53 protein-coding genes, 1 tRNA gene and 1 pseudogene (2 of these 55 running past the window's edge) are annotated in these 56,877 nt (G+C 56.6%); 27 read left to right on the top strand and 28 right to left on the bottom strand.

All coding sequences use genetic code 11. The features are described from left to right. Together IEX96_RS08130 and maiA are read left to right on the top strand one after the other, a co-directional pair. Positions 1–89, top strand: partial view of an acetate--CoA ligase family protein gene (locus IEX96_RS08130; RefSeq protein WP_188873753.1) — the 3' end only. Its footprint begins 1,309 nt before the window's first position; only the last 89 of its 1,398 coding nucleotides appear in the window; the start codon falls outside the window, past its left edge; its stop codon occupies positions 87–89. Positions 90–92: 3 nt separating this feature from the next. After that, on the top strand, positions 93–731 hold the full coding sequence (maiA, locus tag IEX96_RS08135; protein WP_150005743.1) for a maleylacetoacetate isomerase: 639 nt from the start codon (positions 93–95) through the stop codon (positions 729–731). Positions 732–810: 79 nt separating this feature from the next. Here the strand turns inward: maiA and IEX96_RS08140 are convergent, their stop codons facing one another. After that, positions 811–1,338: a MarR family winged helix-turn-helix transcriptional regulator gene (locus IEX96_RS08140; protein WP_150005742.1), complete on the bottom strand. Its 528-nt coding sequence runs from the start codon at positions 1,336–1,338 to the stop codon at positions 811–813. Between the two features lie 327 nt (positions 1,339–1,665). On the opposite strand from IEX96_RS08140, the gene IEX96_RS08145 reads away from it, so the two are divergent. From IEX96_RS08145 to IEX96_RS08170, 6 genes are all read left to right on the top strand, one after another. Further along, entirely contained in the window at positions 1,666–4,110 is a 2,445-nt protein-coding gene (locus IEX96_RS08145; RefSeq protein ID WP_188873754.1) for a TonB-dependent receptor, read from the top strand. 72 nt (positions 4,111–4,182) lie between these two features. Continuing rightward, positions 4,183–5,415, top strand: a complete 1,233-nt coding sequence (locus IEX96_RS08150) for a DUF3179 domain-containing (seleno)protein (RefSeq protein ID WP_150005738.1) — start codon at positions 4,183–4,185, stop codon at positions 5,413–5,415. A 19-nt stretch (positions 5,416–5,434) separates the two neighbouring features. Continuing rightward, complete coding sequence (gene dctP, locus IEX96_RS08155) at positions 5,435–6,481, top strand: TRAP transporter substrate-binding protein DctP (protein WP_188873755.1); 1,047 nt, start codon at positions 5,435–5,437, stop codon at positions 6,479–6,481. Then, a complete protein-coding gene (locus IEX96_RS08160) occupies positions 6,481–6,981 on the top strand; it encodes a TRAP transporter small permease (protein ID WP_150005736.1) in 501 nt (166 codons plus the stop codon). Before dctP ends, IEX96_RS08160 begins: the two co-directional genes overlap by 1 nt. After that, complete coding sequence (locus IEX96_RS08165; protein ID WP_150005735.1) at positions 6,978–8,285, top strand: TRAP transporter large permease; 1,308 nt, start codon at positions 6,978–6,980, stop codon at positions 8,283–8,285. Before IEX96_RS08160 ends, IEX96_RS08165 begins: the two co-directional genes overlap by 4 nt. Before the next feature lie 19 nt (positions 8,286–8,304). Then, positions 8,305–9,768 carry a 2-hydroxymuconic semialdehyde dehydrogenase gene (locus tag IEX96_RS08170; protein ID WP_188873756.1) on the top strand — a complete coding sequence of 488 codons (1,464 nt, stop codon included), beginning with the start codon at positions 8,305–8,307 and terminating at the stop codon, positions 9,766–9,768. Between the two features lie 17 nt (positions 9,769–9,785). Here the strand turns inward: IEX96_RS08170 and IEX96_RS08175 are convergent, their stop codons facing one another. Together IEX96_RS08175 and IEX96_RS08180 are read right to left on the bottom strand one after the other, a co-directional pair. Beyond that, positions 9,786–10,193, bottom strand: a complete 408-nt coding sequence (locus IEX96_RS08175; RefSeq protein ID WP_150005734.1) for an arsenate reductase ArsC — start codon at positions 10,191–10,193, stop codon at positions 9,786–9,788. Continuing rightward, the gene (locus tag IEX96_RS08180) at positions 10,190–12,925 is read right to left on the bottom strand and encodes a cation-translocating P-type ATPase (protein WP_229773617.1); all 2,736 of its coding nucleotides are present in this window, start codon (positions 12,923–12,925) and stop codon (positions 10,190–10,192) included. The genes IEX96_RS08175 and IEX96_RS08180 overlap by 4 nt, the downstream gene beginning before the upstream one ends. 166 nt (positions 12,926–13,091) lie before the next feature. On the opposite strand from IEX96_RS08180, the gene IEX96_RS08185 reads away from it, so the two are divergent. After that, positions 13,092–13,631, top strand: a complete 540-nt coding sequence (locus IEX96_RS08185) for a hypothetical protein (RefSeq protein WP_150005733.1) — start codon at positions 13,092–13,094, stop codon at positions 13,629–13,631. 105 nt (positions 13,632–13,736) lie between these two features. On the opposite strand, the gene IEX96_RS08190 is transcribed toward IEX96_RS08185, so the two are convergent. From IEX96_RS08190 to IEX96_RS08210, 5 genes are all read right to left on the bottom strand, one after another. Then, positions 13,737–13,958, bottom strand: a complete 222-nt coding sequence (locus tag IEX96_RS08190) for a DUF3012 domain-containing protein (protein WP_150005732.1) — start codon at positions 13,956–13,958, stop codon at positions 13,737–13,739. Between the two features lie 72 nt (positions 13,959–14,030). After that, entirely contained in the window at positions 14,031–14,453 is a 423-nt protein-coding gene (locus IEX96_RS08195) for a tellurite resistance TerB family protein (RefSeq protein WP_150005731.1), read from the bottom strand. Between the two features lie 137 nt (positions 14,454–14,590). After that, the gene (locus IEX96_RS08200) at positions 14,591–17,377 is read right to left on the bottom strand and encodes an ATP-dependent DNA helicase (protein ID WP_188873757.1); all 2,787 of its coding nucleotides are present in this window, start codon (positions 17,375–17,377) and stop codon (positions 14,591–14,593) included. 91 nt (positions 17,378–17,468) lie between these two features. Further along, a complete protein-coding gene (bfr, locus tag IEX96_RS08205; RefSeq protein WP_150005730.1) occupies positions 17,469–17,948 on the bottom strand; it encodes a bacterioferritin in 480 nt (159 codons plus the stop codon). A 135-nt stretch (positions 17,949–18,083) separates the two neighbouring features. After that, positions 18,084–18,290: a (2Fe-2S)-binding protein gene (locus tag IEX96_RS08210; protein ID WP_188873758.1), complete on the bottom strand. Its 207-nt coding sequence runs from the start codon at positions 18,288–18,290 to the stop codon at positions 18,084–18,086. 168 nt (positions 18,291–18,458) lie between these two features. Between IEX96_RS08210 and IEX96_RS08215 the strand changes: the two genes are divergently transcribed. Continuing rightward, complete coding sequence (locus tag IEX96_RS08215; protein WP_188873759.1) at positions 18,459–18,617, top strand: YqaE/Pmp3 family membrane protein; 159 nt, start codon at positions 18,459–18,461, stop codon at positions 18,615–18,617. Between the two features lie 68 nt (positions 18,618–18,685). Here IEX96_RS08215 and IEX96_RS08220 read toward each other — a convergent pair whose 3' ends face one another. From IEX96_RS08220 to IEX96_RS08250, 7 genes are all read right to left on the bottom strand, one after another. Beyond that, positions 18,686–19,708, bottom strand: coding sequence for an aspartate-semialdehyde dehydrogenase (locus IEX96_RS08220; RefSeq protein WP_150005728.1), 1,023 nt, complete (start codon positions 19,706–19,708; stop codon positions 18,686–18,688). A 204-nt stretch (positions 19,709–19,912) separates the two neighbouring features. Continuing rightward, positions 19,913–20,350 carry a 50S ribosomal protein L19 gene (rplS, locus tag IEX96_RS08225; RefSeq protein WP_150005727.1) on the bottom strand — a complete coding sequence of 146 codons (438 nt, stop codon included), beginning with the start codon at positions 20,348–20,350 and terminating at the stop codon, positions 19,913–19,915. Between the two features lie 13 nt (positions 20,351–20,363). Then, entirely contained in the window at positions 20,364–21,071 is a 708-nt protein-coding gene (trmD, locus tag IEX96_RS08230; RefSeq protein WP_150005726.1) for a tRNA (guanosine(37)-N1)-methyltransferase TrmD, read from the bottom strand. After that, a complete protein-coding gene (rimM, locus tag IEX96_RS08235; protein ID WP_150005725.1) occupies positions 21,068–21,685 on the bottom strand; it encodes a ribosome maturation factor RimM in 618 nt (205 codons plus the stop codon). The genes trmD and rimM overlap by 4 nt, the downstream gene beginning before the upstream one ends. Positions 21,686–21,723: 38 nt before the next feature. Continuing rightward, positions 21,724–22,113, bottom strand: a complete 390-nt coding sequence (gene rpsP, locus IEX96_RS14295; RefSeq protein WP_150001123.1) for a 30S ribosomal protein S16 — start codon at positions 22,111–22,113, stop codon at positions 21,724–21,726. A 28-nt stretch (positions 22,114–22,141) separates the two neighbouring features. Then, a complete protein-coding gene (ffh, locus tag IEX96_RS08245) occupies positions 22,142–23,629 on the bottom strand; it encodes a signal recognition particle protein (protein ID WP_188873760.1) in 1,488 nt (495 codons plus the stop codon). A gap of 255 nt (positions 23,630–23,884) precedes the next feature. Next, on the bottom strand, positions 23,885–24,664 hold the full coding sequence (locus tag IEX96_RS08250) for a thioesterase family protein (RefSeq protein WP_188873761.1): 780 nt from the start codon (positions 24,662–24,664) through the stop codon (positions 23,885–23,887). Between the two features lie 223 nt (positions 24,665–24,887). Between IEX96_RS08250 and IEX96_RS08255 the strand changes: the two genes are divergently transcribed. From IEX96_RS08255 to lpdA, 11 genes are all read left to right on the top strand, one after another. Then, positions 24,888–26,375, top strand: a complete 1,488-nt coding sequence (locus IEX96_RS08255; RefSeq protein WP_229773618.1) for an SLC13 family permease — start codon at positions 24,888–24,890, stop codon at positions 26,373–26,375. Between the two features lie 52 nt (positions 26,376–26,427). After that, on the top strand, positions 26,428–27,291 hold the full coding sequence (gene dapF / locus IEX96_RS08260; RefSeq protein WP_150005723.1) for a diaminopimelate epimerase: 864 nt from the start codon (positions 26,428–26,430) through the stop codon (positions 27,289–27,291). Continuing rightward, positions 27,288–28,622, top strand: coding sequence for a tRNA (N(6)-L-threonylcarbamoyladenosine(37)-C(2))-methylthiotransferase MtaB (gene mtaB, locus IEX96_RS08265; protein ID WP_150005722.1), 1,335 nt, complete (start codon positions 27,288–27,290; stop codon positions 28,620–28,622). Before dapF ends, mtaB begins: the two co-directional genes overlap by 4 nt. Beyond that, a complete protein-coding gene (gene ftsY, locus IEX96_RS08270; RefSeq protein ID WP_188873762.1) occupies positions 28,619–29,563 on the top strand; it encodes a signal recognition particle-docking protein FtsY in 945 nt (314 codons plus the stop codon). The genes mtaB and ftsY overlap by 4 nt, the downstream gene beginning before the upstream one ends. Next, a complete protein-coding gene (zapE, locus tag IEX96_RS08275; protein ID WP_229773619.1) occupies positions 29,560–30,747 on the top strand; it encodes a cell division protein ZapE in 1,188 nt (395 codons plus the stop codon). Before ftsY ends, zapE begins: the two co-directional genes overlap by 4 nt. A 243-nt stretch (positions 30,748–30,990) precedes the next feature. Continuing rightward, on the top strand, positions 30,991–31,956 hold the full coding sequence (gene mdh, locus IEX96_RS08280) for a malate dehydrogenase (RefSeq protein WP_150005720.1): 966 nt from the start codon (positions 30,991–30,993) through the stop codon (positions 31,954–31,956). 50 nt (positions 31,957–32,006) lie between these two features. Then, positions 32,007–33,176 carry an ADP-forming succinate--CoA ligase subunit beta gene (sucC, locus tag IEX96_RS08285; protein ID WP_188873763.1) on the top strand — a complete coding sequence of 390 codons (1,170 nt, stop codon included), beginning with the start codon at positions 32,007–32,009 and terminating at the stop codon, positions 33,174–33,176. Between the two features lie 4 nt (positions 33,177–33,180). Next, positions 33,181–34,056, top strand: a complete 876-nt coding sequence (sucD, locus tag IEX96_RS08290) for a succinate--CoA ligase subunit alpha (RefSeq protein WP_150005719.1) — start codon at positions 33,181–33,183, stop codon at positions 34,054–34,056. Between the two features lie 26 nt (positions 34,057–34,082). Next, positions 34,083–36,992, top strand: a complete 2,910-nt coding sequence (locus IEX96_RS08295) for a 2-oxoglutarate dehydrogenase E1 component (RefSeq protein ID WP_188873764.1) — start codon at positions 34,083–34,085, stop codon at positions 36,990–36,992. A gap of 72 nt (positions 36,993–37,064) precedes the next feature. Next, on the top strand, positions 37,065–38,624 hold the full coding sequence (gene odhB / locus IEX96_RS08300; protein ID WP_150005718.1) for a 2-oxoglutarate dehydrogenase complex dihydrolipoyllysine-residue succinyltransferase: 1,560 nt from the start codon (positions 37,065–37,067) through the stop codon (positions 38,622–38,624). 49 nt (positions 38,625–38,673) lie between these two features. After that, positions 38,674–40,083, top strand: a complete 1,410-nt coding sequence (gene lpdA / locus IEX96_RS08305; protein ID WP_150005717.1) for a dihydrolipoyl dehydrogenase — start codon at positions 38,674–38,676, stop codon at positions 40,081–40,083. A 36-nt stretch (positions 40,084–40,119) separates the two neighbouring features. Here lpdA and IEX96_RS08310 read toward each other — a convergent pair whose 3' ends face one another. Beyond that, positions 40,120–41,580 (bottom strand): HAMP domain-containing sensor histidine kinase, encoded by a 1,461-nt coding sequence (locus tag IEX96_RS08310; RefSeq protein ID WP_188873765.1) that lies wholly within the window; start codon positions 41,578–41,580, stop codon positions 40,120–40,122. Positions 41,581–41,787: 207 nt separating this feature from the next. On the opposite strand from IEX96_RS08310, the gene IEX96_RS08315 reads away from it, so the two are divergent. The 3 genes from IEX96_RS08315 to IEX96_RS08325 all read left to right on the top strand — a co-directional run bounded on the left by IEX96_RS08315 (position 41,788) and on the right by IEX96_RS08325 (position 44,315). Continuing rightward, complete coding sequence (locus tag IEX96_RS08315) at positions 41,788–42,546, top strand: sulfite exporter TauE/SafE family protein (protein WP_150005714.1); 759 nt, start codon at positions 41,788–41,790, stop codon at positions 42,544–42,546. A gap of 96 nt (positions 42,547–42,642) precedes the next feature. After that, positions 42,643–43,560, top strand: a complete 918-nt coding sequence (locus IEX96_RS08320; RefSeq protein ID WP_150005713.1) for a sulfite exporter TauE/SafE family protein — start codon at positions 42,643–42,645, stop codon at positions 43,558–43,560. After that, the gene (locus IEX96_RS08325) at positions 43,557–44,315 is read left to right on the top strand and encodes a TIGR02186 family protein (RefSeq protein ID WP_150005712.1); all 759 of its coding nucleotides are present in this window, start codon (positions 43,557–43,559) and stop codon (positions 44,313–44,315) included. Before IEX96_RS08320 ends, IEX96_RS08325 begins: the two co-directional genes overlap by 4 nt. A gap of 33 nt (positions 44,316–44,348) precedes the next feature. Here the strand turns inward: IEX96_RS08325 and IEX96_RS08330 are convergent, their stop codons facing one another. From IEX96_RS08330 to IEX96_RS08365, 8 genes are all read right to left on the bottom strand, one after another. Next, entirely contained in the window at positions 44,349–45,065 is a 717-nt protein-coding gene (locus IEX96_RS08330; protein WP_150005711.1) for an SEL1-like repeat protein, read from the bottom strand. Between the two features lie 114 nt (positions 45,066–45,179). Further along, positions 45,180–45,479 (bottom strand): sulfurtransferase TusA family protein, encoded by a 300-nt coding sequence (locus IEX96_RS08335; protein ID WP_229773621.1) that lies wholly within the window; start codon positions 45,477–45,479, stop codon positions 45,180–45,182. 125 nt (positions 45,480–45,604) lie between these two features. Then, the gene (locus IEX96_RS08340) at positions 45,605–46,984 is read right to left on the bottom strand and encodes a bifunctional folylpolyglutamate synthase/dihydrofolate synthase (protein WP_188873766.1); all 1,380 of its coding nucleotides are present in this window, start codon (positions 46,982–46,984) and stop codon (positions 45,605–45,607) included. A gap of 15 nt (positions 46,985–46,999) precedes the next feature. Continuing rightward, positions 47,000–47,878, bottom strand: coding sequence for an acetyl-CoA carboxylase, carboxyltransferase subunit beta (gene accD / locus IEX96_RS08345; RefSeq protein WP_188873767.1), 879 nt, complete (start codon positions 47,876–47,878; stop codon positions 47,000–47,002). Between the two features lie 60 nt (positions 47,879–47,938). Next, on the bottom strand, positions 47,939–48,757 hold the full coding sequence (gene trpA / locus IEX96_RS08350) for a tryptophan synthase subunit alpha (RefSeq protein WP_188873768.1): 819 nt from the start codon (positions 48,755–48,757) through the stop codon (positions 47,939–47,941). Next, positions 48,754–49,992, bottom strand: a complete 1,239-nt coding sequence (trpB, locus tag IEX96_RS08355; RefSeq protein WP_229773622.1) for a tryptophan synthase subunit beta — start codon at positions 49,990–49,992, stop codon at positions 48,754–48,756. Before trpB ends, trpA begins: the two co-directional genes overlap by 4 nt. After that, positions 49,989–50,651: a phosphoribosylanthranilate isomerase gene (locus tag IEX96_RS08360; protein ID WP_150005710.1), complete on the bottom strand. Its 663-nt coding sequence runs from the start codon at positions 50,649–50,651 to the stop codon at positions 49,989–49,991. The genes trpB and IEX96_RS08360 overlap by 4 nt, the downstream gene beginning before the upstream one ends. 59 nt (positions 50,652–50,710) lie before the next feature. Then, entirely contained in the window at positions 50,711–51,718 is a 1,008-nt protein-coding gene (locus IEX96_RS08365) for a tetratricopeptide repeat protein (protein WP_188873769.1), read from the bottom strand. A gap of 26 nt (positions 51,719–51,744) precedes the next feature. Between IEX96_RS08365 and IEX96_RS08370 the strand changes: the two genes are divergently transcribed. After that, positions 51,745–52,620 (top strand): SDR family oxidoreductase, encoded by an 876-nt coding sequence (locus tag IEX96_RS08370; RefSeq protein ID WP_150005708.1) that lies wholly within the window; start codon positions 51,745–51,747, stop codon positions 52,618–52,620. A 27-nt stretch (positions 52,621–52,647) separates the two neighbouring features. On the opposite strand, the gene IEX96_RS08375 is transcribed toward IEX96_RS08370, so the two are convergent. Together IEX96_RS08375 and IEX96_RS08380 are read right to left on the bottom strand one after the other, a co-directional pair. Then, a complete protein-coding gene (locus IEX96_RS08375) occupies positions 52,648–53,520 on the bottom strand; it encodes a D-amino-acid transaminase (protein ID WP_150005707.1) in 873 nt (290 codons plus the stop codon). 42 nt (positions 53,521–53,562) lie between these two features. Continuing rightward, positions 53,563–53,898, bottom strand: a complete 336-nt coding sequence (locus IEX96_RS08380) for a PilZ domain-containing protein (RefSeq protein ID WP_150005706.1) — start codon at positions 53,896–53,898, stop codon at positions 53,563–53,565. Positions 53,899–54,000: 102 nt separating this feature from the next. Here IEX96_RS08380 and IEX96_RS08385 point away from each other — a divergent pair, with 102 nt between their 5' ends. Then, positions 54,001–55,431: a sigma-54-dependent transcriptional regulator gene (locus IEX96_RS08385; protein ID WP_150005705.1), complete on the top strand. Its 1,431-nt coding sequence runs from the start codon at positions 54,001–54,003 to the stop codon at positions 55,429–55,431. Positions 55,432–55,449: 18 nt separating this feature from the next. Here IEX96_RS08385 and IEX96_RS08390 read toward each other — a convergent pair whose 3' ends face one another. Further along, entirely contained in the window at positions 55,450–55,605 is a 156-nt protein-coding gene (locus tag IEX96_RS08390; RefSeq protein ID WP_188873770.1) for a hypothetical protein, read from the bottom strand. A 101-nt stretch (positions 55,606–55,706) separates the two neighbouring features. Between IEX96_RS08390 and IEX96_RS08395 the strand changes: the two genes are divergently transcribed. Further along, positions 55,707–55,781 (top strand) — tRNA-Thr (locus tag IEX96_RS08395). 547 nt (positions 55,782–56,328) lie between these two features. Here the strand turns inward: IEX96_RS08395 and IEX96_RS14300 are convergent. Further along, a pseudogene (locus IEX96_RS14300) lies at positions 56,329–56,877 on the bottom strand (recombinase family protein) (its annotated part continues 450 nt past the right edge of the window); the annotation flags it as partial.

Raw genomic sequence — 56,877 nt, forward strand, 5'->3', positions numbered from 1 at the left:
CACAGGTGCCGATGTTTTCCAATATCGAGGATATGGCGCGCACCGCCAGCTTGTTGGCCCGTTGCCACCAGATTGCACAGAAGGACTAAGCCATGAAGCTTTATACCTATTTCCGCAGTTCATCGTCTTATCGGGTGCGCATTGCCCTTAATCTCAAGGGGGTGGACTGGGAACCGGCCTTTGTGCATTTGCCAAAGGGAGAGCAACGGGACGCCGCTTATCTGGCAGCCAATCCGCAAGGGTTGGTTCCGGCGCTTGAGGAAGATGATGGCTTGGTGCTGACCCAGTCCTTGGCAATCATCGAGTATTTGGATGAAACTCGGTCCGGTCCATCCTTCCTGCCCAAAGATGCCGCCGGAAGGGCTTTGGTGCGGGCCATGGCGCAGGTGATTGCCTGCGAAATCCACCCGATCAACAATCTGCGGATCTTGAAATATCTTAAAAACCCGCTGGGCCACGATCAGGAAACCGTGGATGATTGGTATCGTCATTGGGTGCAGGAAGGGTTCGATGCGCTGGAGCCGCTGGTGGCCAGTCATTCCAATGGCCGCTATTGCTTTGGCGATCAGCCCACATTGGCGGATATTTGCCTTGTGCCGCAGATGTGGAACGCCCGGCGTTTCAATACCGATCTGTCCGCTTATCCCACCTTGCTCGCAGTGGATGCCCATTTACAAACATTGGACGCTTTTGCACGCGCCGCCCCCGAACAACAGCCGGATGCATTTTAAAGCATCTGGCAAGGCGATGTTGTTGCATGTGCAATTTTCACCCATGTATTTGGCGTGATGATGATGCAATGGCGGGTGTTTAGCGGTCGGTATTGTTCATGTCGCCCCCTTCTTCCTGATTGAGCCATTCAAGCTGGCCGCGCAGTTTTTCCAGAATGATTTGCAGGCTTTCGCGCTCTTTTTCCGTCAGCGCGGATTCGACAATGCGCTTGCGCATGATGGAGAGGGGGGCAATCCGGTCATGCAGCTCGACGCCTTTTTCCGTAAGATAAATCAATTGCCTACGTGCATCGGTGGGGTGCGGGCAGCGACCGACCATGCCTTCGGTTTCCAGACGTTTTATGGCGCGGGAAACAGTGGCTTTATCGAAAGCGGCGCGGCCCACAAGATCGGCAGCGCTTGAGGGGCCATAATGGCCAAGAATAGCAAGAACCCGCCATTCCCGGATACCAAGATTGAATTTTGTTTGAAACAGGCGGCTGACCCCCAAAGACAGCAGGGCCGAGACATGCACAAGCTGATAGGGAAGATGGTGCGGGAGGTCCGTTTTTTCGCGAGGTTTCGGAACGTCTTGCAAAGGATCGAGGCGTGATTTTTTTATCTTCATCGAGATCTCAATTCTGCTGCGGTTGCCATGAGCCGTCTTCAGATCTGCTTTTCTCCATCCTTACTTATCCAATTTATGTGTTTCATCTGCAACTGAAAAAAAATAAACATCCTTTGTGTTCCAAGGAAAATAAAAGAATATTACAAAATGAATTTACTTCAATTATTTGATTTTAAAGATATTTTTTTGAGATATTTGTCTATAAGGACAAATCACAAGAAAGATTGACAAATTTGTCGCAGGCATTATCGTTGAACTTGCAACGAAAATATCATGCCGAAAAGGCACATGCTGGCAGCAAAAAGTCGGCAAAGGGGAGAAAAGAGAATGCGTATTCCGTCCGCTTCCAGATTATTGTCCGCCGTGGCGCCCATTGCAATTATGATCAGCGCGTCCGGATCATCTGCTTTGGCGCAGGAAAGCAATGAGGCGCAGAGCGCCACGGTTTTCCAACTGGAAGAAATTCTGGTTACTGCCACACGGCGCGAGCAATCTTTGCAAGATATCAGTACGTCCGTATCGACCATGGGGATGGATGAACTGCAAAAGCAGCAGATCAACACCATTGAAGACATCCAGTTCATGATGCCCAGCATTACCATGGGTCAGGATATGCGGGCGGCGAAATTGTTCATTCGCGGTGTGGGGGTGAATACATCCACATCCGGTGTGCAAGGCTCGGTTGCGGTGCATGTGGACGGGGTGGTGGTTGGTCGCCCTGAAGCGCAGACCTTCTCGATGTTCGATTTGCAACGGGTGGAAGTGGTGCGCGGCCCGCAAGGTTCGCTTTATGGACGGAATGCGGTTGGCGGTTCGATCAATTTCATCACCGCAAAGCCCACGGAAGAAGTGGATGGCTATGTGCGGGCCACCATCGGTAAATTTGGTCAATTGACCACCGAAGGCGCGCTTGGCGGGGCCATTACCGACAATATCCTGGGGCGTGTTGCCTATAAGACCGAAAACCGTAATGGCTTTGGCGAAAATCCGGTGACCGGCAATGATGTGGATGACCTCAACCGCAAAATGGCGCGGATGCATCTGGATTTCCTGATTTCTGAAAATGTGGATGCCCGCCTGACCGCCGATTGGTTTCGCCAGGATGATGCTTCGGGATCTTTGAAATTCATCCGGGAAACCTTCCCCGATATTCCTGCCCTGCGTTCGCCTGTGCGTGGTGGTTTTGCCACAAAGCCCCGCGATCTTGCCGGGCGCTTCGATCCGGCCACGGAAATGGAAGGCTGGTCGGTTTCCACAGAGCTGAACTGGTTCGTTAATGACATGATCAGCCTCAAGAGCCTGACCAGTTTCCGAAATTTTGAAGGATCGTTCACGCAGGATCTGGGGATTTCCGCCATTGTTGCCGATCTGAGCACCACCGGAACCGGGAACACCTTCCAACGGCGCGATCTTTCCTCCGATCAATGGACGACGGAATTGCAGGCCACTGTCTCCACCTCCTGGCTGGATGGGGTTGTCGGCTTTTTCTATTTCAACGAACAGCAAAGCCCCACCAATACCGTTGGGTTGGAGCCGAATTTTGGCAGTCCGGGCAATCTGGATGCCTTCGCCAACCGGTTGACATTTTTAGGCCCCCCGCCTCCTCCGGGTGGTGGCGTGCTCCCCAATCTGACACCGCTGGAGGCCCATGCCACCTGTAATACCTTGAAGCTCGTCAATGACCTGCAAGAGATTCCTGAACCCAAGCGCGTCTGTATCGATTCCCAATTGAATTCCGATGCCTGGGCTATCTTCGGTCAGGCAACGGTGCAATTGGGCGAATTTGTTGATGCGCTGGAGACGGTTCGGCTGAAGCTGGGCGGGCGCTATACCAGAGAAACAGTGGATTCCACCAATGCCGCAAATATCATTTTGGGGCTTGGCGCCGGTCCGGTCATGCGCTTCACCGCCGAGCAGACCTTCATCAAGCGGACCTTCGAGGAATTTACACCGGAAGTGGGTTTGGAATGGCAAGCCATGCCCAATATGATGCTTTATTATACCTATTCCGAAGGCTTTAAGGCAGGATCTCCGGAAAACAATGCGGGCAGCCGCACGATTTTGGAGCCGGAAACCATCAAGAACCATGAATTCGGCCTGAAATCCAGTTGGCTGGATGGCCGTATTCAGGCCAATATGTCGGGCTTCTTTTATGACCTGACCAATCTGCAAGTGAACCGCACCTTCCCCGATCCGTCTGTGGGTTTCCTTATCGTGTTTGAAAATGCCGCGGAAATGTCGGCGCATGGGGTAGAGCTGGATTTGTCGGCCCATATCACGCCGCGCTTCCGGGTCAATGGTGCTGTGGCCTATCTGGATTCCACCTTTAACGATTTCGTTTCGGCCAATCCCATCGATCCACGCAACAATCCCAATTACGAGAATTTCAATCCTACGGAGCTGGATCTGGCTGGAAACCGCACCCGTAATTCACCGAAATGGGCGGGGAATTTCAGTGCGCAATATGATCTGTTCGTCGGCACCTTGCCTTATGACGGCACGATGACGCTGGTGGGGTCCGTTTCCTATCGCGGTGAAACCTTCTTCACGGAATTCAACGATGATATTCAAAGTGAAGACAAGTTCGCCACGCTGGATGCCTCCATTCGTTATGAATCCGGGGATGGCAAAATCAGCGCTGAATTCTGGGGCAAGAACCTGACCGATCAACTGCGCAAATCGGCCACCTTCGATCTGGCTACAGCGGAAGTGATCGGTGCCAATTACCATCCACCCAGAACCTTTGGGTTCAGCATTGGCTATCATTTTTGATTGAGCCGAAAGGGGCGGTGACCAAGAGCGGGCACCGCCTCCGTTTCGTTCCACAGGTTATAAGGTGATGTGATGAGTATTTCTCTTATACTGGCAGCTCTTGCCGTTCTTTTTTGTGCGGTAGCGATCTTGCCCGGCACCTTGGGAATCTTGATGCTGACCAACAAGATTGCCGTTTCGGAATCCGGCGCCCGCTATATCTATGGCAAATCCTTCTGGGTCTTTCTGGCCTCTCTTGCTTTGGCCATCGGGGCCGGGGTCACCGCCCTACAGGATGGGACAGTCACGAGCTATGGCTTCATGGCCGCGATGGCTCTTTATGTCGGGATCTTGGTGTTTGGCTTTTTTATGCACACCAAGCTGATGTTTCGTCCGGTGCGCAAACCTATCTTTATTTCCGCACAAGAGGCGCTCAAGCGCTTTGGTGGCGATGAAGAAGTGGTGGGCGTGATCGATGGCGCCGGTAAACCCTGGGCCTTCGTTGCCCGCTTGGCGCGGCGGCCACATATTGTGTATCAGCCCGAAGGCACCCATCCCTTCATTATGACCCACTGTATTCTGGCGCATAGCTCTATGGCTTATGCCCTGCGTGACAGGTTCAAGCAGCCGGACATCACCATCACAGCGGCACTGGCCAACAATATGGTGTTCTATGATAAATCCAACCAATGTTCGGTGATCCAGATCCAGAACCGGTCGCTGGATGGCAGCCTGCCGCTGGATACCCTTCCCACCCTTGCCATGCGGCTGGAAACATGGGCACAGCTTTATCCCGATAGCCGCGTGTGGATGCGCAATATTGAATGGCGGGATATTTTTTACCTGAAACTGCTGGCCCGTGCGGATGTGATCGATCCCAAAAGTCCGGTGATGGTCTATCCCTTACAAAATGAAAAGGACGACCGTTTGTCCTTGAAAGAAATGGTTCTGGGTATTCAGGTAGGCAAAAGCAGCAAAGCCTATCCGTTGGATATTTGCAAAGCCGAACGCCTGATCCATGATGAATTGGGCGGTGTATCCCTGTTGGTCTTATCGGATGCTGTGGCTGATTATATTCAGGCCTATGACCGGACCGTTGATGGCCAGACTCTGGATTTTCGTCTGGAGGGGGACGGCGGGCATTTGCAAGACAGCCAGACAAAATCCCGGTGGACGCGCACCGGCATGTGTGTCGATGGGGATCTGAAAGGCAAACGCTTGACGCCTATTCCGCATTATAACAAGATTTTCTGGTATGTTTGGTCTGATTTTCACCCCGGCACGGCGATTCATAAAAAACCTGCCCCCCAGAAACACGTGGCCTGAATATAGGGTGGACATGCGCGTGACAGCTCATATGGTAGCGCTTGGTTTTCGCGCATGTCTGGTTTGCTGGTTCTTGCTGGCCAGTCCAGCAAGGGGCGCCCAGGCGCAAGAGCCCCATCTTTTGCGCTTGGGCATTTTTGTTCCCGACCGGGTTGTGCATGTGCGCGATGTGGTCAAGCCCTGGGTGGCGCGGGTCAATGAACGCTTGGCCGAATATGGCTATGAAATCAAACTCATGGCCGGCGGGTCTTTGGGGCGCGACGGGGAAATGCAATTACGGTTGCTGACCGCCGGGGTGAGCGACATCACATGGTTCCCGACGGGCTATGTGGCGGGGCGATTGCCCGCTGTTCCTTTGCTGGAAATTCCTTATTTATCCGATGACCCAGAGGATCTGACGCAGGCCTTTTGGCGGCTTTATACGCGCGGATTGCTGGATGGTCTTTCGGATGTGCATCCTTTGGCCTTGTCGGTTTCGCCCGCCAATTTTCTGCATCTGGCCTTTGATCTTGAGACGCTGGATGGGCTTTCCAACCGTAAGATTCGGGTGGCCAATGCTGCACAGGCCCGTATTGTCGGGGCGGTGGGCGGCACCGCTGTGGGCGGGATTACCGCGACCCAAGTGGCGGAAAGCCTGAGCCGCAATATGATCGACGGCACCTTGTTCAGCTGGCACGGCACCCGCGCCACTGGTATCGAGCGCACCACCCGCACTCATGTGCGCCAGCCCTTGGCATTCAGCCCTTCGGCTTTGGTGATGAACAAGCAGCGCTATGAAAGCCTGCCAAAAGAGGTACAGGACATCATTGATGCGGAAAGTGGCGAGGCGCTGTCTTTGGCCTTTACCCGCGCCATGATGAAAGAAGCCGATCAAGCGGTTGCTCGGATGGAGGCAAGCCCCGACCATCATTTTTATGAGCCAAGCGCGCAAGAGGCGCAGCTCTTTTACGATGCCTTTGCCCGTATGGCGGTGGATTGGGGCGGGGAGGATGCCAAACGTCTGGCCTTGATCGAGGATTTGCGGGCCATCTTGGCGGATATCGCCCGTAAAAAGGAGGCCTCATAATGTTGATGAGGTTGGAAAAACGGGTTCATCACATGGCCAAGGGCCTGGCGGTGGTGGGGCTTGTCCTGCTGCTGGTCCAAGGGGGCTCCATCACCATTGATGCTTTGGCGCGTTGGGTGTTGAGCACACCGGTGCATGGGCTTGAAGATGCTAACGGCTTGTTGATCGCTGTGACATTAAGCTGCTTCTTGCCGCTTTTGATGGCCCGGCGGGGCAATATCACCATCGGCTTTATAGGCCGCGCCATGGGCCAGAAGGCGCATTTATGGCTTGATGCTTTCGGACAAACCCTGACCACGGCCTTTTTCGCGGTGCTGGTGTGGCACTATGGGCTTTATGCACTGGATCTGGGAACGCAACATACGGTGATCGTTGAACTGCCCAAACGGCCCGCGGCTCTGATGGCGACAGGGCTTCTCGGTGTTACCCTTCTGGTTCAGGGCATGAGCAATTTATGCGCCCTTATGCAGGCGGTCTATAGCAAAAGGGAAGGCATGTGACCCCAATCCTGATCGCCCTGTTTGGCGTTGTGTTATTGTTTGTCCTGATCTTGTTGCATGTGCCTATCGGCCCGGCCATGGGAATTGCGGGGGTGGTGGGCTTTGCGCTTCTGGCGGGGCTTGATCCGGCCTTGGCAATTCCGGGGATCGAGGCGGCTTCGGCTTTGAAAAGCCTTGATCTGGCAATTATCCCGTTGTTTTTGCTGATGGGCAGTTTGGCCGCCATGTCGGGATTATCGGCGGATCTTTATAATCTGGTGAACGCCTTTATTGGCCATCGACGCGGCGGACTGGCGGTGGCCACTGTCACCGGATGCGGGGCCTTTGGCGCGGTATGCGGCTCATCCATTGCAACGGTTGCCACCATGACCCGCGTGGCCTTGCCGCAAATGATCGAACGTGGCTATCGGCCTTCTTTTGCCGCAGGCTCCATTGCTGCGGGGGGCACTTTGGGCATTGTGATCCCGCCGTCCCTGATTATCGTGATTTATGCGGTTCTGGCCGATGAATTTGTGCTGGCGATGTTTGCCGCCGCTATTGTTCCCGGCATTTTGGCGGTGGCGTTCCAGCTTATTGCTGTTTGGGTTTATGCCCGGCTTTATCCGCAAGCGGTGCCCGCCCAGGAACGCAGCTCGGGGCGCCAGCGGTGGCAAGCCTTGCGTCAGGCCTGGGCCGTTTTGCTGCTGGGGCTTATGGTCACTTTGGGAATTTATGGCGGCATCGTTACGGTGACGGAAGCCGCGGCTCTGGGAGCTGTGGCGGCCTTTGTCCTGACATGGGTGCGCGGGCGGTTGAGCTTTGCGGTGTTCAAGCAGGTGGCCTATGAAACCGCCGTCAATTCCGGCATGATTTATCTGATCATCATCGGGGCTTTCAGCTTCAGCTATTTTTTGGCCTTGTCGGGCCTTCCACAAGAAATCGTTGGCTGGATTGGCGGATTGGATGTGCCGCCCATCGTCGTGATTCTGGCGCTGTATCTTATGTATATCGTGCTAGGGGCAGTGTTTGAATCGGTGGCGGCCATGGTGGTGACGCTCCCCTTCGTTTTGCCGATCATTTTGCTTTTGGGCTATGACCCCATCTGGTGGGGTGTGATGCTGGTTATGGTATCCGGCCTTGGCATGATCACGCCGCCCATTGGCATGAATGTGTTCGTGCTGCATGGCTTGGCGCCCCATATCCCCATTGGCACCATCTTCAAAGGCATCGTGCCGTTCTTCCTTGCCGATTTGACCCGTATTCTCATTTTAACGCTGATTCCGGTGTTGGTGACATGGTTGCCAACCGCCATGGGATTGATGTGATCATTGTAGGAGATATTCCATGACAGCCCCCCGCAGAATCCTGAACTTCATCAATGGTGCCTATCGTGATAGCGCACGGCATTTCGACGACATCAATCCCGCAACCGGCGAACGTGTGGCTATTGTCAGCGAAGCGGGGGAAGGCGATGTGGCCGATGCCGTTCGGGCGGCCAGGACAGCGATGGACGGCTCCTGGGGCAATAGCACCGTGGAAGATCGCGCAGATGCGCTGCATCGGGTGGCGGACGGGATCATGGCGCGGCTCGATGCGTTTGTCGCTGCCGAGATGGCCGATACCGGAAAGCCCTTGATGCCCACCAAGATGGGGGAAATTCCCCGCGCTGCCGATCAGTTCCGCACCTTTGCCGAAGTGGGACGGATGACTCCCACCGAAAGTTTTGAAACCCGCCTTCCTGAAGGGCAACGGGCCATCAATGTGGTCCAGCGTGCACCCAAAGGCGTGGTGGCGGCCATTTGCCCGTGGAATTTGCCGATGATCCTGATGACATGGAAGGTGGCACCGGCGCTGATCTGCGGCAATGCGGTGGTGGTAAAACCGTCAGAGGAAACACCGGCCACGGCATCTTTGCTGGGTGAAGTGATGAACGACGCCGGTATTCCCAAAGGCGTTTATAATGTGGTGCAAGGCTTTGGGCCGGGGTCTGCCGGGGAATATCTTACCGCCCATCCGGATGTGGATGCCATCACCTTCACCGGTGAAACCCGCACCGGTGAAGCGATCATGGCGGCAGCGGCCAAAGGCACGCGGGATATTTCGTTGGAACTGGGCGGCAAGAATGCCGGAATCCTGTTTGCCGATTGCGATATTGAAGCGGCGATCCGCACCGAGGCCATGTCGGCTTTTCATAATTGCGGCCAGATCTGCTTGGGCAATGAACGGCTTTATGTGGAACGCGCGATCTTCGATCAGGTGGTCGAGGGTATGACCAGAGCGGCCAAAGCCTATAGCATTGGTGATCCGATGGATAAAAACACGCGCATGGGGTCGCTCAGCAGCCATGGGCACCGCGAAAAAGTGTTGGGTTATTTCAAAGCGGCGACCGATGCGGGGGCTATGGTTCATGCCGGTGGCAAGATCCCCGATCTTGCGGCCCCCTTTGCCGATGGGGCATGGGTCGAGCCCACCGTCTGGACCGGACTGGCGCAAGACAGCATCCCGGTACAAGAAGAGGTGTTCGGTCCGGTTACCCATATCATGCCCTTTGACGAGGAAGATGAAGCCATCGCTTTGGCCAATGATTCCCCCTATGGCCTTGCGGGTACTTTATGGACCCGCGATCTTAGCCGCGCCCATCGGGTGGCGGCCCGCCGTCGGGTGGGGGCTTTGTGGGTCAATAGCTGGATGATTCGTGATCTGCGGACGCCGTTTGGCGGCATGAAATCATCGGGCATCGGGCGCGAAGGTGGCGCGGCTTCGCTTGATTTTTATTCCGAATTGCGGACGGTCTGCACCCGTATCTGAACCCTTGCCGCGCGTGGTCAAAGGCTTTGGGACAGCGCCTGGATGCGGGCGTGAAGATTGTCCCGTGCGGCTTTGAAGCGATCTTCCAATTGTGCCGGGCCAAGGTCGGGATCATCGGACGCGGGATCGGGGATCGGCCAGTGCAGATGGCGCACATTGGGGGGCAGGGCAGGGCACACCTCGTCGGCACAAAGGGTAATCACCAGATCGTTCGCGGCGGCCATTTCCGCCGTGACGATTTTGGACCGGTGGCCTGTGATATCGATGCCTATATCCTGCATGGCTTTGATGGCAAAGGGATTGACAGAGGTGGGGTTGGACCCGGCGCTTTCGACCGTGGCGCGGTCGCCAAGAATATGGCGGGCCAGCCCTTCGGCCATCTGGCTGCGGGCGGAATTGGCAACGCACAAAAAGAGAATCTTCATATTTTTCCAGTTTTTCGAGCAAAAAAAGTCCGGCGGATTTTCTTTTCCATCTCTACAATGACGATCAGCGCGATGCCGATCAAGAGAATGATCGCCCCATCCACAAGACTGATGGGCCGGGTGTCGAAAACCGCCTGCATGGCGGGAAGATAGGTAAAGGCCAATTGGCCCACCGCCACCAATGCCACACCGATCAGCACGGCTTTTGTGCCGATCACACCGCGCAATGTGATGGACGATCCGTGGATATAGCGCACGGAAAACAGATAGAAGATTTCCATCACCACCAAGGTGTTCACAACAATGGTCCGCGCCGCTTCAATGGGCAGGCCATTCGCCTGCGCTTTATAGAACACGCCAAAGGCCCCCGCCAGAAACAGGACCGAAAGAAACAGCACCTGCCATATCAAAGCGCCATCAAGGATGGGGCGTCCGCTTTTGCGGGGCGGGCGGCTCATGGTGCCCGGTTCCGTTGGCTCGAATGCGAGCGTGGTGCCAAGGGCGACAGCGGTGATCATATTGATCCACAGGATTTGCACCGGCGTTACAGGCAGGGCCAGCCCAAAAAACAGCGCAATGAGAATGGTCATGGCCTCGCCAATGCTTGTGGGCAATGTCCAGCCGATCACCTTCATCAGATTGTCATATACCGTGCGTCCTTCACGCACAGCGGCAACGATAGAGGAGAAATTGTCATCCGCCAGCACCATATCAGCGGCTTGCTTGGCCGCTTCGGTCCCCTTTTTCCCCATGGCCACGCCCACATCGGCGCGCTTTAACGCAGGCGCGTCATTCACCCCGTCGCCTGTCATGGCAAGAACGCGTTTCTGTTTTTGAAAGGCCTCTACCAACCGTAATTTATGCTCCGGGGTGGTGCGGGCAAATACATCGGTTTTGGTGATGGCGGCCGCCAAAGCCGGGTCGTCCATCCGGTCCAATTCCGCGCCCGTGATGGTTTCGGGGGTATTGGACAAGCCGATTTGGCGGGCAATTTCTGTGGCTGTGGCGGCGTGATCGCCTGTGATCATCACCACATGGATAGAGGCGGTGTGGCAATCCTTGATGGCGGAGGCCACTTCTTTTCGCGGCGGGTCTATGAAGCCCATGCAGCCCAGAAACACCGCGTCCGTTTCAAAATCCTGTACAGAAATCTCTTGTTTGTCGGCAGGGAATGATTTGACCGCAAAGGCCAGAACCCGTTGCCCTTGCGCGGCCAACTGCCCGATTTTTTTATGCCAACCGGCCAGGTCTATGGGGCGATCCTCGCCTTGTGCATTCCGTTCTTTTGTACATATGGCAAGGAGCTTCTCCGGCGCTCCCTTGATGGCGGCAAAGCATTGGCCCTGTGCATCGGGATGCAGCGTGGCCATGAAGCGATGGCGGGCATCGAAGGGGAGGGCGGTGCGACGCGGGAACTGGTGGCGGATCTGCGCCAGATCCTGCCCGGCTTTCATCGCCAATGTAATCAGGGCCGCTTCCATGGGGTCGCCTTCTGCCACATGGGTCGATCCGGATTTGCGGATACGGGCATCATTGCATAGCGCCGCCACCTCTAGCAGGGCAGGCAGGCCGGGATGCCCTGCCGGATCGATGGTTTGTCCGTCCTGCAATATTGCGCCTTCTGGCTCATAACCGGCACCGGTCACATCATAGGCTGCATCGCTCAGGGCAAGGGCGCTAACGGTCATTTCATTGCGCGTCAGCGTGCCGGTTTTGTCGGTGCAGATAACCGATACCGCCCCCAATGTTTCCACGGCCGGAAGCCTGCGAATGATGGCGTGGCGTTTGGCCATGCGCTGCACGCCAAGAGCAAGGGTGATGCTTAGAACCGCTGGCAAGCCTTCGGGGATGGCCGAAACCGCAAGGCCGATAACCGCCATGAAGGCATCGGCGACGGGCGTTGTGCCAATCAGCGTTGTATAAAGAAAGGCGATGGCCGCAACCGACAGGGTCAACAGGGCAAGCGTACGGGCAAACTGATCCATCTGTATGATCAGCGGGGTTTTGGGGACCTCCACTTTTTGCAGCATGGTGCCGATCTGCCCAAGCTGCGTATTTTGTGCGGTAGCAACCACCACCCCCATGCCCTGTCCCGATGCAACATAGCTTCCCGTATAGGCCATATTGCTCCGATCAGCGAGCGCGGTGCTTTGGGCCAGGGAGCCGGTGTGTTTTTCAACGGGGAGGGATTCGCCAGTCAGTGCGGCTTCATCCATATGAAGGGCGTGGGAGGACAAAAGGCGCAGATCCGCAGGCACACGGTCGCCCGCATCCAGAAAGACGATATCGCCGGGGACCACATGATCGGCGGCAATGCTGTGGCGGCAATTATCGCGCAAAACGGAACAGTGCGGGTCGATCATGGTGCGGATTGCATCCAGTGCCTTTTCAGCCTGACCTTCCTGAATGAACCCGATCAGGGCATTCAAAAGCACCACCGCCGCGATGACTAGAGCATCGATGCCATGCCCAAGGACCAGCGACAAAAGCGCCGCCCCGATCAGCACATAAATCAGCAGATTATGAAATTGCAGGAAAAGCCGGATCGCTGGCCCCCGCCGCTTATATGTGGGCAAGCGATTGGGGCCGTTTTTCTGATAGCGTTCGGCGGCCTCCTGATCGGTCAATCCGTGAGGATTGCTTTTAAACCGTTCAAGCACCGTGGACGGTGCCATGCTATGCCAAGGCTGCGGGGCAGCGGCGGTGGTGGTGTTTTTTTTGGCACGGCTCATTCATCACTCCTCACCATGAAATGGTGGTCGCAGGGCTTTGTGTTGCGCAAAGAGAACGGTATCATGCTTTTCAAAGAGAATGTTTGGCCCAGACCGGTTTGTTTGCACATGATAAATCTATGAAGAGGAACGCAGACTTCCACTATTGTTTATGGGAGTGACCTGAATGGCTCAGAGATTCGCCTTCGCTTATTATCCCGCTTTTGGCGCATTGCCGGATTTGGGGGCGCTTAATACATATGCGAAATGGTGGGCCGATCTGGTGGCGCGACAGGGAAAACCCACCCGTAAGAGTGTCTCTTTTACTGATCTGCGGGGCATGCACAGCCGTTTTACCCTGTGCCGGGTGCTGGAAGACAATGAGGATATGGTCGCCCATATCGTGGGGGAGGAGGTGAAGGCGCTTTTCAAAAGCTACCATGCTGGAAAGAGCTTATCCTTCCGCAAGGGGACGAGAATACGCGAATTGATAGATGTCAGCGCCATCGATCAAAAGCGCCATCTTCAGAAGGTAACATCGGGGCCGTCTATCGCTTTGAACCGGGGTCGTCTGACCCTGATCAATGGCCGGAGCATTGATGTGTTTGCTTTGGATTTCCCGCTTCATCCCTTGCCCGGCGAACAACCTTTTGTGCTGACCCTTTATGATTTCAATATTCCGCCGGAAGATCGCGGTGTTCCCCATGGCGGCCTTAGCGCCTATTAAAACCGCGCAGAGGCCGCATGGGCACGACGCACAAGCCCATGCGCGCCGAAAACAGAAGAAAACGGCGGTCATGGGCGCGCGTGTAGGACATACCGTTCAAAACGTTTAGTCGTTTCGAATATCGTCCATTGTGTCGTCAATTTTTTCTTTTGCCGGTTCCGCAACACATTCTTCAGCGAAGGTCTTGGCATCTTCGGCGGACCAGGACGTTTTGTCCGACTTGGCCATTTTTTCACACCAGGCATCACTGCCCGGCACGGCATCGCAGGCCCCTAAAAGGCCGAAAGTCAGCGCGATGGCCGTGATCTTGAGCGGTGTTTTTATCATCGTCGTTCATCCTTTTGTTAGCGGCACAAAAGGATGAACGGCAAGAAAGACAAATCGTTCTCGGAAACGTGATTAAACTTCGCTGGGGAAGGATTTTCGCCGTGCCGCAACACCGCGTTCAATGGCAGCGGCGGTCAGGCGGTCGAGCGAAAAGCGATGGCGGATGATCTCCAAAAGGCGCAATTCTTCTTGGCTTAATTGATCATCAGCGGCGGCAATATCGCAGGCAACCGCATAGGCAAGGTCATTATGGTCTTTGTGGATGGCTTCTGTAATCAGGCCCAGAACCGCATTCAGCCCGTCATCATTATCCAGAATCTCGGCGCAGGTGCGGGCATCGTCGATCAGCCGGTTTTCTTCATAATCTGCAAAAGCGGGCAGATGCCGCACGATTGTCCCCATGCGCCGCAATTCGCTGTCGCTCATGGTCCGGTCGGAAGCCGAGACGAGAACCATGATATAAACAAGGGCAGTTTGCGGGCTGATCGTTGACATGACAGCAAATTCCTAGACAAGGGTGAGTGTTGATATGCAGGACTGTGTAGACCTGCAACTTAGGTGCGCAAGGTCGATGGTACAAGAGCCGAAGCCGGGCAAAACGCGACAGCATAAAATGACATGCTTTGGAGCGGTTAGCGTTCGGGGTTTTCCGGCGAAGGGGCCGTGTTGAAAAAATCGCGGGTCATGTCGATGGCTTTGGCCAGACCAACCCGTTCAGGGATGGGGCCGTCGGGAAAGGCAGACAGCAAGCGGCTGGGGGTTTGCGCATCCAGCAGCACGAAAATACCGCGATCACTGGCGCGCCTTACCAGGCGCCCAAAGGCTTGGGATAGTTTTAACCGGGTCAGCATGTCGTCATAAAGGGCGCCGCCAAAAGCCGCCCGCCGCGCTTTATGGAGTAAGGTCGGGCGTGGCCAGGGAACCCGGTCGAACACGATCAGACGCAAGGATGAGCCGGGCACATCCACCCCGTCGCGCACCGCATCGGTGCCCAAGAGACAGGCCTGTTCTTCAGCGCGGAACATATCCACCAAAGTTCCGGTTTCGATGGGATCGATATGTTGTGCATAAAGGGGAAGGCCAGCCTGTTCCAATGGCCCCATGATTTTGTCATGGACAGCGCGCAAGCGGGCAATGGCGGTGAACAGCCCCAAGGCCCCTCCATTGGCAGCCAGAAACAATGCACGATAGGCAGCGGCCAATTGCGCCACATCGCCTTTGCGTAAATCATTCACCACCAAAATCCGGGTATTGGCAGCATAATCGAAAGGCGAAGACAGCGAAAAGCGCTTGGCGGGCAGCACCAGATGGCTCGCCCCGACCCGTGTTTCGGCGCGGGACCAATCTTCATCTTCCATGGCGGTGCGCTGGTCCAACAAGGTGGCCGAGGTAACGAGCACCCCGTGGGCCGGCTCCAGCACCGTATCGGCGAAGGGCTTTGTGGGGTCCAGCCAATGGCGGTAAAGGCCGGCATCCACCTCGCGGCCATCCATCCGGTCAAGCGCGAACCAATCCACAAAAGCGGGATCGCGCGTGTGCTTGAGATCGGCCAGCATGGTCCCCCATGCGCGAACCATATCCGAGCGCAAGGAAAGCGCCCGTGCCGTGGCATCCAGACGGCCCCGGCTGGCACTGTCGAGGCTGTCGGCCTCCTCATCCAAAAGGGCAATCAGCCGCTTTGCCAAGGCGGTAAGAGGCTGGGAGAGGGCTGTCATGGCCCGCGCCAGAAGATCCGCCGCTTTCAACAAATCCGGCGAAGGCGATTCCGTACCACATTCAAGGCCGTGCGGGCCACGGGCATCGGAAACACGGCTGAAAATCTGGGCGCGGATATGACCGAGGAACTGCTCATAAGGGCCGCGCGGGCTGTCTGTGGTCAGGCGGCCCAGCCAGCCCGGTCCGGGCAAAAGGCGGGCGGCCTCCAAGGCATCCCGCAGATGGTCCATGGCCACATCATCATCGGTGAGAAGATCTTCCACCCGGCTTAAAAGACCGCGCGCCCGGCCCTTGGTGGCTGTTTCCCGTCCCCTTAGCCAGCGGCGCAATTCCGCCCCTTCGGCCCCCGATAAATGGGCGGAAAAGGCGCTGTCGGCGGCATCGAACACATGATGGCCTTCATCGAACACCAAGCGGCGGGGCAGATCCGGATCTCCTTTGCGGGACGCGGCTTGTGTCATCACAAGGGCATGATTGGCCACCACCAGTTCGGCACGGCGGGTTTTGCGCACCACCCGTTCGATAAAGCAGCGGCGATAATGGGCGCAGGCGGAATAAAGACATTCCCCGCGATGATCGGTGAGTGCACCCAGACGCGCCCGTCCGAAATAGCCGCCCAACCAACTGGGAAAATCACCGCCCACCATATCGCCATCGCGGGTGTGGGAAAGCCAGCGCAGCACCAAGCCCATCAGCACCGCATCGCGGGTGCCCGCCGCCCCTGCAAAGGAAATACGCGCGGCTTCTTCCACATTCAGCAAGCAGGCATAATTCTCGCGGCCCTTGCGGATAACGGTTTTGGCGGCGCGTTCTTTTGGATCGGGATAAAGCCTTGCCAGTTCCTGATCGATCTGGCGTTGCAAGGCCTTGGTATATGTTGAAAGCCACACCGGCCCGCCATTCTTTTGCGCCCATAGGCTGGCCGGGGCGATATAGCCCAATGTTTTGCCGGTACCGGTGCCCGCTTCTGCCAAAGCCAGATTGGGTGCATTCTGCGCCGCGCGGGGATGAAAGGCATGGGTGGCAGAGCGGCTATATTGGGCTTGCGCGGGCCGTGCTTCGGACCCGTCTCCCAAAAGACTGGCCAAACGTTGCGAGGCTTCGTCCTCGCTGACCGAATGATCCGAAGGTGGGGGGGGCGGGGCTCCGTCTTCCCATTCCGGCAGGCCTTGCCACGCCGCCAAGCCGCCGGACCGTTCTGCCCGCGGGCCAAGCGCACCAAGCACCACGGGCCCCCACGGCCATCCGGAACGGGCCATGGCCATGGCGGTGGCGGCGACGCCTTTGTGCCAGCGATAGGTATCGGCAGATAAATCCGCCAGCAAACACCGGGCCAGCGTTCCTAATATCGCCACGTCATCAATGGGGTTGGATGTGGGGGGATGGGCAAGGGACAGGCTTTGCGCCAGCCCGAAAATGGTCGGCAGGGTGAATCGTGCCGGGCGCACAAAGGCAAACAACTCCAGAAGATCGAAAGAGGCTGCGGTCTGGCCCACATTCAGCCTCAGCTTGCGCGTTATCAGTGGCAGATTGCACACCAGATGCGCTTCATCGGCCAAAGCGCGCGCGGCTTCGTTGAATTTAAGGCTGGTGATTTCCCCGTCCACCGACAGACGTGCGGCACCGCGGTGCCCCACCACCAAAGCAGGCAGGCGGGACAGGACAGTTTCCGGATCGGGAAAGGTGGCGATGGCATCGGTCATGCCATGACCTTAACGGCAAGCGCCGCCCATGAACATATGAAGAACGCATTGCCAAGCGTTTTTTCCGAAGAAAATGGATTATGGCCCGGAATCAGTCGGCAGAATCGGCCATTTGGCTTTGCAAATAATTTGGCAGCCCCAGTTGATCGATCAAGCCAATCTGGGTTTCCAGCCAATCGATATGTTCTTCTTCGGAGGAGAGAATTTCGCGGAAAAGCTGGCGCGACACATAATCTTCCACTTTTTCGCAATGGGCGATGGCCTCTTTCAGGTCTTTATGGCCATCCATCTCCAGATCCAGATCCGCTTTCAGCATTTCCGGAACGGTTTCACCGATTCTCAGGCGGTTAAGATGCTGCAGATTGGGCAGACCTTCCAGAAACAAAATACGCTCGATCAACTGATCGGCGTGTTTCATTTCATCGATCGATTCGTGATATTCGTAGTCGCCCAACTTATCGAGACCACGATCCTTGAGGATTCGTGCGTGCAGGAAATATTGATTGATGGCGGTCAATTCATTTTTCAGCACCATATTCAGATGCTCGATGACTTTCTTGTCGCCCTTCATCTTTTCTCTCCTGCCTTGGATATGCCTATCGCACCAGAGAGACTCTGGCATTTAGAGATATGTACGCATTGGGCAGGAAATATCAAGATTTCTCTATAAAAATCAGTCGCTTGATAATGAAACTGAGAGACAGGATCAAATGGCCGCCGGGGAGGCGCCAATCAGGTCGGGCGTGCTATCATCATCAGAGATAACGCTTTTTGCAAAAGAAAGGCACAGGCCGCATTGCGGCTTGCAGCCCAGATGCCGGTAGAGACTGCGTGCACAGCGCCGCTCCCCCGTTTCACGGGCGGCCGCGCGGACACGGTTTTCTGTCAGGCCATTGCAGATACAGACATACATTCACATACCTCATCTCTTGCCCTTTGTATTTATGCGATTGCGAATGATTGTCAACAGTAAAAAGCCGCCAGCCGCCATATTCGATCAATGGAAGGCCCCGCGCCGGCTTGGTAATGCCACATTTCCCATATAAATAATGTTGATTACAAAGCAGGAGCGCAAAGACTTATGGATATTCTTCGTTTGATTCTGGCTATTTTGCTGCCGCCTTTGGGCGTGTTTTTGCAGGTGGGCTTAGGCCTGCATTTCTGGATCAATATTGTGCTGACATTGTTGGGCTATATCCCCGGCATCATCCATGCCGTGTGGATCATCGCTAAAAAATAAAAGGCCGCCCAAAAGGGAAACCCCTGTGAGAACGGCCTTTTGGTGAAGGATTTTTCGGGAAAGGACGGTCAGGCGTCCTTTTTCAGATGGCGGGCGATCAGGCTTTCCGCGATCTGGACCGCATTGAGCGCAGCACCTTTTCGCAGATTGTCGGAGACCACCCACAGGCTCAGGCCGTTTTTCACCGTGGGATCGCGGCGGATGCGGGAAATATAGGTGGCAAATTCGCCCGCACATTCTGCCGGTGTGACATAGCCGCCGTCTTCGCGCTTGTCGATGACCAGACAGCCGGGGGCTTCGCGCAGGATTTTCCGTGCCGATCCGGGGGTGATGTCATTTTCAAATTCTACAAACACCGCTTCGGAATGGCCGACAAAGACTGGCACCCTTACGCAGGTGGCAACCAGTTCAATATCCGGATCGAGGATCTTTTTGGTTTCCACCGTCATCTTCCATTCTTCCTTGGTGGAACCATCCTCAAGGAAAATGTCGATATGGGGGATCACATTGAAGGCGATCTGTTTGGTGAACTTGTCGGTTTCGATGGGATCATTGACGAAAATCGCGCGGGTTTGCCGGAACAACTCGTCGGACGCTTCATTGCCAGCGCCTGATACCGCCTGATAGGTGGAAACCACCACGCGGCGAATCTTTGCCACATCATGCAAAGGCTTCAGGGCCACCACCAATTGCGCTGTCGAGCAATTGGGATTGGCGATGATGTTCTTCTTTGAATATCCCGCCAGTGCATCCGCATTCACTTCCGGCACCACCAGCGGCACATCGGGGTCCATCCGGTAATAAGAGCTGTTGTCGATCACCACGGCCCCGGCTTTGGCCGCAAGGGGGGCGTATGTCTTGGCCACATCGCCACCGGCTGCAAACAGCGCAATATCGATATCTTTGAAATCGAAATCGTCCAGCGCTTTAACCTTCAGGGTTTTCTCGCCGAAACTGACCTCTTGGCCCAAGGATTTTCGAGAGGCCAAAGCCACGATCTCTGCTGCCGGGAAATCACGTTCCGCCAAAATGTTCAGCATTTCCTGGCCCACAAGTCCGGTGGCACCAACAATGGCAAGGCGATAGCCCATCGCACAACGCTCCTGATTTGAAAGATTTGTATAACCGCGCATCAAAAAAAGATGCAAGCGGCGTTCCTATCCCATGATCTTGAAAGATTCACAAGGTTTGTCTTGGTATCGTCGCTGCTGCCATCAAGATAGAGGGCAGCCTAATAAAAAACGGGCGATGCCCATGGCACCGCCCGTCTTATCACCATAGCTGTTGGCTGTGGATCAATCGGCCTGTGCCGGAGCCTTGGCGGCAGCTGCTTTCGCAGCGGCGGCTTTCGCCTTGCCTTTGGGCTTGTTGCGCCAGTCCTGACGCTCGGCAATACGGGCGGATTTACCGGTGCGGCCACGCAGATAATACAGCTTGGCGCGCCGCACTTTACCGCGACGTACCAGCGTAATGGAATCGAGAATGGGCGAATAAAGCGGGAAAACGCGCTCGACGCCTTCGCCGAACGAGATTTTACGCAGGGTGAAGGAGGCATTGATGCTGCCGCCATTGCGGGCAATGCACAGACCTTCAAATGTCTGCAGGCGTTCCCGTTCACCTTCAACCACCTTCACCATCACTTTGATGGTGTCGCCAGCCTGGAAGTCGGGAATCGTTTTACCGGCCATCAGTTTTTCAACTTCGGCCTTTTCAAGTTTCTCAATGACGTTCATTGGACATGACCTTTCATGTTTTATGACGTCGCTCATAGGTCGACCAGAGGTCTGGCCGACATAAGCGGGTCACTTCTTCCGCTTTTTTGTGTCGCCACTCGGCAATCTTCCCGTGATGCCCGGAATTGAGCACCGCCGGTATCTCTCGTCCCTCCCAGATTTGTGGGCGGGTATAGTGCGGGTACTCTAATAGTCCCCGCTCGAAACTTTCTTCTTCGGCGCTTTGGTGCTTGCCCATCACGCCCGGCAAAAGCCGTATCACCGCATCCAGCATGGCGATCGCCGCCACTTCTCCTCCAGAGAGGATGAAGTCGCCAAGGCTGACTTCCTGAACGGCGCGAGCCTCAAGAACCCGCTGGTCGATTCCTTCGAACCGGCCACATAGCATCGTCACGCCGCCACAAGAAACCCATTCCCGCGCCATTGCCTGATCGAATCGGCGCCCGCGCGGGCTGAGATAAACAAGTGGCCAAGTCTCTTCCGCCTTGGCGCGTGCTGCATCAATTGCAGCCCCCACCACATCAGGCCGAAGCACCATACCGGGACCGCCGCCCGCAGGCGTATCGTCAACGGTGCGGTGTTTATCACGCGCAAAATTGCGAATGTCCAGTATTTCTGTTGCCCAGATGCCGTCTTCGAGCGCTTTTCCTGCCAAACTGCCCCCCAAAGGCCCGGGAAACATGTCAGGATAAAGGGTCAGGATCTGTGCGGTCCAACTCATGGCGCAGACGAATCTGCATCAGATGCTTCGGATATGTCCGATTTTGAATCGTTTTGTAAATCCAGCCACAGGGCCAGATCCACGGTTATTTGGCGGCCCGCCAGATCCACGTCAGGGACGAATCGGCGCTCAAAGGGCAAAAGAACGGACTTCCCCAATCCCGGTGCCGGGGCATCAAGGGTCAGTTCCAACAGATCACCGCTGCCGAAATCATGGGCCGTGCGCACCACGCCCAAAGGCGCCCCTGTGGGGGAGAGCACGGAAAGCCCGGCCAAATCGGCAAGGAAATAGCTGTCTTCCTCTTGGTCCGCATCCGAAAGGGCTGCAGCTTCAAGGGCTTCGCGGGTCGTATAAAGCTTTTTCCCCGACAGGGCCTGTGCCTGATCGCGGTTATCAACGCCATCAAGCCGCGCCGCCCAGCCCCCTTTGATGGGGCCGGTAAGGCGCAGCGTGATGGGTGTGTCGCTGTGTTCCAGATAAAGGGGGCTATAGTGGGCGATTGCTTCGGGGGTCTGTGTGAACAGCTTCAGCCGTACCGCACCGCGCACGCCATGCGCCCCCGCCAAAGCGGCGATGCACACACGATTGCGGTCTTGCGGGCCCAAAGCGCTCATGCCCTGTCGCTCCCTTTGTGCCTAGCCTAGACCTAGACTTAGGCTTCGGCGGCTTCAGCAGCAGGCTCGGCGGCCGCTGCGGCGGCATCTTCCGCTTGCTTGGCCCGCTCTTCAGCGCGTTCCTGGGCTTTCTTGCCGGGCTTTGCTTTATTGGGGTTGTTGCGCGGGCCTTTCTTTTCCACAAGGCCGGCAGCTTCCAAGAAGCGGGCAACGCGATCGGTGGGTTTTGCGCCATGGCCCAGCCAATGCTTGATCCGGTCTTCCACCAAGGTGACGCGGTTTTCGCTGTCTTTGGGGAGAAGGGGATTATAGGTGCCCAGCTTTTCAATGAAGCGACCATCGCGGGGATTGCGGGTGTCGGTCACAACGATGCGGTAATAAGGACGTTTTTTCGCGCCACCACGGGCCAAACGAATTGCAAGTGCCATAACAGTGATCCTTTCTCGATCGGGTTCGTTATTTTTTCTTTTTCATCAACGCTTCAAGCTCGGGCGGCAGGCCACCACCTTGTGGGCCGCCACCAAGGCCGCCCATCAGATCGCCCATGGAGCCGGGCAAACCAGCCGCCCCGCCCATGCCACCCATGCCGGGGAGAGAAGGCATGCCGCGCATGCCGCCCTTCTTTCCCATTTTCGACATTTTCTTCATCATGCCGGACATCTGCTGGTGCATTTTCAGGAGTTTGTTCACGTCCTGAATGCTGACACCGGCGCCAGCGGCAATGCGCCGCTTGCGTGAGGCATTGAGAACGCGCACATCGCGGCGTTCCTTCGGTGTCATGGCGCAGATGATGGCTTCTTGCCGGCCCAACAGCTTGTCATCAAGCTGCGAGGCGCCTTTGGCCAGCTTGCCAATGCCCGGCAGCATGGACATCAGGCCCTTCATGCCGCCCATCTTTTTCATTTGGCGAAGCTGGCTGCGCAAATCGTCCAGATCGAATTGGCCCTTGCGCATTTTCGCGGCCATACGCTCGGCATCTTCGGCCTCGATGGTTTCCGCGGCTTTTTCCACCAGCGACACCACATCGCCCATGCCCAGAATACGTCCGGCAATGCGTGTGGCGTGAAACGGTTCGATGGCATCGGGCTTTTCGCCCGTACCGATAAGACGAATGGGCTTGCCGGTGACGGCACGCATGGACAAAGCCGCACCACCGCGCCCGTCGCCATCCATACGGGAAAGCACAACGCCGGTGATGCCCACCTGATCGTCGAAGGCCTTGGCCACCGTGACCGCATCTTGTCCGGTGAGCGCATCTGCGACCAAAAGGGTTTCCACGGGCTGTACACGGTCCCGCACGGCGACCACTTCGGCCATGAGCGCGGCATCCACATGCATGCGGCCAGCGGTATCCAGCATCACCACATCAAAGCCCTGAAGGCGTGCCGCATCCATGGCGCGTTTGGCGATATCCGTTGCCATTTGCCCCTTGATGATGGGCAGGGTCTTGACGCCGATCTGCTCGCCCAGCACCTGCAATTGTTCTTGCGCGGCGGGGCGGCGGGTATCCAGAGAGGCCATCAAAACGCGCTTGCGGTCTTTTTCCGTCAAACGCTTGGCGATTTTTGCGGTGGAGGTGGTTTTTCCCGAACCTTGCAGACCCACCATCAACACGGCGACCGGCGGAACACCGATGAGCGACAGGGTTTCCGAACTGGCTGGCGGCTCTTGATCGGCGCTGCCGCCAAGCATGGCGATCAGTTCATCATGAACGATCTTGATCACCTGCTGGCCGGGCGTCACCGATTTCAAGACATTATGGCCAACGGCTTTATCGGAAACCTGCTTGATGAAATCCTTGACCACCGGCAGGGCCACATCGGCTTCCAAAAGGGCAACGCGCACTTCGCGCATCGCGGCCGAAACATCCGATTCGGATAACGCGCCGCGTTTTTTGAGCTTGTCGAAAACGCCGGAAAGGCGATCGCTTAATGACTCAAACATGTGCTTTTCAATTCGTTTCCGGAAAAACCGGGGTGATCCTGTTCCAGCCAAAAGGCCTGACAATAACCAATGGCACCAGTGGGCGAATCCTCGCTGACTGGTGGAGACCCTTGGCTATCCAAGGGCCCAGCGGTTAAGCCGGGTTTTAAAGCTGTTGCCCGCACATCATTGCGAAGCGGCGAGATATGTACTGCCGCAGCCATTGCTTGTCAATGGAAAGCGGATCAGCGGGCGGCAGGCCGGAGGCTGGTGGGATCAATCGAATACGGCAATGCTTTGTGTCGCTGAAATCATGGCGGTGCCATCGCGGGACCAGACCATCATGGGCTGGCTGGAATAGCCCGCCTCGATCGCTTCCGCCGTGGATTGCACAAGCCACCAGCCATCGCGGGTTTCGATGCGCTGTTGGAGCATATTGACCTGCCATGTCATGGTGCTGACCGGAACCATTTTACCTTTGGCAATAATGATGGCGGGGGGCAGGCTGTCGGCCAGTGCCAAAAGCCCTTCCACGCTTTGATGGGCTTTTATGTCCCGGTGGCGGACCCAAAACAGGACGGAGGCTTTTTCTTTGCCAGGCGGTATGGCAAGGCGCATATCGAAATGTTTGATGAAATTGGGCGCACCGGGAAGCGGCGGAATATCCAGAAGAGTTTCAGGGTCGGGCACATCGGGCATGGCTGGCGGATCAAGGGTCAGGCTAGAGCCACGCGCAGCCCCGAAGCAAAAGGTCGCGCGGGTGGCAAGGCCCTTTTCCCCCACCAGATCCACCGACAAGAAATGAACGGAGCGGCCTTGGCGTAATGGCGTTACCTTTATGGCCAGATCGCCGGATGCGGGGCCAATGAAGGCTATTTGCGCAGACCGCAAAGGGGGATTGGTGCCGTCAAGGCTTTGCCGCACCGCTTCGTAGCTGAGGGCTGTGGATAAGCCGCCATAAAGCGTGCGGCCCTGTAGCCAGTCTTCAAACACCGTGGCGCGATACCCGCTTTCCGTTTTTTCAAGACCAGACAGGAGAGACGAAAAACTGGGCATGGCGAGGGCTTTCTTGTTTTTGGTGACGGGCGGTAAGGGGAGGCTGGCTTCGCATGGTCTTGCCGGTCTTGCCATATAAATCAGGAAGGGGGCGCAGGTGAAGCCCGAAAGGGGGAGGGTTTATGTCTCTCTTTTTGCCCCCTTGCGCAGGCATCATGTGCTGTCTAGCCTTCCTTTAAAGGGGCAAGCCCATAAGCGCGCCATCATAAGAAATGGGGAAAAGGTGAGCGAAAACCAGATCGCGTCCGTCTTGCAGCCGCAAAAGCGCGCGCTTTATCAAAATATCGGCCTTGTTCTTGGCCCTGTGCTTGCTGTCTTGATTTTTGTTTTGCCGCCGCCTGCGGGTTTGTCCGACGATGCGTGGATCGTTGTGGCCTTGGCGGTGTGGATGGCCAGCTGGTGGGCTGTCGAGGCGATTCCTGTGCCGGCCACATCCTTGTTGCCGCTGATTGTACTGCCGCTTGCCGGGGTGACGAGCGCCGCCGACGCCTCGCGTCCCTTTGCCGAACCGGTCATTTTTCTGCTTTTGGGCGGTTTTGTGATGGCCATGGCCATGCAGCGCTGGGGCTTGCACAAGCGCATTGCCCTTCATATCGTGGCGCGATCCGGCGACCGTCCGGGGGCGTTGATCCTGGGCTTCATGGTGGCGACGGCGCTGTTGTCCATGTGGGTGTCCAACACCGCCACGTGCCTGATGATGCTGCCCATTGCCTTGATGGTGACCAAAACGGTTCTTGGGGATAAGGCAGGCCGCCATCCTTTTGGTCTGGCGCTTGTTTTGGGCATTGCCTGGTCGGCCAGCATTGGCGGGCTTGGCACGATTATCGGCACGCCACCCAATGCCTTTGTGGTGGGCTTCGTGCGCGAAACCCAAGGGGTGGAAATCGCCTTTATCCAATGGATGGCCTTTGGCGTGCCCGTGGTGGCGGTGATGATCCCCACCGCATGGTTTGTGCTGACCCGCCTGAGCTTTCGTTTTGCCGCAGATGATGTGCATGGAGGGCACGCGGTGGTAACGGACGCATTGGTGGATATGGGCCGGATGAGCACAGCGGAAAAGCGTGTGGCTTTGGTGTTTGCCATGGCGGGCGGGGCCTGGGCTTTGCGCTTGTTGCTGAATGATCTTCCGGGCCTTGCCTATTTGTCGGATATGAATATCGCCATTGCCGGCGCGTTGGCCATGTTCTTGGTGCCTGCGGGCAAAGGACAAAAAGACGGCGCATATCCCCAAGCGGCTTTGCTGGATTGGGATCAGGCGGCGCGGTTGCCTTGGGGGGTGTTGCTTTTATTCGGAGGCGGGCTGAGCTTGGCGGCGGCCATTCGCACCACCGGTCTGGCCCAATGGATGGGCAATGGTTTGGCCCCCCTGACGGATTTTCCGTTGATTTTTCTGATCGGGGCCATTGTGTTGCTGATCATTTTCCTGACAGAACTGACCAGCAACACGGCCACCGTGGCGGCTTTGGTGCCGATTTTGGGGTCGATCGCCGATGTGAGCGGTTTTGCGCCGATCCTGCTGGCGGCCCCTGCGGCCATGGCAGGGTCCAGCGCTTTCATGTTGCCGGTGGCCACGGCCCCCAATGCCATTGTCTATGCCAGCGGGCAGATCCGTATTCCCGATATGGTGAAGGCGGGTTTTCGGCTCAATCTGTTGGGGACGCTGGTGATCACCGTCTTGTGTTGGTGGATTGTGCCCGCCTTGTTTGGCTGATGCTGTTCTGGTGCTGGACTCGGAAGCATCTGCGCCCATATAAGGCGACACCATGACCAATGCTTCGCCACTTGGCCGCCCGTTTATAAAAATGCACGGGTTGGGCAATGATTTTATCGTGTTCGATGCCCGGGAAATTCCGCTGGCTTTGACCGATGATGTCGTGCGCGCGCTTTCTGACCGGCAAACCGGCATCGGCTGCGATCAGTTGATTGTCTTGCACCCTGATAAAAAGCCGGATGCGGGTGGGCCTGCCGATCTGTTCATGGAAATTCGCAATGCCGATGGCAGCACCGTGGCTGCTTGCGGCAATGCCACACGCTGCGTGGCGCGGTTGATCTTGGAAGAAACGGGCCGTGACCGGGCATTGATCCGCACGTGCGCCGGGTTGTTGGCCGCCGACCGCGATGCCTTTGGTATCAGGGTGGATATGGGCCGCCCCGGCTTTCATTGGCAGGACCTGCCTTTGAGCCACGAGATGGATACACTGATGCTGGACCTTCATGAAGGGGGGCTGTCGCAACCCACAGCGCTTTCGATGGGCAATCCGCATCTTTTATTCTTTCTTGAAGGCGGGCTGGATGTGGATGTGCGGGCCATCGGTTCGACTTTGGAGCATCATCCGTGGTTCCCTGAAGCGGTGAATGTGTCCTTTGTGCGGGTGCTTGCCCCCGATCATTTGAGCGTTGCCACCTGGGAGCGCGGCGCCGGCTTGACGCGGGCTTGCGGCACCGGCGCTTGTGCCAGCCTTGTGGGGGCGCACCGGCGTGGCTATGCGGGCCGTGCGGCACAGATTGATATGTCTGGCGGTACCTTGCATATTCTTTGGGATGATGCGGATCATGTGCTGATGTCGGGCGATGCGGACATCGCATTTCATGGCCGTGTGGCTTTGCCCTTGGGATATGGCGCATGACAGATCGTTCCACACCCGAAATAATTACCTTTGGCTGCCGTCTCAACGCCTATGAATCGCAAGTCATGCGTGACAATGCGGTGGCGGCCGGTTTGGAAAACACCATCATCGTCAATAGCTGTGCGGTGACGGCAGAAGCCATGCGTCAGGCCCGGCAAGCAATCCGCCGCGCCCGTCGCGCCCGCCCCGATGCCAAGCTGATCGTTACCGGCTGCGGAGCGCAGGTGGACCCCGCCATGTTTTCCGAAATGGCGGAAGTGGATCATGTGATCGGCAATGCGGAAAAGATGCAGGCGAAAAGCTTTGCGGATCTGGCCATTGGCGGTGCCGAAAAAGTGCAGGTGAACGATATTTTTTCGGTCACCGAAACGGCGGGGCATCTGATTGAAGGCTTCGAAGACAAGGCGCGGGCTTTTGTCCAGATCCAGAATGGCTGCAATCACCGATGCACCTTTTGTATCATTCCTTATGGCCGGGGCAATTCGCGCTCCGTTCCGGCGGGCGAAGTGGTGGAGCAGATCCGCCGTCTTGCGGGGAATGGCTATGGCGAGGTGGTGCTTTCCGGCGTTGATATCACAAGCTGGGGCGCGGATCTGCCCGGCAGCCCCACCTTGGGGCGGCTGGTGCAGCAAATCCTTACCCATGTGCCGGAGCTGCCGCGTCTGCGCATTTCTTCCATCGATTCCATCGAGGTGGATGGGCCATTGTTTGACGCCATCGTGTCGGAACGGCGTTTGATGCCGCATTTGCATCTAAGCTTGCAGGCGGGGGACAATATGATCCTGAAGCGCATGAAGCGCCGCCACAGCCGAGACGATGCCATTGCCTTTTGCCGCGATGTGCAGGCCAGACGGCCCGATATGGTGTTCGGGGCCGATATCATTGCGGGCTTTCCCACGGAAACCGAAGCCATGTTCCAAAAATCGCTGGATCTGGTGGAGGACTGCGACCTTACATGGCTGCATGTATTTCCTTATTCCGAACGGGAGGGCACCCCTGCGGCGCGTATGCCGCAAGTGGACGGGGCTGTGCGCAAAGAACGGGCCGCCCGCCTGCGGGCCGCAGGAGAGCGCAAAGTGGAGGCGCTTTTGGCCGGTCTTGTGGGCAAGCGCCTTCAGGTGCTGATCGAGAAAAACGGCGCTGCCGGGGCTTTGGGCCATTCCGAGCAGTTTGCTCCGGTGCGGGTGGCGGGCGATTTTGCACCCGGAACCTTGTTGGATGTACAGATAGAAGCCCATAAAGACGGTCTGTTGCACGCTGTTGCGTTACAAACCGGTCGGGCAAAGCAAGAAGAAAAAGGCGACCATATGGAAAGAGCACTGCGCCCATGACGGAACAGAAGAAATCCTGGTTTCGGCGGCTGACAGAGGGGCTGAAACGCTCCACCGGCGCCTTGTCTGGCGGCATTGGTGATATTTTCACCAAAAGGCGGCTGGATGATGCGGCACTGGAAGAACTGGAAGACCTGCTGATTACGTCGGATCTTGGGGTGTCGGTGGCATCGAAACTGACCCAATTCTTGGCGCGGGAGCGTTTTGGCAAGGAAATCTCTGCCGAAGATGTGCGCGGTGTTTTGGCGGGTTATCTCACGGAGATTTTGGCGCCCGTGGCCAAACCTTTGGCGATCGATCCGGCTCATTGCCCCCATGTGATCTTGATGGCGGGGGTGAATGGCGCGGGCAAAACCACCACCATCGGCAAGCTGGCGCAGCAATTTCGTGACCAGGGCAAATCGGTGATGTTGGCGGCGGGCGATACATTTCGCGCGGCGGCGGTGGAGCAGTTGCAGGTGTGGGGCGAGCGCACCGGCTGCCCCGTGGTGACAACCAGACTGGGCGGTGATGCGGCGGGGCTGGCGTTCGAGGCCATGACCCGCGCCAAGGCCGAAAATGTGGATGTGTTGATGATCGACACCGCCGGACGGCTGCAAAACCGCACGGAACTGATGGAAGAACTGGCGAAAATCGTGCGGGTGATCCGCAAGCAGGATGAAACCGCCCCCCATGATGCACTGATCGTGCTGGATGCCAGCACTGGCCAGAATGCCATCAATCAGGTGAAGGTGTTTTCCGAGGTGGCGCAGCTGACAGGCATTGTCATGACCAAGCTGGATGGCTCGGCCAGAGGCGGTGTTCTGGTGGCGGCGGCGGAACAATTCGGCCTGCCCATCCATGCGGTGGGCGTGGGAGAAGGGGTGGAGGATTTGCGGCCCTTTGATGCCGAAATTTTCGCCCGTACCCTTGTAGGGCTTGAGGTGGAAGACGCCGCGTGAATGATTTGAGCTGGATTCCTCGGCCAGACGATGGCCCCATTGCTGCCTATAATGCGTTGGTAAAGGCGGGGGATTTGCGCCCTGATCCGGTGCAGGCGGATGTGGTGGCGCATCTGGAAACGCTGCAAAAGGCACTGTTCGACCATCATTGTGCCGGTGATCGTGGGCAGGGGCTGTTTTCCCGGCTGTTCAAAAAAACCTCTCGGCCGCCAAACGGGCTTTATCTGTGGGGCGGTGTGGGGCGCGGCAAATCCATGCTGATGGATCTGTTTTTCGCCACCGCCCCCATTCAGCATAAGCGTCGGGTGCATTTTCACGAATTCATGCTGGATGTGCATGCGCGTCTCAATGAATGGCGCGGCCTTAGCCCCATGGAGCGCAAACAGCGCGGCGGAGATGCCCGGTCTGATGATCCCATCCCGCCGGTGGCGGCAAGCCTTGCACGGGAAGCCTGCTTGCTGTGCTTTGATGAATTTCACGTCACCGATGTGGCGGATGCGATGATCTTGGGGCGGCTGTTTACAGAATTTCTGGCACATGGACTGGTGATCGTCGCCACATCCAATCGCCCCCCCGACGATCTTTATAAAGATGGTTTGAATCGCCAGCTTTTCCTGCCCTTTATCGACTTGCTGAAAAGCCGTTTCGATATCATCGGGCTGAATGGTCCCACTGATTACCGGCTGGAACGTATGCGCGGCATGGATACATGGCTGGTGCCGGTGAATGCGGAAACGACTGAGGCCTTGAGCCGCGATTTTTTTCGCCTCACCGACCGCGATGTGGACAATGAGCGTGATGTGCCTTCTGATAAAATCGAAGCACAAGGTCGCGAGATCTTCGTGCCCAAAGCCTGCAAGGGGGTGGCGGTTTTCTCGTTCAAGCGGCTGTGTGCCAACCCTTTGGGGGCGGCGGATTATCTGGCCATCGCCCATCGTTATCATACGGTGATTGTGGTGGCTGTGCCGCAAATGGGGCCGGCCCAGCGCAATGAAGCCAAGCGGTTCACCACCTTGGTGGATGTGCTTTATGAGCAGAATGTGAAGCTGTTGGCTTCGGCCCAGGCCCAACCGCAAGATCTTTATAAAAATGGCTCTGAGTCGTTTGAATTCGAGCGTACAGTGTCGCGCTTGCTGGAAATGCAATCACAAGATTATCTGAAGCGTGGTCACGGGGTCCGATAAAGTGGTCTGATGGTCTGGTGAGGCCACGGTCTTGTGCTATATACACAAACTGCACACGGGGTGCTCGCGCAATTGCGACTTTGGCAACCGTTGCGCCTCTTGTGCCGCACTGGAATTCGCGCTACGTACCCGGCTTGAAGGCGCTTTTCCGTTTCAAGGGGGCGCGGCCCAAAATGTCCGTCGCTCTCTTCTCATCCAGCCGACCGCGCGCGGCGGTCGCATGACGCATGGAGCAGGCATCCTATGGCAAAAGCCAAAATCGCATTGATCGGCGGCGGCAATATTGGCGGCACGTTGGCTCATCTCGCAGCGCTGAAGGAATTCGGCGATATCGTAATTTTTGACATTGTCGAGGGCTTGCCCCAAGGCAAAGCGCTTGATCTTGCGCAATCGGGGCCGGTTGAAGGCTTTGATGGCGATTTCAAGGGCACGCAGGATTACAAAGACATCGAAGGCGCCGATGTGGTGATCGTGACAGCCGGCGTTCCCAGAAAGCCGGGCATGAGCCGTGATGATCTTTTAGGCATCAATCTCAAGGTCATGAAAGCGGTGGGCGAAGGCATCAAAACTTATGCGCCCAATGCTTTTGTGATCTGCATCACCAATCCTTTGGATGTGATGGTGTGGGCCTTGCGCGAAATCACCGGCCTGTCGCACAATAAGGTTGTGGGTATGGCGGGCGTTCTCGACAGTTCGCGCTTCCGCTTGTTCCTTGCCAATGAATTCAAGGTGTCCGTTGAAGATGTGACCGCCTTCGTTCTGGGCGGGCATGGCGATACCATGGTTCCCCTGACACGCTATTCCACCGTGGCCGGTATTCCGGTGCCTGATCTTATTGAAATGGGGTGGACCACACAGGAAAATATCGACGGCATTGTGCAACGCACCCGGGACGGCGGCGCAGAAATCGTTAAATTGCTGAAAACCGGGTCGGCTTTTTATGCCCCCGCCACCAGCGCCATCGAAATGGCCGATGCCTATCTGAAAGATAAGAAACGCGTTCTGCCCGCAGCAGCCCATCTGACGGGCCAATATGGTGTCAATGACATGTATGTGGGTGTGCCGGTGGTCATCGGTGCCGGTGGTGTCGAACGCATTGTCGAAGTGTCCTTGACCAAAGATGAAAAGGCCATGTTCCAGACTTCTGTGGACGCGGTGAGCGGTCTTGTAGACGCGGTGAAAAAAATCGACCAGAGCATTGGCGCCTGATCACCCTTTCTGGTGGTGGACCGATGTGATCCTGACAAGGAAGCGACTGAATGAATATTCATGAATATCAGGCGAAAAGCCTGCTCAAAAAATACGGTGCGGCCGTGCTTGGCGGGGGCGTTGCTTATACCCCGGCCGAAGCTGTGGACGCTGCAAAAGCGCTGGGTGGCCCTGTGTGGGTTGTGAAAGCGCAGATCCACGCGGGCGGTCGCGGTAAAGGCGGCGGCGTGAAGGTGGTGAAGTCCATCCAGGAAGTGGAAGATTGCGCCCGCAATATGCTGGGTATGCAGCTTGTGACGCACCAGACCGGCCCCGAAGGCAAAGAGGTGCGCCGCGTTTATATCGAAGATGGCTGCGCCATTGATAAAGAGCTTTATCTGTCGATTCTTGTGGATAGGGCGTCCGGACGTCCGGCGATCATCGCCTCCACCGAAGGCGGGATGGATATCGAGGAAGTGGCGGCCAAAACGCCGGAAAAAATCCATACCATCACCATCGACCCGGCCACGGGCCTGATGCCCCATCATCAGCGGCGCGTGGCTTTCAGCCTTGGGCTTTCCGGTGATGCGTTGAAAAAAACCATGAAGGTGGTGAAGGCGCTTTATGATGCCTTTATCGATCTGGATGCCAGCCTTTTGGAAGTGAACCCGCTTGTTGTCACCAAAGACAATGACGTGGTGGTTCTGGACGCCAAAATGTCCTTCGATGGCAATGCTTTGTTCCGTCATCCCGATGTGCGCGAACTGCGCGACGAATCGGAAGAAGACGAAATGGAACTGCGCGCAGCCAAACACGAGCTGAATTATATCCGCCTGGATGGTTCTATCGGCTGCATGGTGAATGGCGCCGGTCTGGCCATGGCCACCATGGATATCATCAAGCTGAAAGGTGGCGAACCTGCCAATTTCCTTGATGTGGGCGGTGGCGCTACCAAAGAGCGTGTGACCGAAGCCTTCAAGATCATCTTGTCCGATGAAAATGTTGAAGCCATTCTTGTGAACATCTTTGGCGGCATCATGCGGTGCGACATCATCGCCGAGGGCATTATCACGGCAGCCCGGGAAGTGAACCTGACCGTTCCTTTGGTTGTGCGTTTGGCCGGAACCAATGTGGAACTGGGCAAGCAGATGCTGAGTGAATCCGGTTTGGCGATTACCGCTGCCGACGATCTGAATGACGCCGCCGTGAAAGCGGTCGCCGCTGTAAAAGGGGAGGCATAAGCCAATGGCTGTCCTCGTTGATAAAAATACCAAGGTTATTTGTCAGGGCTTCACAGGAAGTCAGGGCACGTTCCATTCGGAACAGGCTATTGCTTATGGCACCCAGATGGTTGGCGGTGTGACGCCGGGCAAAGGCGGCACCAAGCATTTGGACCTGCCGGTGTTCGATACGGTATATGATGCCCGCGAAAAAACCGGGGCCAATGCCAGCGCCATTTATGTGCCGCCGCCTTTTGCTGCCGATGCCATTTTGGAAGCCATCGATGCAGGTATCGAATTGATCGTTACCATCACCGAAGGGATTCCGGTGCTGGATATGGTGCGGGTGAAGCGTGCCTTGTCCAATTCCTCTTCGCGTCTCGTGGGGCCGAACTGCCCCGGCGTCATCACGCCGGATGCTTGCAAGATCGGCATCATGCCCGGCCATATTCATCGCCGTGGTTCGGTGGGGATCGTGTCGCGGTCCGGGACGCTAACCTATGAAGCCGTGGCGCAAACCACCGCTGCCGGTCTGGGGCAATCCACCTGCGTCGGCATTGGCGGCGATCCGGTGAATGGCACCAATTTCATCGACGTGCTGGACCTGTTCTTGGCCGATGATGAAACCCAATCCATTATCATGATTGGTGAAATCGGTGGATCTGCGGAAGAAGAAGCGGCAGAGTTTCTGGCGCAATCCAAGGTGAAAAAGCCGGTTGTCGGGTTCGTTGCCGGACGCACAGCACCTCCGGGCCGTACTATGGGCCATGCGGGTGCGATCGTTTCTGGTGGCAAAGGCGGTGCCGAGGATAAGATCGCGGCGATGAAGGAAGCGGGCATTGTCGTTGCTGACAGCCCGGCCTCGCTGGGAACCACTCTTGTTGACGTGTTAAAGGGCTGAATGCCTTCTTATAGGGAGACTCATTGATGGGTCGAGATATTGAACTGCCGGATATGTTGTCTGGTGCCAGTTCCGCATTCGTCGAGTCACTCTATGATCGCTATACTGCCGATCCCCAATCGGTGGATGAAAGCTGGCGTGGTTATTTCGACCGCCTTGAAAAAGGCGCGTCGAAAGCCGCCCAGAAGCCCTCTTGGGCGCGTTCGGACTGGCCCAAATATGGTGCCGATGATCTGACGATGGCGCTTAATCCGGGGGCGGCGACAGTGGAGGCGCCAGCCAAGGCGAAAGCTGCGGCGCCTGCAGCGGATATGGATGTGCGGTCCGCCACCCTTGATTCCATCCGCGCGTTGATGATGATCCGGGCCTATCGTGTGCGCGGACATCTTCTGGCAAAGCTTGATCCTTTAGGGCTGGAAGATCGCCCCCGCCATGCAGAGCTTGCGCCGCAAACTTATGGTTTCGGTGAAGAGGACATGGACCGCCCGATCTTTATCGATCATGTGCTGGGTCTTGAAATGGCCACAGTGCGCGAGATCATCGAGATTGTGGAGCGCACCTATTGCCACCATGTTGGTGTCGAGTTCATGCACATCAATGAACCCGAAGAAAAAGCATGGATCCAAAATCGCATTGAAGGCCGCGATAAGGAAATCCAGTTCAGCCGCTTGGGTAAGCGCGCTATTTTGCGCAAGCTGATCGAGGCGGAAAATTTCGAGAAATTCCTCGGCAAAAAATATACCGGCACCAAACGCTTTGGCCTCGATGGGGCGGAAGCCATGGTGCCCGCCCTTGAAGGGGTGATCAAAACCGGCGGCCAGAACGGGGTGAAGGAAATCATCCTCGGGATGCCGCATCGCGGGCGCCTGAATGTGCTTGCGACTGTGATGCAAAAGCCATTCCGTCAGATTTTCCATGAATTCCACGGTGGTGCGGCGCACCCTGAAGAGGTGGAAGGCTCCGGTGATGTGAAATATCATCTGGGCACCTCGTCGGATCGGGATTTCGATGGCAATGAAGTGCATTTGTCACTGTCCCCCAATCCGTCGCATCTGGAAGCGGTGGACCCGGTGGTGCTGGGCAAGGCACGTGCCAAACAGACCCAGCGTATGGATGCGGAGCGGGGCGAAGTTCTGTCGCTCTTGTTGCATGGCGATGCGGCTTTTGCCGGCCAAGGGCTGGTGGCGGAATGTCTGATGCTGTCGGGCCTGCGCGGTTATCGCACTGGCGGCACGGTGCATTTCATTGTCAATAACCAGATCGGCTTCACCACCTCGCCGTCCTATTCGCGTTCGTCGCCTTATCCTTCCGATGTGGCGAAGATGGTGCAATCGCCGATTTTCCATGTGAATGGCGATGATCCGGAAGCTGTGGTGTTTGCCTGTAAGGTGGCAACGGAATTCCGTCAGGCTTTCAAAAAAGATGTGGTGGTGGATATGTTCTGCTATCGCCGCTTTGGCCATAATGAAGCCGATGAACCGGCCTTCACCCAGCCTTTGATGTATGCAGCGATCAAGAAGCACACCTCTGTCACGCAGGTTTATGCCAAGCGCCTGGAAGCTGAAGGTGTTGTGACCGCCGATGAAGTGGCAGCGTGGATCGATGAATTCCATACCATGCTGGAAGAAGAATTCGAGGCCGGGAAAAACCATAAGCCGAACAAGGCCGATTGGCTGGAAGGGCGCTGGACCGGGTTTTCGCAGCCGGAAGCCACCAATCAGGCCCGCCGCGCTGAAACGGGTGTGGATGTGGCCACCTTGCGCGAAGTGGGTTCTGTGCTGACAACGATACCCGATAGTTTCAACCCTCATCGCACCTTGCGGCGTATTTTGGATGCCAAAGACCAGATGATAGAGCAGGGCACCGGGCTGGATTGGGCCACGGGTGAAGCGCTGGCTTATGGGACATTGCTGTCCGAAGGCTATCATGTGCGTCTGTCGGGGCAGGATTCCGGACGCGGCACGTTCTCGCAACGTCATGCGGTGTGGGTCGATCAAAAAACCGAAGAACGCTATATCCCGCTGGATATGGTGAAAAAAGGCGCCCATTTTGAAGTGCTGGACAGCCCGTTGTCTGAAGCGGGTGTGCTTGGCTTTGAATATGGCTATAGCCTTGCCGAGCCTATGGCTCTGGTTCTGTGGGAAGCGCAATTCGGTGATTTTGCCAATGGCGCCCAGGTGATCATCGATCAGTTTATCGCTTCGGGTGAAGCCAAATGGCTGCGGATGTCGGGCCTCGTGATGCTGCTGCCCCATGGCTATGAGGGCCAGGGGCCGGAGCATAGCTCGGCGCGGTTGGAGCGGTATCTGCAGCTTTGTGCCGAAGACAATATGCAGGTGGCAAACTGCACTACGCCTGCCAGCTATTTCCATATTCTGCGCCGACAGATGCACCGGAAATTCCGCAAGCCCTTGATTATCATGACGCCCAAATCATTGCTGCGTCATAAACGGGCCACCTCCAGCCTTGCGGATATGGGGCCGGGGTCGCAGTTCCATCGGGTGTTGCGCGATGATGCGGAAACAAAGCCCGGCACGACATTGGCGCTGAATTCCGATAAGGACATCAAGCGGGTGATTCTGTGTTCCGGCAAGGTATATTACGACCTTGTGGACGAACGGGAAGCGCGGGAGCAGACAGACAGCTATATTTTGCGCGTGGAACAGCTTTATCCCTTCCCCCATGAAACGATGGTGGCGGAATTAAAGCGCTTCAAGAACGCCAAAAGCATTGTGTGGTGCCAAGAAGAGCCAAAAAATATGGGGGCTTGGACCTTTATCGAGCCACATCTGGAAGCTGCCATGGCAGAAGCCAATTGCGCCCATGCCCGCCCGCATTATGCTGGACGACGGCCCACAGCGTCTACGGCAACCGGTTTGGCCTCGCGCCATGCCAAAGAACAGGCGACCCTTCTCGATCAGGCGCTCACCTCATAGCGTTTGTTTATATCGTCATCATTTAATTTTGCCGTCTAAGGCGGCCAGGGTAGAGATAAGGAGCACGATCAGATGGCCGAGGAAATTCGCATCCCCAGCCTTGGTGAGTCCGTCACCGAAGCCACCATCGCCAAGTGGCTGAAAGCTGAAGGTGAAGCGGTGAAGGCTGACGAACCTGTCGCTGAACTGGAAACCGATAAAGTCTCCATGGAAGTGAACGCGCCGGTGGCGGGTGTGCTGTCTGAACGGTTGGTGGCGGAAGGCGACACCGTCGAGGTGGGGGCGCTGATCGGCAAGATCGATAAGGATGCCAAAGCGCAATCTTCTGCAGTTCCCGCTCCGAAAGCGGCGGATAGCGCCAAGGATAGCGGCGCCTCTTCTTCTGCCGATAATGCGGAATTGGTGGATGTCGTTGTTCCCGAAGCGGGGGAATCGGTGACAGAAGCCGGGCTTGGCGCATGGATGAAAGCCAAGGGCGACGCCGTTGCTGCGGATGAACCCATTGCCGAACTGGAAACCGATAAAGCGGCGATGGAAGTGAATGCACCGGTGGCCGGTGTGCTTGTCGACGTGTTGGTGGAAGAGGGCGCGACCGTTGCGCCCGGTGATGTGATTGGCCGCATTGCCAAAGGGGCAAAGGCCGGTGCCACCGCCACGGCTCAGGCCGCATCTACCGATACGCCGAAAAAGGCCGATGCTCCGGCAGCGGTATCCACAGCACAGCAAGATACCGCAGCATCCCAGCCCATGGCCCCCGCCGTGCGCAGATTGCTCGCGGATTATAATCTGGACCCGGCCTCCATCAAAGGCACCGGCAAAGATGATCGCCTGACCAAAGCGGATGTGTTGAGCGCCATTGAAAACGGTTCGGCCCGGACCCTGACGGCGCCTGCGGCGGCGGGTGCGGCACCGGCTGCTGTGGCGGCTTCGGCCCCACGGGAAGAGCGTGTTCCCATGACCCGGATGCGTAAGCGCATTGCCGAACGTTTGAAGGATGCCCAGAACACCGCAGCCATGCTCACCACCTTCAATGATGTGGACATGACGGCGGTGATCGAAGCCCGCAAAAAATATAAAGACCTGTTTGAAAAGAAACACGGCATCAAGCTGGGCTTCATGTCGTTCTTCGTGCAGGCCGCGGTCCTGGCCTTGCGTGAAGTGCCGGGGGTCAATGCGCGCATTGATGGCGACGAGATCGTCTATCAGAATTTCTACAATATCGGTGTGGCGGTATCCGCTCCTACCGGGCTTGTGGTGCCGGTGGTGCGCGATGCGGATGCGTTGTCTTTCGCCGATACGGAAAAAGAAATTGTCGCTTACGGCAAGAAAGCCCGCGATGGCAAGCTGTCCATCAATGATCTCACGGGGGGCACCTTTACCATTTCCAATGGCGGTATTTTCGGATCTCTGTTGTCCACACCGATCCTGAATGCGCCACAATCGGCCATTTTGGGGATGCACCGGATCGAAGAACGCCCTGTGGCCATCAAAGGCGAGGTGGTGATCCGGCCGATGATGTATCTGGCGCTGTCCTATGATCATCGCCTGATTGATGGTCGGGAGGCGGTGACCTTCCTGGTGCGGATGAAGGATGCTCTTGAAGATCCCAGCCGTTTGTTGCTGGACCTTTGATTGTAATTCCCGATGCCTTTTGGCCGGACAGTGAAGCGGAGAATGAAAAATGGCTGACGATTTTGATCTTGTGATTTTGGGCGCTGGCCCCGGTGGGTATGTGGCAGCCATTCGCGCCGCCCAATTGGGGCTGAAAACGGCCTGCGTGGAAAAGCGTGGAACCCTTGGCGGCACCTGCCTCAATGTGGGGTGTATTCCCTCAAAAGCCTTGCTGCATGCGTCGGAACTTTATGCGGAAACCAGTTCGGGGCATATGGATCAATGGGGCGTTGGCGTTGGCAAGGTGACCCTTGATCTGGACAAAATGGTGAAAGCCAAAGACGAGTCTGTGTCCGGCCTGACCAAAGGCGTTGAGGGCCTGTTCAAAAAGAACAAGGTGGAATGGGTTAAAGGCACAGGGAAGTTCAAGAACAAGAACACCATCAGTGTTGCCCTGAGCGATGGTGGCACCCGCGAGCTGAAGGCGAAGAATGTGATTATCGCCACAGGGTCTGATGTAGCGGGCTTGCCCAATGTCACCATCGACGGAAAGCGGGTTGTCAGTTCGACCGAAGCCTTGTCGCTTCCCTCTGTGCCCAAGCATCTGGTGGTGATCGGCGGTGGCTATATCGGGCTTGAGCTAGGCTCCGTATGGCGTCGCTTGGGGTCTGAAGTGACGGTGGTTGAATATCTTGACCGCATTTTGCCCGGCATGGATGGGGAGGTTTCGAAAAATTTCGAACGCATTCTCAAAAAGCAGGGCATGACCTTCCGTAAAAGCATGAAAGTAACCGGCGTCGAGGCTTTGAAGAATAAAGCCAAGGTGTCGGTGGAGCCGGCCAAAGGCGGCGATGCCGAGGTGATTGAAGCGGATGTGGTGTTGTTGGCGGTGGGCCGCAAACCGCATACGGACAGCCTTGATCTTCAAAATGCAGGCCTGAAAACCGATGATCGGGGACGGATCGATATCAATGACGATTTCTCGACCGATGTGCCCGGTATTTGGGCCATTGGCGATGTGGTGAAAGGCCCGATGCTGGCCCATAAGGCTGAAGATGAAGGGCTTGCTTGCGCCGAGAATATTGCCGGGCTGACCGGCATGGTGAACCATGATGTGATCCCCGGTGTTGTCTATACGATGCCGGAAGTGGCAAGCGTTGGCAAAACCGAGGAAGAGCTGAAAGCTGCGGGCGTTTCCTATTCTGTGGGGAAATTCCCGTTCATGGCCAATTCCCGCGCCAAAACCAACAAAGATACCGAAGGCTTTGTGAAGATCCTTGCTGATGCGGAAACGGATCGGGTTCTGGGCGTGCATATTATTGGCAGCCTTGCGGGGACCATGATAGCGGAAGCGGCCTTGGCGATGGAATTCGGGGCCAGCTCAGAGGATATTGCGCTGACCTGTCATGCGCATCCCACTCATCCGGAAGCGGTGAAAGAAGCGGCAATGGCCGTGCATGGTCGGGCCATCCATATCTAAAGCCCTGTTTTGAATGTGCTGGCCCATCCCGAAAGATCAGGCGGGTTGGGCCAGTTTCTCTGTTTCACATAAAACGCGGTCTTGGGGAAAGCACAGGCAAGCCGTGGTGCCTTTTCCGGGCACAGAATGCAGCCATGCCTTGCCACCATGCAGGGCCATCAGGCGACGCACCAGCGGAAGACCGGTGCCGGTTCCCGCAGCGGACCGATCCAGATCCTTTTCTATCTGCAAAAAGGGTTCAAACACCAGATCCTGTGCATTTTTGGGAATCCCGATGCCATGATCGGTCAGTTCTATATGATAATGCCCGTTTTCCAGCCGTGCCCGTAAGGTGATCACCGTATCTTCCGGTGAGAATTTGATGGCATTGTCCAAGAGATTGATCAAAATAATACGCAAGGCACGGCGCTCCGCCCATAGGCGGAGCGGCTCATGCTCGATATTGAGCGCCAAGGACAGATTTTTTTGCTCGGCCTTTTCTGATTGGGCCTTGAGGGTTTCCAATGCCAGTTCATGGGGGTCGAGCGCCGCTTCTCGCATTTCATAGCGCCCCGCTTCGATTTTCGAAATATCCAGAAGATTACCAATGAGTTCGAGCAAACTTTTGCCACTGTCTAAAACATAGCCCGCATAGGTACGTAAGGTTGCATGCGGGACAGATTCTTTCGCCGTTTTAATCAGTTCGCTGAAGCCGATGATGGCATTCAAGGGGGTGCGCAGTTCGTGGCTCATGACCGCAAGAAATTGCGATTTGGACCGGCTTGCGGATTCGGCCTCTTCCCGTGCTTCTTTCAGTTCTTGTGCAGATTTGCGGAATTGATCGAGCGTGCGGGCCAAGTCTCCGAACTCGTCTTTGCGGTGCAAGCCCGAAATATGGGCGTTCAAATCACCACCGGCCAATCTGCCGACCCCATTATGTAGCCGGCCCAGATGCCGGGCCACAAACAGCGCTGCCCCGGCGGAATAAAGGGCGGTAACCAATCCTGAAACCCATAGCAAGCTTGTCAGGGCAATTACCAAGCGGCTGTTCAAGCTGTTAACGCTTGTATCGATATTATGGATTTCTTCTGAAAACTCTGCGTTTAATTCAGGGAGTTGTCTGGAAATCTGGGCGAAAGGGGCGCGTCTATCGCCCAAGGCGGCCAGAATTTTATCAGCCGTATGAACGGTTTGTGCACAGCCTTCCCGTAAGGCAGGGTCAGAAAGAAGGCGCAAAGGGGCGCCAGCGGGACGGTCCATGATGAAGGTGCAATCTTCGCCCCATTTTTTAACGGCATGGGCCAATTGTGCCATTTCCACATGGGCGCTCTTGTTCGTTTCCGGTGCAGACAGCATGGCTGTCAGCTTGGTGACATCCCTTAAATGCTGATAGCTCAAGCGATGAAGGATGCCCCCGTCTTTCTGGATATGGGTTGCGGCTATGGCAACAAGCGTAAACGCAAAAATAGCGCCCGCGATGGAGAAGAGGCGAGATCTTACGGAAGAGAGGGAACCCACTGTCTTCTCCAATCTGTACCAAGTGTTACACTTATTAGGTGAAAATTTTATATAGGGTTCCCGCCAAAACAAGTAACATTGTCGTTAAAATTCTTAACCTTTCATTATATTTCATTTGCCGCCGCTCCGAATGGCTTGCACCGTCTTCGGAACATAGGGGAAAGTGTGCCGGCGCTTTTCAGACACACAATGCCGTGAGGACGGGATATGGATATTTGGATGTTGCCATTGCTCGCCCTTGCCGGTGTTCTGGCCGGATGGTTGAATGTGTTGGCGGGGGGTGGGTCTATGGTCAGCGTGCTTGCCATGTTGTTCATGGGCATCCCCGGCCCCATTGCCAATGGCACCTTTCGCGTTGCTATTCTTGCCCAGAATTTCACGGCGGTCACATCGTTTCGCCAGCGCGGATTTTCCGATTTTCGCTTGTCGCTTTCCTTGGCGGCCGCGGCTTCTGTGGGGGCTATGGCCGGGGCGATGGTCGGGGTGCAGCTGTCGGGGCTGTGGTTTAACCGGGCCTTGGGTCTGGTGATGGTGGGGGTATTGATTTTAATGGCGACGGATTGGGGACGCGCAACACCCCAGCCTGCTCAGGAAACGCCCGGTGGTCCGAAAAATCTGGTGCTTGGCCATATTTTAATGGTGGGAGCCGGGCTTTGGGGCGGATTCATTCAAATCGGAGTCGGGTTTATTTTCATGCCCATACTGGCCCGTGTGATGGGCATCGATCTGGTGCGGGTGAACATGCACAAGGTGTTCATTGTGATGGTCTATACCAGCATTGCGCTTTTGGTTTTTGCAAGCCAGGGAGGCGTGTTGTGGAGCGCCGGATTGGCCCTTGCCTTTGGCCATGCCATCGGGGCCTGGCTCGGCGTGCGCAGCGCGGTTCTAAAGGGAGACAAGCTGATCCGCCGGGTTTTCATGCTGATGATTTCGGCTTTGGTGGTGAAGCTGCTATTTTTTCCCTAATCGATAAAAGCAGCCATTGATTGCACTGCCGTTCCTTTCGGGGTACACCGAGAAAAGACTGTCCTGTCCCTCAAAATGAGAGGTCGCCCGGCCGCCATGCCGTTCTATCTGCCAATCGCAGAGATGTCGCTTAACATCTTCTTGGTGATTGGGCTTGGGGTGGCCGTTGGGTTTTTGTCCGGCATGTTTGGTGTCGGCGGCGGTTTTCTGATGACTCCCTTGCTGATTTTTTCTGGTGTCCCCCCCGCTGTGGCGGTGGCTACCGGCGCGAATCTGATCACCGCTTCGTCTGTTTCCGGGGCAATCACCCATTGGCGACGGGGCGGCGTGGATCTGAAATTGGGCGGTGTCTTGATCGTTGGCGGGGCCATCGGGTCGGTGCTGGGCGCGTGGCTTTTCACGTGGCTGGAAGCCATTGGCCAAGTGGAGTTGATGATTTCGCTTCTCTATGTGGTGTTCTTGGGCGGGATTGGCGGCTTGATGCTGTGGGAAAGCCTGTTTGCCTTGCTGCGTAGCCGCCGGGGCGGCGCCCCCCGTAAAAGACGCGCCGGACGCGGCTGGCAACACAGCCTTCCTTTCAAAATGCGCTTTCGCAAATCGCGGCTTTATATTTCGGTTCTACTGCCTTTGGGCATCGGTGCCATTGTGGGGGTGCTGGCGGCCATTTTGGGTGTGGGCGGCGGCTTCATCATGGTTCCGGCCATGATCTATATTCTGGGGATGCCCACCAATGTGGTGGTGGGTACGTCTTTGCTGCAGATTATTTTCGTAACGGCCATCATCACCTTATTACATTCCGTGCAAACCCAAACCGTGGATATCATTCTGACTTTGCTGTTGCTCGTGGGGGCGGTTGGCGGGGCGCAATTGGGTGCGACATTGGGAATGAAGCTGAAAGGGGAGCAATTGCGTGCCCTTTTGGCCTTGATTGTTCTGGGCGTGTGCCTGCGCATGGGCTGGGATCTGGTGAGCGTGCCAGATGATCTCTATTCGATCATGCCGGGGGCATTATGAGCATGCGGGGCTTCATGATCTTGTTGGCGGTGTTTTTTGGGGCATATGATGCGGCCAAGGCCGCGCCGCATGGCCTTGTTACGGATATCAGCCGCGATATTGTTAATCTGCGCTATGATTTTTCTGGTACGGATCTGTTATTGTTCGGGGCCATTTCAGGGGCCGTGGACAGGGAGGAACCGCTTGATCTGGTGATTAGCGTGCTTGGCCCCGCAAAAAGCATGGTGGTGCGCCGCAAGGCGCAGGTGGCGGGGGTTTGGGTCAATAAGCAGGCAGCGTCTATTCCAGAGGCTCCGGGATATTATGCCCTGACAAGCACGCGTCCCCTTGCCAATATTACCGATGCGAAAACCCTGTCGGATCTTGGGCTGGGATTGGCGAATTTACCGCTTTCCATTGTTTCGTCCGATGCCATTGAGCCTCGGGAATTTCGCGCCGGTTTTGTCCGGGCTATGGAAAAGCGCGGCCTTTATCGCTTGGATGCGGATGCTGTGACGGTTCTGGAAGGGGCGTTGTTTCGTACCAATATCCGCCTGCCAGCCAATGTACCGGAAGGGCCGTTCGAGGCCCGTGTGGTGCTGTTTTCCAACGGCGTGCCGGTTGTGGATCGCGCCTTGCATATCGAGGTGGGGAAAATCGGATTCGAGCGGGCGGTGTTCCAGTTGGCAAAGCAGCAGCCTTTGCTTTATGGCATTGCCGCTGTGCTTTTAGCCTTGTTATCGGGTTGGGCCGCGAGCCTGTTATCACGCCGTTAAGGTGAAGACCGTGAAAGAGCCACGGCTTTTGGCTTATTGGCGGGGAGGCCTGCCACCCGGCGTCAACATTTGAATCCCCCCTTCCGAGCGCGGAGCCACGGCATTCGGTCTGGCCCCTTGCACCGGAGTCCACAGGATTTTCTTCCAGTTTTCCGCCCGTTGTTCGCCAGCGCGGCGGGCATCACTAGTCAGGGCCTGATTGATCCGGGCAAGCTGTGCGGAGGAAATGGGAGAAGAAAAGCCGGGCTTTTTACGGGCCGGGTTTTTTTCAAACAAGGTCACCCACATGGCGGCCTCGGTCAAATCTCGGATGCCGTCTGGTCCCGTTGCATAAATCAGCGCGAGCGTGCCTTGCGCTTCGGGGGCACCGGCTTCGGCAGCACGGCGCATCCAGATCAGTCCATCAAGCCATTGGGTAGAGGTGGCGCTTGGGGATGTGGCTTTGAAGATACAATCCGCCAGATGATATTGCGCCAATTCAAAGCCATTGCCCCGCATGGAGAGCTGATAAAATAGCGGGGTGGCCTCTTGGCATTTATTCTGCGCTTTCAGATCAAGGGCTTGGCTGTAAAGCCGCGAAGAAATATCCACGGTAGGGATTTGTGACAGCCGTTCGGTCATTTCCGCACGCTTTTTCTGCCGTTCGCGCGGGCCATCCGCCGTGCATCCAGCGAGAAAAACCACAAAAGAAAGGGAAAGAAGGGCAAAGCGGAAGGCAGATCCAAACGGGGGCACAGTGGAAATCATCACAGACGCATCCTTGAACATGATAGCGCGCGCAGTATGGATCATCTTGGTAAAGCGGACAACGCCGATGAGACAGGCGCTTGTCGATTTTGAGTGATTTCAACGAAAAACAAAGGGTCAGCTTGCTTCTTGCAGAGCTTCGTCCGTGTTCAGTTCCGCTTGTCGTGCGCCGCGTTCCAGTTCGAAAATTAACTGGCTGCCTTGTTGATGGGCCATAATAAGCCGATGCCCGGCCTGCTGGCAAAAGGCGGGAAGGTCGGCGATCAGCGCAGGATCGTCCGCGATTGCCTTGATTTTTGTCCCCGGCTCAATGGCTGCAAGAGCACGGCGGATTTTTAGAATCGGGAACGGAGCTTTCAGTCCCGTAATATCTATTTCGTGCATAAATGAGCACCCTCTCGGCATTTGTGTTGTCAAGCGAACGGACGCCTTGCCGTTCAGCGGCTTGCCTGAGCTTTTTTCTTGATTGGCACCAACTTAGCATCCAAATCTCAACGTCCCCTTAATCGGAGAAAAAAGATATGAAGCTGTAAGAAGGGGGCCTAGTCGGGCAAGGGGCCGTTTTTGGCCAACACATCCCCCGCCAGATACAAGGACCCGGCGATCAAAACGAAAGGCGCTTCATTGGATTGGGCCGGTGCTTTGCCGGCCGGGCTGGCTTGTGCGATGGTTTTCAGGGCCCCTTCCACAGAGGAGGCCATCATGGCATGCATGCCAATGGAACTGGCGGCAGCGGCGATGTCTGCGGCAGGGCACGGGGTTTCCACATTGGGGATCGTGACCCCATAGACACTGTGGACCAGCCCTTGGAATGGCCGCAGATAGTCCAAAGGGTCCCGATTGCCCATCATCCCGACAATCAGGCTGACCGGTCGGGATTTATCCACCAGCGTCAACAGGGCTTCCCGCACTGCACGGGCGGCGGCGGGGTTATGGCCACCATCCAGCCATAAATCGCTTTTTTCGGGCAACAGATCCCGCAAGGGGCCATGATCCAGCTTTTGCAGGCGTGCGGGCCAGCGTACCCAGCCAAGTCCGGCGCGAATTGCCGCTTCAGAGATGGGAACGGCGTTTTGATGCCGCAATAATGCAATGGCGGTGCTGGCGTTCATGGCTTGATGCGCTCCGGCCAGAACCGGGGCGGGAAGATCAAGAATGCCGTGAGTGTCTTTATAGATCAAATGGGTTGCCCCGGCCTCGTCAGTCCGCAATCCGGCTTGCCATTGCTGGCCAAAGCCAAAACAGGGCGCATTATTTTCATGGGCAATGCGCCGCAGAACCTTGTCCACAAGGGGGGATTGCGGCCCTAGAATCGCCGGAACGCCGGATTTCATGATCCCTGCTTTTTCTGCAGCGATATCCGCCAGATCATCGCCCAAATAAGCCTGATGATCATAAGAAATCGGCGTGATAGCAGTGGCGGCAGGCCGGTCGATCACATTGGTGGCATCCAGCCGCCCGCCCAGGCCCACTTCCAGAATGCACAAATCGGCGGGAATGCGGGAAAAGGCGAGCATAGCAGCGGCTGTGGTGATCTCGAAAAAAGTGATGGGATCGGTGCCATTGGCGGCTTCCACTTCGTCCAGAAGTGCGCTGAGGGCTGTATCGTCGATCAATTGGCCTTGCAGGCGGATACGTTCGTTAAAGCGCACCAGATGCGGCGAGATATAGCTGTGCACCCGCAGCCCCGCAGCTTCGGCGATGGCGCGGCTGGTGGCCACGACCGAGCCTTTCCCGTTGGTACCCGCCACATGTAGAACCGGGGGCAAGGAACGGTGGGGATTCCCCAGCTTTTCCAACAATGTTTCGATCCGCCCAAGGGACAGGTCAATCACCTTGGGGTGCAGGGCAGCCAAACGCCCGAGGGCATTGGCCACGGCCTGTCGTGCATCCTGTGTGGGGGGCGTATCGGACGTCGTCATGCTGATGGGTGGTTACTATTGGGCAGCCTGATGAAAAACCGGACGGTGCTTTTCCATCAGCAAAGAGATCACCCGACGCAAGGCACCACGCAATTCATGGCGATGCACCACCATATCCACCATGCCGTGTTCCAGCAGATATTCCGAACGCTGGAAGCCATCGGGCAGCTTTTCGCGGATGGTTTGTTCAATCACCCGCGGGCCGGCAAAGCCGATCAATGCGCCCGGTTCGGCAATATGCACATCCCCCAACATGGCATAAGAGGCGGTAACGCCGCCGGTGGTGGGATCGGTAAGAATAACGATATAGGGCAGTCCGGCTTCTTTCACCATATCCACCGCCACTGTGGTCCGCGGCATCTGCATCAAAGACAAGATGCCTTCTTGCATCCGCGCCCCGCCTGCGGCGGTGACCATGATCAGCGGCGCTTTCAAGGCGATGGCTTCTTCGGCGGCCCGAACAATGGCCTCGCCCACGGCCATGCCCATCGATCCCCCCATGAAGAAGAAATTTTGCACGGCAATCACGCTCTCCACACCGCCGATTTTGCCCTTCGCCACCTGAATGGCATCGGTATCGCCCGATTTGTTGCGGGCGTCTTTCATGCGGTCGGTATAGCGCTTTGTATCGCGGAATTTTAAAGGATCGTCTTTCACCGTGGGCAGATCCACCTTTTGGTGGATGCCTTCATCGAAGAGCGCTTCAAACCGTTCTTTGGGGCCGACTCTGTCATGATGGCCGCAATTGGCGCAGACCTTTTGCGCCGCCACGAAATCCCTATGGAAGATCATCTGTCCGCAGGCTTTGCATTTGTGCCAAAGGTTATCGGGCGATTCGCGCTTCCGGATCACCTTCGACAGGCGCGGCTTCACATAATCAGTCAACCAATTCATCGACACATTCCTTGTTAAGGGCAGCGGTAGCTTATCAGAGTAGGCAAAGAGAGGGGAAAATTATCCCCGGGTTCCTTCTGCCAAAGTGTGCACGAACGCGCTTACCGCGTCCACAAGACCGGGGCGTGCTTGCCCTGTTTCATCCAGATTGGCCTTGATCTGCGCCACAATGGCCGATCCGACCACGGCTGCATCGGCCAGTTGGCCAATCCGGCCCACATCTTTCGGAGATTTGATGCCAAAGCCCACAGCCACCGGCAAATCCGATGCGGCATGGATGCGTGTGACGGCCGCTTCGATATCGCTGTCTTGGGCGCTGCTGGTGCCGGTGACGCCTGCCACCGATACATAATACAGGAAACCCGATGCGCCATCCAGAACGCGGGGAAGACGGGCATCATCTGTGGTGGGGGTGGCCAAGCGGATTATAGAAATGCCGGCTTTGGCCGCAGGCACGCGCAACTCGGCGTCTTCTTCCGGTGGAAGATCGACAACGATCAAGCCATCCACCCCGCTGCTGCTGGCTTTTTCGACGAACGCCTCCACACCAAAGGCCATGATGGGGTTGAAATACCCCATCAATATGATCGGCGTATCGGTGTCGGATTTGCGGAAATCGGCCACCATTTCAAGGGTTTTGTGCATGTTCGCGCCTGCCTTCAGGGCGCGCAGGCTGGCTTCTTGAATGGCGGGGCCATCGGCCATGGGATCGGTGAAGGGCATCCCCAGTTCGATGATGTCGGCCCCGGCTTTGGGCAGGCGGGCCAACAGCTTTGTGCTGGTATCCGGATCGGGATCGCCCGCCGTGATGAAGGTAACAAAAGCGGCGCGCTTTTCGGCCTTCAAGGCATTGAACCGTGCGGTGATGCGGTCGCTCATAGGTCCACCCCTAAAATATCGGCGATGGTGAAAATATCTTTATCCCCCCGACCGCACATATTCATGATGATCAAATGATCTTTGGGAAGCTCCGGCGCCATGCGGATCACCTGTGCCAAGGCATGGCTTGGTTCCAGCGCCGGTAAAATGCCTTCAAGGCGGGCGCAAAGCTGAAAAGCTTCCAGGGCTTCATGGTCGGTGGCCGAGACATAGTTCACCCTGCCCATATCCGCCAGCCACGCATGTTCGGGGCCGATGCCGGGATAATCGAGCCCGGCCGAGATGGAATGGGCTTCGATGATCTGGCCGTCGTCATCTTGTAGCAAATAGGTTTTGTTGCCGTGCAAAACGCCGGGGGTTCCGCCAGCAATGGCTGCTGCATGTTCGCCGGTTTCAATGCCTTTGCCCGCTGCTTCAACGGCATAGGCGGCCACATCCGGATCATCGAGAAAGGCATGGAACAATCCCAAAGCATTGGAGCCGCCGCCGATACAGGCCACAAGGCTATCGGGCAGGCGTCCTTCCCGTTCCATGATCTGTGCCCGCGCCTCGCGCCCAATCACCGATTGGAATGCGCGGACCATTTCCGGATAGGGATGGGGGCCTGCCACGGTGCCGATCACATAGAAGGTGTCATCCACATTGGCGACCCAATCACGCAGGGCTTCATTCATGGCGTCTTTCAAGGTGGCAGAGCCGGAATGACAGGGGCGGACATCGGCCCCTAAAAGCCGCATGCGGAACACATTGGGCTTTTGCCGTTCCATGTCCTTGGCACCCATGAACACGGTGCAAGGCAGGCCAAAGCGCGCCGCAACGGTGGCCGTGGCCACCCCGTGCTGGCCCGCCCCGGTTTCGGCGATGATGCGGGTTTTTCCCATGCGCTTGGCCAATAAAACCTGTCCGATGGCATGATTGATCTTGTGGGCGCCGGTATGGTTCAACTCGTCGCGCTTCATATAGATTTTCGCGCCACCCAAATGTTCGGTCAGGCGTTCTGCGAAATAAAGCGGGCTGGGCCGCCCCACATAATGCTCTAAAAGATCATCCAATTCATCGAGGAATTTTTGATCTTCGCGGGCCTCATGCCATGCCTTTTCTACCGACAGGATCAACGGCATCAGCGTTTCCGCTACATAGCGTCCGCCATATTTGCCGAAATGGCCCTGATCGTCGGGCCCTGTGCGAAAGCTGTTGGGTTTGGTGGCCCCATTTTCGGCCCCGGCTGTGGTCACGGCGTCTGCTCCTTTGGTCCTGGCGTGCGCGCATGGTTCATAAATTGGGCGATTTTATCGAGGCTTTTGAGGCCGGGCGCATCTTCCACCCCTGAAGAGACATCCACCCGTTTGGCCCCGCTTTCCAAAACGGCCTGCGCCAGATTGTCCGCATCAAGGCCACCGGATAACATCCATGGCAGGGACGGGGTGCGGCCTTCCAGCAAAGTCCAGTCAAAGGCGCGGCCATTGCCACCGGGCAGGCGCGTCGTTCCGGGTTGGGCTTTGGCATCGAACAAGATCATATCCACCACCGCTTCATAGGTGCGGGCGGCCTCTACATCTGCGGCTTCGGCAATGGGAAGGGCCTTGATCAGCCGTTTTCCCGATTGGGCGCGGATGGCTTGAGCGCGTTCTGGCGTTTCTTGGCCATGCAATTGAATCCAGTCCACAGCCGGGGCGGTTTCGTCCAATAACCGGTCGGTGGGATTCACATAAACACCGACGGTTTCCATCCCGTGGCTGCGGGCGATGGCGGCAAGATCGATGGCTAAGCGCGCATCTACATAGCGCGGGGACGGCGGGAAAAAAACAAATCCCACCCAACGGGCCCCATTCTTGCCCGCGGCATCAATAACATTCGGCGAGACAAGCCCGCAGATTTTAACTTCAAGTGACATGTGCATCTTCTAGGGGGCTATGTGGCAAGCTGCAAGCGCCTCTGTGCGGCGGAGTGCTTTTAAGGGGTGGGGGCCGTATTATTCGGATCTGGATCCATTTGGTCAAGTGCTGCAAGATTGGCGCGGGCAGCCAAAGCTGCGGCGGCATCGGGCCAGCGGGTGACAATGGTTTGCCAATCGGTGCGGGCCGCTTTTTCGTCGCCGGTCAGCATATGGATATTGGCGCGTTCCAGCCGCGCGGCGGGGCTTTGTTGATCCAGTTCCACCGCCCGTATTGCGGCATCAAGGGCCGGCTCCAGATCACCAAGCGCCCGATATGCACTGGCCAGATAAAGGGCAATATCGGCACGCCATCCGCCGATCAGGCGGGCTTTCTCCAGATCCTTGATGGCATCTTCATATTCGCCCATCAGCCCCAAAGTGCGGGCGCGGTCCACATGAAGGTCCAAAGTCAAAGGATCGTTTTCCAAAGGCGCTTGTGCCAGACCGTTGGAAAAGGCGGTATAGGCCTGTTCGGGCTTGTCGGCCAAAAGCAGCGCATTGCCCATTTGCGCATAAATCCCCGCCAGCAGGCTATAAGGGTCATCGGCATCTACAATGTCATAGGTCAGGCCGCGCCCGGTGCGCATATCATCGGCCAACCGGCTATAGCGTTGGGCGGCCGCATCGGGGCGGCCAAGCGCCACAAGGGCGGCGGCAGCACAATGTTCGGCAGGAAGGCTGGGGCCATCGGCCAGCCACGCCAAGGCGTTTTCCAAGGCGCGATCCGGTGCCGTACCCAAGCGCTGCATGCAGGCACGATAGCGATTGGCCTCTTCTTGTGCTTTGGCGCTGCTAATGCCTCGTGTTGGTGGAAGCATCAAAGGGGCCAGCGTGTCGCCATCGCCTGTAGGCGCGGCTTCCGTATTGGGCTGAGAATCGGCAAGGCCGGCGGGATTGGCCCGCCGCTGATCGATGGGCAATTCCGATAAGGGATCGTTTTGCTGGGCGCTGGCCCCGCTTGTCGTACCGATAAGGCCAAGGGTGCAGAGCGCGCCCATTTGTGCCATGAAAAGAATGGATTTCATCATGACGCATAAGGTGGCACCGGCCTATGGCGGAAGAAAGGCTTTTTTGTTTCGGATTGGGCTATAGCGCCCGTTTTTTGGCGCGGCATCTGCAAGCGCAAGGCTGGCAGGTGGCTGGAACCGTACGCTCACAGCCTGATCGGGCGGCGCTTGAGGCTATAGGGATCGCCGCCTTTCTTTTTGACGGTCAAGCACCGATGGATGCTGCGGGACGGGCGGCGCTGGCGGATTCGTCTTATATCTTATCCTCTGTCCCCCCTGATGATAAGGGCGATCCCGTGGAACGCCATCACCGCGCAGACTTCGCCGCTTTGGGCGATTGCCGGTGGGTGGGTTATCTGTCCACCAGCGGGGTTTATGGCGATCATGGGGGAGGCTGGGTGGATGAAGCCACGCCGCCCACCCCCATCAGCCGCCGCGGCGTGCGGCGCTTGGCGGCAGAAAATATCTGGCGCAGCTTGGGGGATCGGGCGGGGCTGCCTGTGCATATTTTTCGGCTGGCGGGAATTTACGGCCCCGGTCGCAGTCCGCTTGATGCGGTGCGGGCAGGGCAGGCGCGGCGCATTGCCAAGCCCGGTCAGGTTTTTTCGCGTATTCATGTCGCCGATATTGCCCGTGCCTTGGTGGCTTCCATGGCCCGGCCGCGTAAGGGAGCCATCTATAATCTGTGCGACGATTGCCCCGCATCCTCTTCGGAGGTGATCGCCTATGCGGCATCGCTTCTGGGGCAGGACCCGCCGCCGGAAGTGCCCTTGGACGAGGCGGATTTATCGCCTATGGCCCGCAGTTTTTATAGTGAAAACAAGCGGGTTCGTAATCGGTTGATGCATGTTGAACTGGGTGTTGAACTGGCTTTTCCCGATTATAAGGCGGGGCTTGCCAGCCTGTTGGACAGGCCGTAGCGGCTTATTTTCAGGGCATCGGGCGGGCTATAGCCGATAGCCGGTTTCGCGCAGCACATGCCGCCAATGCCGATCAATCAAATCACGGGTAACGGGGCCGGGCGTACCATCCCCGACGGGAACGCCGTCAATTTGGGTGACCGGCGTAACAGAAGATGTGGTGGAGGCGATGAACGCCTCTTTCGCTGATTGTGCTTCGGCAATGGTGAAGGGCTCTTCCACCGGTGCGATTTGGGCATTGGCGGCTATATCGCCCACCACATGGCGGGTGATGCCGGGAAGAATATCCTTTGCCAAACGCCGGGTGCGCAGGCGGCCTTGTTGATCGACAATCCAGGCGGTGGATGATGATCCTTCGGTAACAAAGCCTTGTGCATCCACCATCCAGCCCTCTAGTGCACCTGCTTCACGGGCCGCTTGTTTGGCCAGAACATTGCCCAAAAGTGAGACGGTTTTGATATCGCAGCGTTTCCAGCGCAGATCGGGGGTGCTTATCACTGCAACGCCCGTTTTTTGCTTTTCCCGTAAGGCCGCCACATCGAACCGTTGGGCGACCATCACAATGGCAGGGGCCGGGGGAAAGGCGGGGAAGGCGTGGTCGCGGCGGGCAACGCCGCGGGTGATTTGAAGATAGATCGTTGCATCGCGCAGGCGATTGCGCCGCATCATCTGGTCCATCACCACTTTGAAAGCCTCGCGCCCCATGGGCGGGTTGATGGACAAAGCAGCCAAAGACCGGTCCAGCCTGTCCATATGCGGATGGAAATCCAAAGGCTTGCCGTTCAAAAACAGGCATACCTCATAAACGCCGTCGGAAAATTGATAGCCGCGATCCTCGATGGAGACGCTGGCATGGGCACGGGGCAAAAACTGGCCGTTAACATAAACAATGCGGGACACGGGGGACTCACCAACAGGGGAAACAGTACACACCCGTCACTTTCAATCCACGCGGGCGGAAAGGTCAAGCCCCAGTGTGGCCACGGCATGATCGCCCAGAAGCTGACGGACTTCCTGAGGGGGTAAAATAAAATTTAACCCTAGTCTGTCATCCTTGTGCCAGCAGATTTCCGCAGGCAAATCGCCACAACGGGAAATGGACAAAGTAACAGGAGCGCCGCGTTTCAAGGGTAAAGCCAGCCGGATGCGGGCCCCCGCCAGAGAAAGATCCAACACCCGACAAGAAAAGCTGAACTCGCCAACCTTGAGCGTACCCATCCAGATCACCGAACGACGCGGATGATTGCGGCGCTCTTTTCCTGTATCCCCGTTGTTCATGGGCCGTCTGATCCTGATAATATGATCCGATAAAAAAACATGGTGGGACAAACAGGTTTGTGTTCAGTTAACATATGTACCTGCAATTGATTAAAGCTGAATATGACGCACACGCCACATATCCTGATCGTTGAAGATAGCCTGAGTCTCGCTCGTACTTATGAGGCTTATTTGCGCCGGCTGGAGGCGAAAACGCAGATTGCGGCGGATCTGGCGCAGGCAAAGGCCGTTTTGTCACAAGGCGTGCCGGACCTGATTTTGCTGGATGTGAAATTACCCGATGGGGATGGTTTGTCGTTGCTGTCGTCTTTACCCGAAGGGGCAACGCGCCCGCCGGTGATCGTGATGACGGCGCATGGCTCTGTTTCCAAAGCGGTGGAAGCCATGCAGGCCGGGGCGACGGATTTTCTGGTGAAGCCCTTTGATGCGGACCGGCTGGTTACCACCACCAGCAATGCGTTGGAAAATCGCCGCCTTAGCAGCTTGGTGAAGCGCTATGAAGATAGCTTTCGCGGTGAAGGTTTCGGAGAATTCATCGGGAAAAGCCTGCCCATGCAAGCGGTTTACCGGATGATCGAAAGTGCCGGACCATCGAAGGCCAGTGTGTTCATCACCGGCGAATCGGGAACAGGCAAAGAATTATGCGCTGCGGCGCTGCATAAATGCTCGCCGCGCACCCAAGGGGCGTTTGTTGCGCTTAATTGTGCGGCTCTTCCCAAAGATTTGATTGAAAGCGAGATTTTCGGCCACAAAAAAGGGGCGTTTACCGGTGCCACCGCCGATCGGGAGGGCGCTGCGGTGAAAGCTCATCTGGGTACGCTGTTTCTGGATGAAGTATGCGAGATGGACCTGGCCCTGCAATCCAAATTGCTGCGCTTTTTGCAAACGGGGATGGTGCAGCCTGTAGGGTCGGATGATCTGCGTAAGGTGGATGTGCGAATCGTTTGCGCCACCAACCGTGATCCCATGGCCGAAGTGCGGAGCGGGCGATTCCGTGAAGATCTTTATTACCGGTTGCACGTTATTCCCATCGAATTGCCGCCCTTGCGGGATCGGGGCAATGATGCGGTTGATTTGGCGCAGGCCTTTTTGACGCAGCTTTCAAAAGAAGAAGGAAAATCTTTTGAGCGCCTGTCGGAAGACGCGGAAAATGCTGTGCGGCGCTATGCCTGGCCGGGAAATGTGCGCGAAATGCGCAATGTGATTCAAACCGCTGTGGTGCTGAATGATGGGCCGGTGCTGGAAGAGCATATGCTGTCGCGGTCGTTGCATACAGGCGATTCCAAAGGCGCGGATCATCGTTTTGACGACGCGCAAAAAGTAGCGGTTCGGGATGTTCCGGCCCGCATTGAACCGCTGGCACTGGTGGAACGCCGGGCCATTGAACGGGCCATTGATCTATGCGGTGGCAATGTCAGCCAAGCCGCCGCCTATTTGGAAGTAGCGCCTTCAACGCTTTATCGGAAATTGCAGTCCTGGGATGATCGGATGGCGGAAGATGCCGCCGCGATGGTTTCGGGGCGTCATTCCTAAGCCTCGCCGCTTTGCCGATCAGTCGGGCGTGCCTGTGCCGGGCGGTTGCACCGGATCGGAGCCGCGCTCGCGGGCTTGTTCCTTGCGGCGGCGCAGATTATCCCGCAGTGCTTTTGCCAGCCGTTCTTGCTTTTGTTTGGCGGGATCGGGTGTGTTTTCGGGCGTGTTTTTCATGGCTGCGTTTTTAATCCCGAAAGGAATTGTCTTCAAGTGTCAGGTTAGGCTTGCGTCCTGCGTCTGGCTGTGGCAAAAGCCGCGCTGCAAAACGAATGCACGCCCACATGGCTCAGGGGTAGAGCACTCCCTTGGTAAGGGAGAGGTCGCGAGTTCGAATCTCGCTGTGGGCACCATTTGACAATTTTGACCCTGCAAACCCGCTAAGACCTTGAAAGGTATGGCAGTTTCTATAGTTCGATAACCGTTTTCGCGGGAGTATCGAAGAGGCTCTACAAAGGCCAACCGCAGCACGGTTTGGCGCAGGGGTAGAGACCCATTTTCATATATATTCCAGGGGCTTGAGAGGAACTTCAGCGCGAGTTCAATAGACTCTCCAAACCTCCCTTTCGCCGGAACCATATTCTCGGCCTTCTCGGTCAGCAGAAACTTCTCCCGCTCCAATTTCTCGACCCGCTTTTCAAGCGCAGAGATCACGGATGCACTCGACGACTCCACAATCCTGTCGAGCAGCTTGTTGATCTGGTCCTCAACGCCTGCAAGCTGGGCAAGCACCGCTTTCTTGGATCGTTTAGCTTCATCCAAGCGTGCATCCCATGCACGCTCGAACATCGTGCGCATGACACCGAAGAGCTTCTTCGTTGGCTGCATGGATTTGAGAATTTCCGCGAAACCTTCCTCGATCTTCGCGCGTGGGATCGACTTTCGCTTGGACCGACAGCCCGGTGTGTCGCACAGATAATATGGATAATGCTTGCGGCAGCCCTTGGACCAAGCTGCGGTCATGGGCTTGTCGCAATCATCGCAGTGCACGAAGCCGCGAAGCGGAAAATCTGGGCTGAAATCACGCCGAGCAGCAGGACGACCGCCATTCTCCAAATTGTACAGAATCTTTTCATGCGTGCCGAAGCCGATCAAGGCTTCATGATGACCTTTGCGCAGGCTCACATCCCATGTCTCTGAATGCACGTACCCTGCGTAGAGGGGGTTCCTGAGTAGCTTGGTAATCTTCCACGCTCGGATTTTCCCGTTTGGCAAATCCTTTGGGAACTCAGGTTTGGTTTCTAAAAACCGCTGCACTTCGGCTTGAGACGCGAAGCGGCCATTTGCGTACCCTTCGAGGGCTTCTTGCACATACTCGGCAAGCAAACCGTCAGGAGACAGAAGCTTTCCGTGCACCTTATCGGTTATGTACTTATAGCCTACTGGCGCATGAAATACCCAATAGCCTTTCTCGATACGGGCAACCATTTTCTGTCGAACCTGTCGGCG

It is taken from the genome of Iodidimonas muriae (genome assembly GCF_014647255.1).
GTDB lineage: Bacteria > Pseudomonadota > Alphaproteobacteria > Sphingomonadales > Rhodothalassiaceae > Iodidimonas > Iodidimonas muriae.

What these genes read in the sequence shown, in the direction of transcription:
- maiA (WP_150005743.1), top strand. Translation starts at nt 93, where the DNA reads ATGAAGCTTTATACCTATTTCCGCAGTTCATCGTCTTATCGGGTGCGC.
- IEX96_RS08140 (WP_150005742.1), bottom strand. Translation starts at nt 1,338, where the DNA reads ATGAAGATAAAAAAATCACGCCTCGATCCTTTGCAAGACGTTCCGAAA.
- IEX96_RS08145 (WP_188873754.1), top strand. Translation starts at nt 1,666, where the DNA reads ATGCGTATTCCGTCCGCTTCCAGATTATTGTCCGCCGTGGCGCCCATT.
- IEX96_RS08150 (WP_150005738.1), top strand. Translation starts at nt 4,183, where the DNA reads ATGAGTATTTCTCTTATACTGGCAGCTCTTGCCGTTCTTTTTTGTGCG.
- IEX96_RS08160 (WP_150005736.1), top strand. Translation starts at nt 6,481, where the DNA reads ATGTTGATGAGGTTGGAAAAACGGGTTCATCACATGGCCAAGGGCCTG.
- IEX96_RS08170 (WP_188873756.1), top strand. Translation starts at nt 8,305, where the DNA reads ATGACAGCCCCCCGCAGAATCCTGAACTTCATCAATGGTGCCTATCGT.
- IEX96_RS08175 (WP_150005734.1), bottom strand. Translation starts at nt 10,193, where the DNA reads ATGAAGATTCTCTTTTTGTGCGTTGCCAATTCCGCCCGCAGCCAGATG.
- IEX96_RS08180 (WP_229773617.1), bottom strand. Translation starts at nt 12,925, where the DNA reads ATGAGCCGTGCCAAAAAAAACACCACCACCGCCGCTGCCCCGCAGCCT.
- IEX96_RS08185 (WP_150005733.1), top strand. Translation starts at nt 13,092, where the DNA reads ATGGCTCAGAGATTCGCCTTCGCTTATTATCCCGCTTTTGGCGCATTG.
- IEX96_RS08190 (WP_150005732.1), bottom strand. Translation starts at nt 13,958, where the DNA reads ATGATAAAAACACCGCTCAAGATCACGGCCATCGCGCTGACTTTCGGC.
- IEX96_RS08195 (WP_150005731.1), bottom strand. Translation starts at nt 14,453, where the DNA reads ATGTCAACGATCAGCCCGCAAACTGCCCTTGTTTATATCATGGTTCTC.
- IEX96_RS08200 (WP_188873757.1), bottom strand. Translation starts at nt 17,377, where the DNA reads ATGACCGATGCCATCGCCACCTTTCCCGATCCGGAAACTGTCCTGTCC.
- bfr (WP_150005730.1), bottom strand. Translation starts at nt 17,948, where the DNA reads ATGAAGGGCGACAAGAAAGTCATCGAGCATCTGAATATGGTGCTGAAA.
- IEX96_RS08210 (WP_188873758.1), bottom strand. Translation starts at nt 18,290, where the DNA reads ATGTATGTCTGTATCTGCAATGGCCTGACAGAAAACCGTGTCCGCGCG.
- IEX96_RS08215 (WP_188873759.1), top strand. Translation starts at nt 18,459, where the DNA reads ATGGATATTCTTCGTTTGATTCTGGCTATTTTGCTGCCGCCTTTGGGC.
- IEX96_RS08220 (WP_150005728.1), bottom strand. Translation starts at nt 19,708, where the DNA reads ATGGGCTATCGCCTTGCCATTGTTGGTGCCACCGGACTTGTGGGCCAG.
- rplS (WP_150005727.1), bottom strand. Translation starts at nt 20,350, where the DNA reads ATGAACGTCATTGAGAAACTTGAAAAGGCCGAAGTTGAAAAACTGATG.
- trmD (WP_150005726.1), bottom strand. Translation starts at nt 21,071, where the DNA reads ATGAGTTGGACCGCACAGATCCTGACCCTTTATCCTGACATGTTTCCC.
- rimM (WP_150005725.1), bottom strand. Translation starts at nt 21,685, where the DNA reads ATGAGCGCTTTGGGCCCGCAAGACCGCAATCGTGTGTGCATCGCCGCT.
- rpsP (WP_150001123.1), bottom strand. Translation starts at nt 22,113, where the DNA reads ATGGCACTTGCAATTCGTTTGGCCCGTGGTGGCGCGAAAAAACGTCCT.
- ffh (WP_188873760.1), bottom strand. Translation starts at nt 23,629, where the DNA reads ATGTTTGAGTCATTAAGCGATCGCCTTTCCGGCGTTTTCGACAAGCTC.
- IEX96_RS08250 (WP_188873761.1), bottom strand. Translation starts at nt 24,664, where the DNA reads ATGCCCAGTTTTTCGTCTCTCCTGTCTGGTCTTGAAAAAACGGAAAGC.
- dapF (WP_150005723.1), top strand. Translation starts at nt 26,428, where the DNA reads ATGACCAATGCTTCGCCACTTGGCCGCCCGTTTATAAAAATGCACGGG.
- mtaB (WP_150005722.1), top strand. Translation starts at nt 27,288, where the DNA reads ATGACAGATCGTTCCACACCCGAAATAATTACCTTTGGCTGCCGTCTC.
- ftsY (WP_188873762.1), top strand. Translation starts at nt 28,619, where the DNA reads ATGACGGAACAGAAGAAATCCTGGTTTCGGCGGCTGACAGAGGGGCTG.
- mdh (WP_150005720.1), top strand. Translation starts at nt 30,991, where the DNA reads ATGGCAAAAGCCAAAATCGCATTGATCGGCGGCGGCAATATTGGCGGC.
- sucC (WP_188873763.1), top strand. Translation starts at nt 32,007, where the DNA reads ATGAATATTCATGAATATCAGGCGAAAAGCCTGCTCAAAAAATACGGT.
- sucD (WP_150005719.1), top strand. Translation starts at nt 33,181, where the DNA reads ATGGCTGTCCTCGTTGATAAAAATACCAAGGTTATTTGTCAGGGCTTC.
- IEX96_RS08295 (WP_188873764.1), top strand. Translation starts at nt 34,083, where the DNA reads ATGGGTCGAGATATTGAACTGCCGGATATGTTGTCTGGTGCCAGTTCC.
- odhB (WP_150005718.1), top strand. Translation starts at nt 37,065, where the DNA reads ATGGCCGAGGAAATTCGCATCCCCAGCCTTGGTGAGTCCGTCACCGAA.
- lpdA (WP_150005717.1), top strand. Translation starts at nt 38,674, where the DNA reads ATGGCTGACGATTTTGATCTTGTGATTTTGGGCGCTGGCCCCGGTGGG.
- IEX96_RS08315 (WP_150005714.1), top strand. Translation starts at nt 41,788, where the DNA reads ATGGATATTTGGATGTTGCCATTGCTCGCCCTTGCCGGTGTTCTGGCC.
- IEX96_RS08320 (WP_150005713.1), top strand. Translation starts at nt 42,643, where the DNA reads ATGCCGTTCTATCTGCCAATCGCAGAGATGTCGCTTAACATCTTCTTG.
- IEX96_RS08325 (WP_150005712.1), top strand. Translation starts at nt 43,557, where the DNA reads ATGAGCATGCGGGGCTTCATGATCTTGTTGGCGGTGTTTTTTGGGGCA.
- IEX96_RS08340 (WP_188873766.1), bottom strand. Translation starts at nt 46,984, where the DNA reads ATGACGACGTCCGATACGCCCCCCACACAGGATGCACGACAGGCCGTG.
- accD (WP_188873767.1), bottom strand. Translation starts at nt 47,878, where the DNA reads ATGAATTGGTTGACTGATTATGTGAAGCCGCGCCTGTCGAAGGTGATC.
- trpA (WP_188873768.1), bottom strand. Translation starts at nt 48,757, where the DNA reads ATGAGCGACCGCATCACCGCACGGTTCAATGCCTTGAAGGCCGAAAAG.
- IEX96_RS08360 (WP_150005710.1), bottom strand. Translation starts at nt 50,651, where the DNA reads ATGTCACTTGAAGTTAAAATCTGCGGGCTTGTCTCGCCGAATGTTATT.
- IEX96_RS08365 (WP_188873769.1), bottom strand. Translation starts at nt 51,718, where the DNA reads ATGAAATCCATTCTTTTCATGGCACAAATGGGCGCGCTCTGCACCCTT.
- IEX96_RS08370 (WP_150005708.1), top strand. Translation starts at nt 51,745, where the DNA reads ATGGCGGAAGAAAGGCTTTTTTGTTTCGGATTGGGCTATAGCGCCCGT.
- IEX96_RS08380 (WP_150005706.1), bottom strand. Translation starts at nt 53,898, where the DNA reads ATGAACAACGGGGATACAGGAAAAGAGCGCCGCAATCATCCGCGTCGT.
- IEX96_RS08385 (WP_150005705.1), top strand. Translation starts at nt 54,001, where the DNA reads ATGACGCACACGCCACATATCCTGATCGTTGAAGATAGCCTGAGTCTC.
- IEX96_RS08390 (WP_188873770.1), bottom strand. Translation starts at nt 55,605, where the DNA reads ATGAAAAACACGCCCGAAAACACACCCGATCCCGCCAAACAAAAGCAA.